The organism is Polyangiaceae bacterium, from assembly GCA_020633235.1.
Lineage (GTDB): Bacteria > Myxococcota_A > Polyangia > Polyangiales > Polyangiaceae > JACKEA01.
Window position 1 is genome coordinate 1,430,745 of sequence record JACKEA010000001.1, and the last position, 56,201, is coordinate 1,486,945.

Here is a 56,201-nt window from a genome sequence, read left to right on the forward strand (position 1 = left end):
CGCTCGGAGCGGCTCGTTGCAAGAGACCGAGCGCTCGGAGAAAGCTGGCGGAGCGCCCGACGAGTTGTCCCTCGTGGCATCGCGGATCTCGCGGATGCGCTCTAGAAAGAGACCCGGCCTCGGGTCATCTCGGACTGGCTCGAGCTCGTATCGAGGCCCCACAGCGCGCCGTGCCGTAAGTGGAAGACGCGCTGCCGCCGGTCGGTTTCCACCGTCGGGCGGAGCGGGCGGTGATCCATCGCGATCAGGATCGCCGGCTCGGGGTTTCGTCGAGCATCGCCAATGGGCGGGAGCTTCCCACAAACCTGGAGGAGCATGGGTTTTCACTGCCACATGTGGCAGTCGCGGCATATGAGTACTGTCAAATGTGACACATCTCCACCCTGCAGGCGATGCGCAGATCCCGCCGCCTTGGCTGGCACGATTCTGGCAACAGAACGTGGCAATGGCGAATGAGAGACCGTATTGGTTGATCACCACGCGGTCTGACGGCCGGAAGGAGCCAGCGTGATCACCCCGCCGGAGGTGAGCATCTCCGAGATAGCGCTCAGTGCGTTTCGCGACGCGGCACGTGAGGCCGGCGACGGGGAGGTCTTGCGGCTGACGATCGATGCCAAGTTCCACAATGACCTGTACTTCGCCGCAATCGAGCCGAACGACGTTGTCATCGTCGTCAGCGGGCTCGAGCTTGCCATGGACGCACGCACCGCGCGACGGGCGAACGGCCTGAAGATCGATTTCGTCGACGGCGCAGCCGGTCCAGGGTTCAAGCTGGACAACCCCAATCAAGATCGCCCAATTAGAGGTATTCATCCAGCCGACGTGGCGCGAGCGCGCAATGAGCACAAAAAGCTTCAGCTCATTGACGTGCGGCCCGCGGTGGAGCAGGCCAAGGCCCGAGTCGAGGGCGCTCGGCAGCTTGACCCAGCGTATCAGGCGGAGCTCGACGCGCTTCCGAAGGACGCGAAGCTCGTCTTCTTGGCTCACCACAGCAGCGGTGCAAAGGCTGCAGCACGGCTGTTCTACGACCGGGGCTTCCACAACGTCTGGTACGTGGTGGGCGGCATCGACGCGTGGGCGACGATGGACCAGAATGTCCGGCGTTACTGAGTTCGCGGCTGGCAACCCGTGCGTCACCGCAGCGAGGCGATGTAGGCCACGACGTCGTTCATGGCTCGATCATCTGGCAGGCCGAGCGCCATGGGACGCATGATCGCACCCGAAGTGTCTTTTGCGTGTGTCCCCCTCATGCCCCGCCTGAACTTCTCAAGTTGTGCGAGTAGATACCAATCGTCGGTCCGGTCAAGGGGCGGCGCGCCGCTTCCGCGATTTCCGCTGGCGAGGGATCCGTGACAGCCTGCACAACGCCCCCACAAGCTTCGTCCGCGCGCTGGATCGCCCTCGACTACTGCCCGTGCTGGCGCCGGCGGCAGCTGTGCCACGTGGTTGGCGACGGCGGTGATATCGCGCTGGGAGTGCACGCTCCGTGCAACCGATTGCATGCGTGCGCCCTCCAGGTCACCGGGATGCGAGCCGCGTATCCCACTCTTGAACTTGACGAGTTGTACACCGACGTACCAAGCATCGACGCCCGCGATCGCCGGAGCGCCGAGTTCCTTGTTTCCCGAGCCTTCGGGGCCATGGCACGGCACACAGAGCTTGTACACCTCTCGTCCTCGCTCGGACTCGTCGACAGAATGTGCTCGTCCGCATGAAGCCGCCGGAAGAACCAGTACGAGCGCAAACACGGTCAGGTAACTCAACTTCAACACGGACCGCAACATCTTCAGGATTCGTGCCACCCGAGTGGCTCAGCTGCTTCCTTGTCGCCCTCTCGCTCGGATGGTCGCTAGCTCGGGGTAGCCGGGATCCACGGTCGGTGCGGTAGTAGTGGCAGCCCGAAGGCACCGCCCGCAACGGGCAATGTTCCTTGCGGCCGCGGTCTTTGGAGCAGCGGCCGTCCCAGCGTGGCTGTATCTTCGGCAGTGCGGCTACACAGCCGCAAGCGCGGATTGGCATGGGCACGAGCTTCTCTTCGGCTACGTGCTCGCCGTAGTGGGTGGATTTCTGACCGGTCCAGTGTCGCGTCGCGCTGCTGTCGGACTTGGGGTGGCATGGCTCGTAGCCCGCGTTTCGGCCCTGGTCGAGCCATTCGGTACCGTTCACGCGACGGCGACCGCGACCTTTGCCGTTGGACTCGCTGGCCTGTCCGCACCCAAGCTGCTTCGCGGACCTTCCCAGCCACGCAATCGGGTACTCGGGCTCGTGGTAGTTGCAATCTTGGCAATGGCGGTTTTGACGCCGTTTGCACAGGCTCACCGCACGAGACTGCTGCTTGTCGTGATTGACCTGTATGCCATCCTGATCACATTCATGGGCGGGCGGCTGATCGCTGCGGCGGCTGCGGGCGCATACTACCGGAGCGGGCGTCAGCTCGACGCACGCGTCCAGCCGCGCCTCGAGGCGACGGTGTTCATGGTTCTTCTCCTCCTCGCTGTGAGCGATCTGGTTCGGGCCCCCGCGCTCGTTACCAGCGCGATCGCGATTGTCGCTGCGGGTCTCTCCCTGGCGCGCTGGTTGCGATGGCGTCTTTGGACTTGCTTGGGGTCGTGGAGCCTCAGCGCACTCGGCGCGGGCTATCTGTGGCTGGCCGTCGGACTCGGACTTCGAGCCTTACGGCAGCATCCGTTGTGGGTCTTACCCACTGACGCGCTGCACGGCTTGACCATCGGTGCGATCGGAGCACTCACCCTGCTTGTGATGGGACGCACCCAGGCAATGACGACCGGCGTACGCCCCGAGCGCTCGCATCGATTGCTGCTCATCGCGATCTTCGTTAACGCCGCGACGGGGCTACGATTGATGGCGGGGCTCACGCGCTGTCTGCCTCGCACGTACCTTCTGCAAGCCGCTGTTGTGGCCTGGTCCAGCGCTTGCTTGGTCTTGGTGTGGTTTCTGCTCAGCTTGCCGGAGGCCTCACGAGGGCAGAAACACAACGGTGACGCCGGCTCCCACGACGGCCATGACATACCGAACCCGACGTAGCCGGAATTGGGAAGCAGACCAAGCTCTTTGGGACCGCGCCGTGAGATGATCGGTGGGGGAAGTTCAGGAAGCGGCGGTCGACGGAAAAATCGCTTCCCGATGGATCCCATCACTTGCCCTTGAAGCCGCGGACGATCTTGACCAACTCGTCCACGACCTCGGGCTTGCTCTTCAACTGCGGATTCGGGGGCATTGCCGCGCTCTTGCCCACTGCAGCACCGCCCTCGAGGATGGCCTTGCGCAACTCGTCGTCCTTCACCTCGTCCTGCCACTTTGCGTCCGTGTAGTCGCGGGGCTTCGGATTCAGCGCGGCGGCTCCGGGACCATCGCCCTTGCCGTCTTTGCCGTGGCAGACGACACAGGTGGTGTCGAAATACCTCTTGGCTTCGGCAGCCGGATCGTCGGCTGCGGCCTGAGCGGAAGTCGCGGCGGCGGAGCCGGTTTCGGTTTTCTTCTCGGACTTGGAGCATCCGATCGCGAGCGCCGAGCACAGCATGGCTCCGGCTACGACCGCGGCATTGACCTTGTGCATGAATCCTCCGGGCATGTGCAATAGATAAATAACTTCGCTTCGGGTCGTCAGTGACGACCCGCGGGCAGGTTGCATTTGGCATGCCATTGCCAAGAACGACGAAAAGAATTCACCAAATCAGGGTGGAGAGTACTAATTGTTTGAACGAACAGCGATGGGCACGCTCCAAATTCTCGCGAAGGCACCCTCCCTCTCCGGTCTCGAGCCCCAGATCCTCACGCGCATGGCCTCCCTGGCCACCACGCGCACGCTGTCTCGAGGCGAGTTCCTGTGGCAGGCGGGAGATCCGGCCCGCACCATGACGATCCTGCGAGCGGGCCTGGTCAAGGTGGTGCGTCCCACGCCCAAGGGTCGCTCGGCCATCTGCGGCATCTTCGGCCCGCCGGAAAGCGTCGGCGACCTCGCGCTGCTCAAAGACGTGCCCTACCCGGCAGGCGCCGTGGTCGCCACGGAGACCGCCACCATCGTGCAGATCCCCCGCCCGATGGTGATGGAGGCGATGCGACAAAGCCCGGCACTGGCAGCGTCCATCGCTTCGGGAATGTGGAACAAGTTGGTTGCCTTGCACAACAAGATCGACGTCCTGAGCGCGGGCTCAGTCGAAGCACGGTTGGCCACTTTGTTGCTCAAGCTGTACGATCAGTTCGGCGACGAATACTATAGCGAAACGTCCAAGATCCCCGTGACGCTGTCCCGCCGAGACCTCGCGGAGCTGGTTAGCACCTCGTTCGAAACCGCGATCCGGGTGATGAGCCGTTGGGCCACTGAAGGCGTTCTCGAAACCAACACCGACGGCTTCACGATTCACAGATTGGACACACTGCGCGAGATCGCCGGCATTTTCGATGCCGGCGAGCCGTCCGCCGAGTAAGGCGCGGCCCGCGGGCAACTCCAGCTTCAACACGGCGCGGCCGCTGGCTGAGTTTGTAGCGCGCGGCCGCCCGCCAGGATCAGCCGAGCCACGCGCGATCAAAACGTGGCGCTTGTTGAGGGTCGTTCCCGGCCTTGCCGGGAAGAGAGAAGCGGCCTCGGCTAGAGCTGTGCGCAGCTACCAGGATCGCGCTCGCCAATAGAGGAAGACCCGGCACCTGGTTTTCGAGTCCGACCCCGGGTCTTCACGGGCGCGGAATTGGGGTTCCGCTTGCGTCAGCAGCGTCTGCCAGTGTCAGGGAACCCGTACCCAATTCCTGGGGATGACGATCCTCGACGGACGGGTTCTCGATTGCGGCCAGAGTGGTCGGCGCTTCGTGGTGTGCAGCGACTGCGGCCGCAGGCGGCAGAAATATCGCTGGGTGAGCTGCGCTGAGATTCGCACTTCGAGCCGCGCGGCGGCGAGCACGCGTTTCGCGCGTGCGGAAAAGCTCGGCGAACGACCTGCAGCGCGTCGAAGTAGCGCTGACCGCGCTGATTGCAGCTCGGTTAGGGCACCACGTCCTGTCCGTGGGCGGACTCCTCACACCGGCGGACGAGGTGCCGAGATTCCACGACTGCGGATCGCCCGACGCCGGCTGGCACATCGAGCCGGCCGCGGCTCAGGTCGCGAAGAACAGGCCAAGTGTCCCCAATATCTTTAGTTCGTCGGCGGCGAGCAGCTACTGCATTGAGTTGTTCTCCGCATCGACCAAGCTCCACGTCGAGTGCGCCTGGACGCGAGCGTAGGCATCAGAAACGATATTTCGAATGACAGTCCGTGCAGCCCTCGAGCACGCGGCCGAGCTCGAGGGTGGCTCGAGGTAGATCCTTGGCCTGCGCGGCGCGCATCAGCCGCACCAGCCGCTCGTGGAACGCCTCGTCCTGCTTCTCGAACTGCTGCAGATCGCCCGGGTTTTTGGGCGGCCGATAGCTTCCGGTCTTCAGCGCCGTCTCAGTAAGGGTGCGCGCACCGTGCACTTTCTTGATGCCCCCGGCAATGGCGGCCAGGTCGTTGTTTGCAATGGCCGTGACCCAATCGCGAGTGGCCTCATGCAACACGCGCATTTCATTCTGCACTGGGTTCACACCGGCTGGCAGCTTGGAGGACAAGGCGGCGCCGTGGTCGTGGGTGTCGGATGGTTCCTGGTCGTGCTTGCAGTTGGCGAACAACGCGGTGGCGAGCACTGCGAATGTCAGCGACCATGTCTTCATGATGCCTCCGCGGGGCGCACACGTCGCTCGTCGCTGGCGCGAAAGCCGGCAACGGCGACGGCAGTCCAGAAGAGCATGCGGACCGACATCGCCGCTATGGTGCGACCCTCGAAGGCGCCGCCGCGGAGGACCCAGATCCCGAAGCACGCAAAGGCTACGGCTGTGGCCAGGGCCAAACCACCCGAGAGCCATGCGGCAATACGACGACCCTGGGCGAGGAACACGGCTGTCACTACGTAGGCAAACCCCGCGAGGAAATTGAACCAGACGATGGCTTCCACATAGTTCCCCACTTTTTGCTGGTCCGTCGCGGAGCCAAAGAGCACGCGCCCGCCCGCGACGACGGTTAATACTCCGAAAACGCCAGCCGCCGCAGAGACGATGGTCAACCAGCCAGGACGATGCTTCATGTCGTGCTCTCCCGTGGGCGAGGTGACAAAACGAGCTGGACGGAGTGCCACGCTACGTCGGCTCCCACATTCGAGTAGCGCGTCAATATCGCTCCGCGCAGCACGCCGGTAACCATCCACAACAGGACCTCCACGGGCACGTCGCGGGTGACGAGTCCCTGCTGCTGCGCTCTCAACAGGCAGTCCCGCACGAAGCTAAGCGATCGCTCCACGATCGTCCGCACGCTCTCAGCTTCCGCATCCCCCGCTGCCTCCGCTAGTCGGTCGTTGAAGATCAGACGCAACACCAGGGGCTGTTGGCGACCGAGGGCCAAGCGGCGAAGGAAGAACTCGCGCAAATCGACCATCGGATGGTCGGTCTGTGTTGGGAACGTCGAAAGAAGGCGTTGCTCAAAGCGAGCGATCGCGGCTGCGACGATTTGCTGCATCGATTCGAAGTGGCGGAACAGGGTGGCGTCGGCCACGCCCACTCGCTTCGCAACCTCGGCGGCGGTCAACCCTCGAACACCTCGTGTTGCAATGACGTCCAGGGCGGCATCGGCAATCTGCGTGCGTCGCGCAGCTGCCGGCAGGCGCTTTCGAGCCAGTTGCATAGTAGCGAGCAATCACTAGCACAGACCGAGGCCGGCGTCACGGGGCATTGAGAATGAGCGCAAGATTGGGCGCCACTTGACGAGTGCAGCCCCGAAGCTAATATGTGAGTAAGTACTCACTAACAGAGGAGAATGCATGACGGTCAGAAAGCCAACCGAGGAACGGCGTCGCGAGATCGCTGCAGCGGCCATCAAGATCATCGGGGAGCGGGGCTTGCGCGAGTTCACTGCGGCCCAGTTGGCTGAAGAAGTCGGCATCAAGGATGCGACGATCTTTCGACATTTCAAGGACATGAACGAGGTCAAGGAGGCGGCCCTCGATCGGCTGCAGGGGCTGGTCGACGCAGCCCCGGATCCCATGGCTGCGAACCCGCTCACTCGCCTGGAGCATTTCGTCAGGCTTCGGCTACACGCGGTCTCTGTCCAACCTGGGATCCAGTCCCTGATCTTCTCGGACCAGCTATCCCACGCCCTGGGCGACGAAGGTCCACGGCGGATCGCGGAGCTGAGGAATCGAGGTCGAGATTTCGTCCGGTCGTGCCTGCAGGACGCGGCTCAGCAGGGCCTGATCCGCGAGGACACCGACATCGAGAGCGCAGTTCTCCTGATTACCGGAATGGCGATGGGGTTCTTGTTCGCAGCCAAGGACGGGGCGGTCACCGCACCCGTGACCGAGGTGGAAGAGCGGTGCTGGCAAACCGTCCGGGTGATGCTCGAGCCGAGAGAGGTCAAGCCATGAAGGCGCTGAAGCTGCTCCTCATCGTCACCGGCGTCGGCTTGTTCCTCGCCGCTTTCTACTGGCTGTTGACCAATCGCGGTCCGCTCGCACCAGTGGGCGTACGGGCTGGCAGCGTCATTCGCGCGGACATCAGTCCGAGCGTGTTCGGTATCGGCACCGTAGACGCTCGCCTGGCCTACGCCGTTGGCCCGGTCGCTCCAGGACGAGTCCTCAGGGTGCTGGTGGACCAGGGCGCGGTGGTCAAAGCTGGGCAACTGCTGGCGGAAATGGATCCGGTCGACATGGACCTTCGCGTGCAAGCCGCCAAGAGCGCGGGGGCGCGCTCACGCCAATCCGTCCGCGTGGCGGAAGCTCAAGTCGAGGAAGCAAGGAGCCGCGCCAAGCTCGCCAAAACCAATCAGAACCGTGACCGGGCCCTGTATCAGAAGGGCGTCATCAGCGAGCAGGCTCTCGACAGCAGCAACAACGAGGCGGAGCGGGCTGAGTCGGCGCTGGCAGCGGCGCGGGCCAATGTCGCGCTGGCGAAGCAGGAGGTTGGGCGCACTCGAGCGGAGTCTCGAGGTATCTCCAGCGTGCGCGACAGCTTGAGGATCGTCAGCCCCGTGGACGGCGTGATCGTCTCACGGGAGGTCGAACCGGGAGCGACGGTGGTCGCCGGTCAGGCCGTGTTGCGCCTCGTCGACCCCAAGAGCCTTTGGGTCCGGGCGCGCATCGACCAGTCGCGCGCCCGAGGAGTGCACGTGGGTCAAGAAGCCAGCATCGTGCTGCGCTCTGCGCCCGACGCACCTAGGTCGGGGCGGGTGACCCGCATCGAAATGCAGAGTGATCCGGTCACCGAGGAGCGGATCGTGAACGTGAGCTTCGAGCCACAGCCTGCACAGCTATACATTGGTGAGCTGGCGGAGGTGACCATCAGCCTACCGCGCCAGATCGGCGTGCTCGCCATGCCCAGTGCCGCCGTCTCCCGCAAAGGCAACGAGAAAGGGGTGTGGCAGATGCTGAATGGTCGAGCGCACTTCACGCCGGTCAAGATTGGCAGTCAAGGCCAGGCGGATCTGGTCCAGATATTCTCGGGTGTGAGTGAGGGGGACAGCGTCATCGTCTACAGCTCCGCGCAACTCGAAGAAGGAGTCCGCGTTCGGCAGGAGAGGGTCGAGCCATGATCAATCTCGCTCGTCGGGACGTAGCCAACCATCTCGGTCGCTACCTACTCACTGGTTTCGGGCTGGGGTTGCTCATTGGCGTCACGTTAACCATGGCCGGCGTGTATCGGGGCATGGTCGACGACGCCAAGGTGCTCTTGCGCGCTGGTGGCGCCGACATCTGGGTCGTGCAACAGCACACCTTGGGACCGTTCGCAGAACCGTCCAGCCTCCCCGACGACGCTTATCGGGGCATCGCAGGCCTGCCGGGCGTGGCGGAGACCGGCAACGTTGCCTACCTCACGATGCAGGTTCGCCGCGCCGGCAAAGACGTGCGAGTAATGGTGGCGGGCTACGAGCCCGGGCGGCTTGGCGGCCCGCCCTTTCTCGTCGCCGGGCGACCCATCGCCAGCGCCCACTACGAAGCCGTGGCCGACGTGAAGACGGGTTTCCAGATTGGAGACCGCATCGGTATTCGACGCAACGGTTACACGGTGGTCGGGCTCACCCGTCGCGCGGTGTCATCGAACGGCGATCCGATGGTCTTCATCCCGATCAAGGACGCCCAGCAAGCGCAGTTCCTGAAGGACAACGAGTCCATCGTCAATGACCGGAACCGGCTTGCAGTGGACCCCGCGGTGAATCGGCCCGGTCAGCCGGGCGTGCTGAAAGCGGTCGAGGCGATCCAGACCTCCTCCCATCGAGTCAACACCGTGTTGGTGCGTGTGGAGACGGGGGACGATCCACGTCAGGTGGCCGACGACATCAAGCGCTGGAAGCACCTGACCGCGTACACCAATGGCGAAATGGAAGACATTTTGGTGGCGAAGTTGATCGCGACCGCCGCTCGGCAAATCGCGCTGTTCTTAGTGATTCTGGCGATCGTGAGCGCGGCCATCGTGGCCTTCATCATTTACACGATGACCCTCGGCAAGATCAAAGAGATAGCCGTGCTGAAATTGATCGGTACTCGCGACCGCACGATCGCCTCGATGATCATGCAAGAGGCGCTGGGACTCGGATTCATCGGCTTCTTCGTTGGCAAGTTCGCCGCCACGCTGTGGGCGCCGGTGTTTCCCAAGTACGTTCTGCTACAAACCAACGACGCGGTGGGTGCCTTCGGGCTCACGCTCGTGATTTGCGGGCTGGCTTCGGTGCTGGCGATCCGCGCGGCGTTGCACATCGACCCTGCGGAAGCGATCGGCGGATGAAACCATGACCCACACCGAGCCAGCCATCTTGATCGAGAACCTCACCAAGCGCTACGGCAGCGGTTCCACAGCCGTGGACGCCCTCAAGGGCGTCGACATGCGCATCGAACCCGGCGAGGTGGTGGGACTGATTGGACCCTCCGGCTCCGGCAAGAGCACGTTGTTGAAGTGCTTGGGTGCGGTGATCGAACCAACGTCCGGGCGCTTCACCTTGGCCGGCGACGTGATCTACGAGGACGGCTGGAAGCGCAGCGACTTGCGCGCGTTGCGCCGTGATCGCATCGGGTTCGTGTTCCAGGCGCCTTATCTGATCCCGTTTCTCGATGCCACCGACAACGTGGCGCTGCTGCCAATGTTGGCTGGTGTCAAGAACTCCGTGGCCCGCGCCACAGCGCTGGAGATGCTGACGGCGCTGGACGTACATCACCGCGCGCAAGCGCGTGTTGCCGAACTCTCGGGCGGTGAGCAGCAACGCGTGTCCATCGCACGAGCGTTGGCCAACAGGCCGCCCATCATCCTCGCCGACGAGCCAACCGCTCCGCTCGATGGCGAGCGCGCCCTGGCCGTCGTGCGGATCCTCAATCGCCTTGCCCAGGAGTTCCGGACAGCCATCATCGTCGTCACGCACGACGAGAAGATCATTCCGACGTTCAAGCGCATCTACAACATCCGCGACGGGCGAACCTACGAAGAAGTCGGGGAGGGGCGGGCGATATGAGTCCTAGGGCTCCGACGTGCGACACCGCGGCATCATAGACGTTCGCGCGGGAGAGGGACGCTCCGCCGCGGTCGCGTTCCTCTCGCTCTTCATCTTCATGACCGGCCACGGCGTGTTGGAGACGGCGCGGGACGCGCTGTTCCTGTCGCGTCTGCCGGCGACGCGGCTGCCGTGGGTCTACTTCACCATGGCCGTGGCTGGGCTAGGGGCGGTTTGGCTCGTGCGCCGATCGTCGCGCCGATCCGGCGCCCAGTTGGTCACTAGCCTCGCCATCGCCGCCACTGGCAGTGCGCTCTTGGCGCTGGCCGCTCGCGGGGCAAGCGCCCTCGTCCCGTACGTCGTGTACGTCTGGGTCGGTGTCGTGGCGACCGTCGTTAGCGTTCTATTCTGGCAGTGGCTCGGCGACCGCTTCACTGTCGAACAAGCCAAGCGTCTGTTCGCTCCCATCGGTGCGGGAGGCATGCTGGGCGTGGCGCTCGGATCGCTGTTGGCCGCTTGGTTGGCGACGCGGCTGTCCTCACCGGGGTTGATCGCGGTCGGAGCCGCGTTCCTGATGGGCGCCGCGATCCCAGCCCTCGCCATGCGGAAGAACGACCAGGGCGGCGAACGGACGAGGACTGCTCTCGTCGCGCCATACCGCATCATGGCCAATGAGCCTCACGCGCGACGCCTGCTGTACCTCTCGCTGGCCGCCAGCGTTACCCTGACGCTCGCCGACTACCTGTTCAAGAGCATGGTGGCCACGTTCGTGGGGCGCGAGCAACTGGCAACCTTCTTCGGAGGGTTCTACGGCACCGTGAACTTCTTTGGGCTGGTGCTGCAGGTCGGCGCAACCGCTTGGATCCTCCGCCGCGTGGGTCCGGTTCGGGGCCTCGCCATCCTTCCGACCGTCGCCGCCATCGCCGCCACGGTGTTCGTCGGGGTGCCCGCGCTGGCAGCAATACTCGTCATCAAAGCGGCAGACGAAGCGCTCCGTCATTCCGTCCAGCGGAGCGCGTTCGAGGTGTTGTTCTTGCCGCTGCCCGGGGGCACGCGTCGCTCGATCAAAGGTGTCGTTGAGGTCGTCGGACAGCGCGGTGGACAGGCATTGGCGTCGGCGGCAATTCTGGTCCTGGTAGCGGCGGGGGTGAGCTCTCGCGGATTGGCGATCGGGGTAGCACTGCTGGCGTGCCTCTGGTTGGCTGGTCTGTGGGGCGCCACTCGCATCTACTTGGACCTGTTCCGGCGTCGGCTGCGGGCGGGCGCAAGGTACCTAGCGACCACGCTTCCAGAGCTCAACCTCGGCGCTCTCGAGGTGTTGCTCGCGGCATTGAACAGCATCGAGGAAACGGAAGTCCTCGCGGCGCTTGCCATTCTACGGGAGCAAGGCAGGGGTGATCTGATCCCACCGCTCTTGATGCACCACCCCGCACGCGCGGTAGCCCTGAGTGCGCTCGACTCTTTGGCTCACTCGGGCAGGCGCGACATCGAATACATGATGGAACTTCTCCTTGAGAGCGAGGATCCGGCCCGCAGGGTTGCGGCACTGCTTGGGCTCGAGCAACTTGCCCCCGAGCGGCGCTCGGTGCAGGCCCACCTGGAGGACAAGGACCCCCGCGTGCGCGCCGCAGCACTCGTGGCGCTCGCTCGCCAACCCGAGCACGAACCGCGTGTCGTGCGCCGTGCAGTCGCGATCGCGGCTGGCCCCGACCAGGAGATGAGGTTGGCGTTAGCCCACGCGATCGCGCAGAAGCCGGACGCGCGATGGGTCGAGGTTCTCGTCTCCCTCGCCAAGCGTGCCGACGATAGCGTGCTCGTGGAGGTGGCGAGAGCGGCGCGGTCGCTCCCGAGCAGAGCGCTCATCCCAACGTTGATTGCCATGCTCTCGAACCGCCCTGCGCGCGACGTGGCACGCGAAGCACTGACAGCCAACGGTGACGCCGCGGTCGAGCGACTGAGCCAAGCGCTGTCCGATCCGCGTGTTGCGCTCGCCGTGAAGCGGCATATCCCGCGCACCCTTGCCCGCTTCAGCTCCAAAGAGGCAGTGCGCATCCTGACCGAACGCTTGGCCGAGGAGCAAGACGGCATGGTGCGCTACAAGATCCTTCGCGCTCTTGGGGCGATGCGCGGCAGGAACTCGAGCCTTCAACTGGATAAAGAGCAATTCGAAAATCTCGCACGGGCTACCCTCGCGCGTGCGGCGGAACTGATGCGGCAACGGGTCGCTCTTGAACGTAATGACCTGGAGGGGGCTCCCAGCGGCGAAGCGCTGATCGCACTTCTGCGCGAGAAACAGCAGCAAGCGATGGAGCGCTTGTTCCGATTGCTGGGGCTAATGGAGTCCTCTCAAGATCTCCACTTACTCTACGAAGGCTTGCGTCGGTCCAGCCCGAAGTCACGAGCTGCTAGCCGCGAAATTCTGGCGCACACGATTGACCGCGGGCTACGCGACACGCTGCTCGTGTTGGTGGATGATCTGGAGGACGAAGAGAAGCTGTCCCGATTGCAGGTTGGCGCCGAGGTTCCATCCTTGGCCGGTGCGCTGGAGCAACTACGAGCAGATCGAAGCGAGGCCGTGCGGCTCTTCGCTGATCGTCGCCTGAGCGAGCTGGAAGCGGCTGGACAGGAGTCACCCGTTGCCATCGCCTGATGAACAGGGTGTGATCACCCGGCGGCTGCTGGTGCTTCAGCAAATCGCCTTCTTCTCAGAGCTCGCGCCGTCGGTGCTGGTTTCCCTAGCCGAGCGTGCGAGGGAGGTATCCGTGAGCCGTGGCCAGATCGCTCCGCCACCTTCACCAGGAGCGATCCGCTTCTTTCCGGACGGCACGTTGCGGCGGGGCGCGGCGGGCGCGCGCGGATTCGCCGTTCTTGCGCCAGACCTCGTGCCCTGGCTTGCGAGCGCAAGATTCGACGGCGTCGTGCGTGCGCGGTCGGATGGGTTGGCTCTCGAGGTTCCCGCTGCCGACCTGTCGGCGGCGCTCGAAGACGAGTTCTCACTGTACCTCGCCGTCGCCAGCGCGACGGCTCGTGAGATCATTGAAACCCGAACTCGAGCAACGCCCGCTTCGGCGCCGGAGGCTTTCAGCAGGGCTTTTGAACGCGACTCGCGACCCCTCACGATGATCGACCGGGTGCTGTTTCTGCGCGACACGCTACCGTTCGCGCGTGCTCACATCGGTGCCCTGGTACAACTCGCGCGGGACGCGACGGAGCTGCGCTGTGGCGAGGGTTTCGAGCTGTGGCAAGAGGGCAGTCCTGCCGACAACGCCTTGTTCGTGCTGCGCGGCGGCGTTCGCGCCAAGATCGGAGGTCGCGATGCATTCACGCTCGGGCCCGGCACTGCGCTGGGCGGACTCGACGTTCTTGGGCACCACCCGCGGTGGTTTACGGCGACGGCGGCGGGACCACTGCTCGCCTTGGTCCTTCCGGTGGAGCGATTCATCGACGTTCTCGAGGACCGCCACGAGCTGGCTCGCGACGTCCTGCGGGCGCTTGCTCGAATGTTGCTCTCGACCTGGTCGGAGTAGTTGCCAGAGCTCGCGCGCCTGGATCGTCACTCGGCCCGGCGTTCGCAGGCGTGGCGTGCTAGGCGCAACGTGACGACCGCCGCCCACAGGCTCGCTGCGCCGATGCCCGCAACCACAGCCAAGGTGACTGGCGCCAAAATCGGCAGCCACGTGAACTCGACGTTCCCCAGCAGCAAAGCTACGACGAGCAGGACTACGCGCTCAGGACGGCGCATGAAGAGCGGGGGAAGCGATATGTCCAGGGCCTCGGCGCGCGCTCGGACGTAGCTCACGGAGAAGACACCGATCATGGCTGCAGCGGGTACGGCTGCAGCAGGTCCAGTTCCGGTGTACACCACGACCAGTCCGAGTAAGGGGAGTCCGTCGGCGATGCGGTCTACGGTCGAGTCCAGTAGCGCTCCGAAGGGGCCCGCCGTTGCACCCGCCCGCGCAACTATGCCGTCGAGCAAGTCGCACGCGCCGCTCGCGATCAGGAGCACAGCTGACACCTGGAACCAACCCTGTGTCACCGCCACGGCCGCAGCGGCGGCGAACACCAGCGACGTGAGGGTCAGCAGATGGGCGGAGACCCCTGCCTTGGCCAGGCGCGCGCCGAGGTGCACGGCGCTGATGTACACGCCACGGACGACGGGGCAATGCCGCCACGGCGTCCCCGCGAGGCGCGTGGCGCCTATGGCGGAGGCCGACCATGTCGACGCGGTTGCTTGCGATGCGGCGGATGCCATCGTGACCTCCATCAACTGGCTCGCGGGCAAAGCGCTGCGTGCCTGTTGAGTGAATACTTACTAACGTATCACGGTTGGTCAAGCCAGAATCGCGCTGATCTCCAGGCGGCGCACACCGGTGCTGCAGCGGGCCGCACGACCCCGACTGCGTGTTTCGGGCCGCGCTGGGCATCAGTGACGGACGGCTAGTGCTGGACGTGAGCATCCGGTTGGCTGCAAAGTGGCGGGCGCACGCACGCACACAACCGCTGGCACAAGTCGCAGCACGTCAGCAAGAACGACGACGGTTTGGCGACCTTGGAACTGATGATTCGAGCGAGCTCGAGATGCTCGTGCTCTGTTTCGGAAGTGGACGCTGCCCGCCCACTGGCGGCCTGTCCGGCGTGAAATCATCGCCACAGAATCCCAGAGGGCTCCTGGGCACGCCAGCGGGCGCGGCCTGCGATTCGCACCGACGGCTCATGTTTGCCGCCTTGGTCGCCGGCCGGTGATCCGTCAGAGCAGGGCGCGGCTTGGGCATTCGTGTCGCCGGTCTGGCCTCTCGGGTTGCCCCTGGTGCTTGCTTGCAGCAGCAGGGCCAACCACGACGTGACCCTGCTGCGCGGGCAGTGGCGGCACGGTAGGCGACGCCAGCGGCGCGGTGGAAAGCGCGCCCGCCATTCCCGTGCGGTGCGACAGCTCATAGGAGTACGCTCACGTTGGGCGGCGACGGGGCGGGCGCTCCCTGATAGTCTCGTGCCGCATGGCTATCAGACGCAAGACTGTGGCGGAGAGGATCGTTGCTGCGCGCACGGCGGCGGCTGCTCCTGGCGTCCCAGTGTCGTACATCTCGAACGCGGATGCAGGGTCGTTGGCGACGCCAACGCCCTTCGATGGCGAGTGGGCACACTCCACGAACGTGTACGACGAGATCGTCGCCAACGGCTGGAAGCCAGGCCTGGCGAAAAACACCATCTACGGCGCGGCGATCTACCTCTCGCGCAGCAAGTGGGAGCAGAGTCATGCCGCCGTCTTCAAGTGTGTCTTGAATCTCGATGCCGGTGAGGTCATGAGTGAGTTCGCCTCCGAAAGCGGCACGGGCGACACTCAAGATCACGTGCTGTGGCATATCCGAGAGCACGGGGGCATCATCGTCGGTCGTAACGCAAGCGTCGGTTCGTCCACACAGAACCAGCGCATCACGTCCTACTTCAGCAGCCGGGGCATCCGGGCGATTCACTTTCGGGAGCACGGCACGCCCGTGGTGGCGGTCTACGATCCGTCATGCCTTCTCGTTCTCAAGTGAGTGTGTGACCGTGTGACACTCTGCGGCGGCAAGGGCGACGTTTGGCGGCGCTCGCCGCCCCGTTCTGCCGCTTGCGCATGCTTGACTCCACATCCGCCGGCCGCGGGTTGCGGTTCGCGGTTCCGTGCCGTCTAACCCTCCATTCCCGGAAGCGACTCCAAGGGAGGTCACACGGACGTCATCCCCGCGACGACTTTCGATGATGTGGATGCTGGAGCCCAGGGCGCGCCGCTCCCTCCACGTCGCCGTCGCGAGCTACGCCCCCCGACGCGAATGCGGTTTCAACGCCCCGGCAATTGCGCCTACCGCGGCCCGCAGTCCGTGCAGTCGGTCCCCAGCGCGCACAGCGAATACGACGCGCCCGGCCCGCCGTCGTCGCAGGTGCCGTCCGAAGAGTACGTGCACGTGTCGGTGCAGGAGCTCGGAATGACGGAGATGGACAGCGGGATCCCGAAGGAAGCGTCCACGCAGGAGTCCACGGCCGAGCAGCCCTTCGACGTGCAAGCCTGGGCCGCCAGCAGCGTGGCGTCCGAGAAGAATTTCACTGTGCCCAGACAGGTGGCCTTGTCGAACTGCTTGGAGCAGTTGAGCGTGCTCTGTTCGTAGCTATCGCAGAACGCGAGCCCGGCGGAGCTTGGGGCCAGGGCGGCAGTTGCCTGCTTCGAGCAGTCGTCGACCGCCGAACCTGCGAGCACGGTCACGCAGTCCTTTCCCAGGAAGCAGCTGGTCAGAAACTGGAGGTACTCCGGTCGGTACTTCGGCCCCAGAGCGGCGTTCTGGTTGTTGCACTGCGCCGCGCACGTCTGGGTGTCTCTCGAGTTGTCGCACTCGTGGACCCGTGCGCACGTGCTCGAGCAGTACTCCCCGATCGTGCCGCTGGCTCCGCCGCCGCCGGTGCCGCCCCCACCTCCGTCCGTCCCCCCGCTCCCCGCCACGCCGCCGCCACCTCCGCCACCAGAGCACCCGAGCAAGGCCACGCTCAGTGCCACGATCCAGCGCTCGAACATCTCTCTTCCTCCTTCGTACCGGGACCCCTTCTCGACTACCACAGATCGTGGTAGTAACCAGCGCCAATATAGGAACTATTGGTGGCTGTCCGCGGCAGCTCGCCACCGGCATGAGTGCGCCAATGGCGCGAGACCGCGGCACGCTGGTGCGACGAGTGGGCAGCCGGATCCGAGAGCTGCGCGAAGCACGCAACCTCACCCAGGAAGAGCTCGGCGTGCGGGCCGGCTACACCGCCAAGTACGTGTCCGAGATTGAGCGCGGACTGCGTGATCCTCCGCTAAGCACGCTCGATCGCTTGGCCAGCAACGGACTGGCCTGCCAGGTGCAGGATCTCCTCGGCCCAGGCGTTCGGGCCAATCCTGCGCGCGCTAGGCCTCCGGTCGCGTGGCCTCGTGCTGTCCGCAAAATCGCCGACGAGCTCGCGGCGCTGCCACCGAGCACCCGGACTCGCGTCGTCGCTGTCATCCGAGCGGTGATGGCGCTGGCGCGGGGCATGTAGCCGAGACCCATCAATTGCGAGCTTGGTGTGCGCTTGAAGGGGTTGGGGTAGGGGGTCTGTTGGCTTGGCGCGAGCACGTACGGTGCGACCGAAGTCGGCGCGAGCGAAAAGGCTGGCGACGCTGGGCGCTCGGCTGCCGCCTCTACGAACCGCACACATGACCGTTTGTGTGGACGCATTCATCAGGAACCGGGACGGACACATCGTGCTGCCCGAACGGCCAGGGGGCGGCAGCCAGTTGTGGCGTTCGCGGCGTTTCACATCCACGCGACGCATGAGGTGCAGCTGCCCGCGCGCCGCTGGTCTTCCCTCACGTTTATCGCGGGGTGACGGCGCGCACGAACGCCATGCGATCGAGAAGGACTGGAACGATCCGGAGGTCCTCATTCTGGACTTCGCCGGTGTTCGAATTGCATCGGTCTCGTTCTTCGACGAAGCCTTGGGGCTGACGGCGCCGAAGCACGATCTAGGAATCCTGATGCTCCATGTGAAGGTCGAGAACGTCGACCCCGCTGACCGCACGTTGTTGAACCGGATTGTCCTGGCGAGAGCAAGAGAGCGAGGCTTCGGCGGCGAGGAAGACGCGGACGTTCGTTGACCCCGTTGGCCTGGGGACCTGCCGGGTGGGTTCGGCGTGAGCACGGTGGACGCTGTGCTGTGGAAGTGAGCGACGTTCCCCGAGGTCCGAGGGCGATTGAGCTGCCACGCGAAGCTATCGTCAGGATCGCGCGAAGGTTAGTCACCGTCATCGCAAATCGCGAGGATCTCCCGATCAGAGACGTACCCTGTCTCGAACCTGCGTGTTGAACGCGAGACTGAGGGGACGATGCCCCCCGGCGGTCCTTGTGCAACGCGGAAAAGACCTGGTCGGGATGGTCGAACCGTTTGAGGGAGAGGTCCGAGGTGTAGCCGAGAGCTGCACGTAGCCAATCGAGAGGTTGTGCATCGACAGCGCGATGAGCACGAGTCCCGGTACGGCGCCGTGCACTGTGATGCCCGCATCGGTCGCGTTCTCCCGCCGGACGGCGGCTTCGTCGGTGGCATTCTCGAGGGATTGCTTCAACGCCGCGCCGTGAGCCGGACGACTCGCCGGCGCGGGGAGCTTCTTCGCCTCGATCTTGCGGCGATGCGGGGTGTATCTCTCCACCGTCGGGTTACCCGGCACGATGATGTGGCGACGGTTCCGCGGAGATGCCATCGGTCAGCCCCCGTCAGCGGCTATGCGTGCGCGCTCTGCCGTTCCCTCAGGGCGGCGACCAGCTCTTGACTACGAACCTTGGTGGTTTGCTCGAGGATGGCGTTCTTCGCCGCCTGCTCACAAGCGTGAGTGATCTCAGCGTGACTGAGAGCCTCTGCTGCCTTGGCTGCTGCTGCCCAATCAACTGCCGACGTGTCCAGCAGACCGAGCCGTGCGCGCATCACCTGCAATGCGACGTCTTCCGACGGAAGCCGGTACTCGAGCACGCCGTCGAAACGGCGGAATAGGGCACGATCCAGTAGCTTCGCGTGGTTGGTGGCTCCGACGATGAGACTGTCGGACTCGTCCATCTCCAAGAACTGAAGAAAGGAGTTCAATACGCGGCGAATCTCTCCGACATCGTTGCCGGTGCCTCGTTGGCCGCCGAGAGCGTCGAACTCATCGAACAAGTACACCCCGCGGGTGGACTGAATGGCATCGAAGACGATCCGCAGTTTCGCCGCTGTTTCACCCATGTACTTGGTGATGAGCCCGTCCAGCTGGATGGTGAACAACGGGAGGCCGAGCTCGCCGGCCAGGGCGGCCGCGGTCATGGTCTTGCCCGTTCCAGGAGGACCGACCAGGAGCAGCTTCCGTAGCGGTGCGAATCCGTGCCCGCGAATGCGCTCGCGTTGGCGTTGCTCGACCAGCACGCGCTCTATGCGTTGGTGCAGGTCTTCCTCCAGCGCCATGTCCGCAAGGCGGGTCTTCGGGTAGCCCACCGTCAACAGGCCGGCCAGCTCGCCGCGCGGTTGGGCCAGTGGGACCGGCTTCGGGACCTGCAACGCTGCCGCGGCCGCGGCGCGTTGTTTCGCGCGATCAACCAGTTGCCGCAGCTCCTGGGCGAACTTGCCGTGTCCGTTGCGGGCTGCTTGCGCGGCGACCTGCATGGCGATGGCGTAGAAGCGACTGTCGTCGCCCTCTGCGTGGCTCCGAATCAGAGCCTTGATTTGGTCGGCCTTGGCCATGGTGCTTTCAGATGGTTCTACAACGGTCCAGGTCTGACGCTCCAGCATTGCCTTCGAATTTCCAACCAGTAGACGCCACCCCCTTCACCTCTTGGCGGACACCGTCCCCACCCACGTCACGCCCTTCATCGCCCCGAGCTTCCACGCTTCGGTCAGCTCGTCCCGGGCGAGCCTCACCAGCCCGTCGCCGGCTGGGTCGGCCAGCGTGAGCTCGGTCAGGTCGTGGTCGTCCAAGATAGCGACGTACCGACGCTCGACCTTGGTCTTCATGACGCGGCCGATTCTGAGTAGCTGGACCCATCGGTCCGAGTGTAGCTCGAACGGATCGAAGGGGAGGTTCATCGGTCTGCTGAAGAACATGCCGTTGGCGTCGCCGAGTCGCTGAAGATCACCGTCCTTGAGTCCACCTCGGACCAAGTGAGCCTCGACACGCTGCCTGATTTTGCCGTCGGTGATTTCCTCAACGAGCAGCTCGGCCTCCGATCCGGGCGCGAGAACGCCGAGCTTCACCGCCGCCAGGTGCAGCAGGACCAGGCCGGATCTCGATGCAGGGATGCCGCGCGGGATCACCACGTCGGGAACGACCCGGGAAAGCTCGGCCTCGGCGAGATAAACGATGTGATCGACGACGGCTTCGATCTTGAAGCTGCCGTCGATCTTTCGTGGCCACGTGCGCGACGACTTCCGCGCGGATCCGTGGACGGTGATCACATCGGGGGCGTGGCCCAAGTCGCTGACACGCGGATCACCAGGCAGGTCAACGCGGCAGCCTCGCAAGGCTCGGTCACGGAGGCGAAAACGAAGGACCGGCAGGCCGCGTTCCAGCCGAAGAAACCGTTCTTCGAGGGGGACGCCGCGGGCTTTCGCTTCGGCGAGGATGAGGTCGCGGAGCTGACAAGGCTCCGCATCAACTTCAAACCCACTCGCCACGCCCCCACGATACCTCGGTACCGCTCCTTTGAGAATGATGTTGGTTCGACGCGGAACCCCGCGGCGCGGACTCATTTCACGGTGGCAGCGGCGCAACAGCGAAATCCGATGGTCGTGCTCGCCTGATTGGCGTTTGCATCAACGTCGGCGCAAATCACAGCATGTGAGCGAGTCACCGACTCGACCACACGTGGGGTTTGCCAATTGCGAACATGAGGTGGCACAGCTAGCTTCGGGAAGAGGACCCTAGGCATGAATGTTCCCGACATCAGCAGCAAGCACTTCGACGACACCCACGACCTCGAGGACCGACCCGAACTGCTAAGAGTGCTTCGGGTTGCCGCTCGCGCACTTCAATCGGAAGACCAGAGCCTCCGGAGTGCCTTGGAGGCCCAGGAGGACATTGCTAGAAAAATTTCAAACGGTCACGGACTCACCTATTGGGTCTACGAGACGACACTTGTGTACACCATCTGGAAGGCGTGGCTTCGAGAGACCAAGGTGAGTTGGGAGGTTGCCAAACGCACGGGAGACAAGGATCCGATCAAGTGGTTCGATCTCAGGCTCGAGATTGGCGGCCAAGAGATTCTTGTCGAGGCCAAGTGGTGGAATTCGGCTGCCAATAAGGCGTTGAGCCAAGTGCTGAGCGACATCGACAAGCTGGAGGGTGCGCGGGAGACGAACGCTGCTCTCTTGCTCACATTTTGGTGGGGCGTTGAGCTCGGGCAGGATCTGGAAAAGGCAACCCGTGCGATAGGGGCACACGGGCCGAAATGGAGTCTGAAGTATTGTGCGGCGTTCCGCGCTGATTCGGAGTTTGCGCGTAAGCGAGGTCCGGGCTACTTCGCCGTCGTCGCTTGGATGCCCGACGAAGCGAGGGCACCTGGGTGAGGATTCGTGGCCGCGTGGTCGACACGCCGCCGCGGGCCTAAGCAGAATCCCACTCCAAAACCCCATCCCCCCACTGCCGCACCCACGCCTCCACCTCGCGACGATTGGCCGGCCCAAAACGGATCTCGACCTCACCGTCGCGGAAGCGACGGATCTTCTGGCGGCTGTGCCATCGGCGGCCGACGATGTAGGGCGCTTGCTCGGCGCAGACGCGCACGCGCACGGTCACGGCGTCGCCCTCGTCGGCGGGAAACATGCTGAACGGTAGGTCGATGGCGCTCTCCACGCGCACGCGATCGAGCCCGTCGGGAGGCCGCGTCGCATCCGCGCCTCGCAGCACGTCGATCGCCCGTCCTTTCCCGCGCGATTCGACGCGTTCGAGGAGATAGGTGCGCACGTCCCGAGGGCTCTGCGCTTCGGCGGGCACGCCGGCGAGGTAAACGTGGGCGAGATCGCGAATCACGACGCCCAGTGGCCAGACGACGCGAAGGCCCGGTTCCGCGCTCGGGCTTCGGTAGCGGAATCGCACCGCGATGCGCGGCCGCTCGTCCGCTGCGCGCAGCCAGGCCCGCAGCGTCCGAAGCTGGAGCTCCGAGTATTGGTACGCACCCCGTGCCGAAACCACGAGCTAGCACCCGAGGTGGACGTTTGCGAATGTCGAGCGACGTTCCCTCGATCGGAAACACGTCCATCACCTCTTCGGCCACGTCCAGGTAGTTGCGGACCGTCCGCTGGCTGCACTTCGCGTCCCGGGCGAGCTCCGCGTACGTGTACGCCTGGCCGGACTCCAAAGCCGCCCGCAGTCGACGCAGGATCCCCGCCGAAGCTGCTCTGCCCGTGGGCGACCTCTGCCTGCGCTTGCGCACCATTTGACCGTGCTCCCAGCTTACGGCGGGTGGAACCAAGATGGAACGAGCATTCCATCCTCACCGGGGCTGCGTCCTCGCCGTGCCACGCTGGCATCCATGAGATCGCATCACGATCGCGTGGAGGCGGCGGAGTTGCTCCGTCTGGTCGCCGGGCTTCCGCTGGGCAATGCACCTCGAGCAGGGGAGCGCTCACCGCCGGATCGCGTCCTGGACTCCGCATTCCTCTTGCGGCGAATGCAGCCGGCCCGTCCGGTCGAGCTGGCGCGTCTCGCGGCCGAGCTCGGCGTTCCTGCGGAGAGGCTTGCGGAAGGCCTGGTTGCGTCGGGCCACGCCGTTGCGGTGGACGCGGTTGGGCTCGGCGAGGTCGTCCCCAAGTGGCCCCGCGTCTTCATACACGCTGCCGCTCTGGGCACGAGCGACTCCGAGACCCGACTCACCGCAATGAGGCTCCAGGCGGAGCTGTCACTCTACGGCTGGGACCAGCTGCCCGCCTGCGACGTGACCACGAGCTACGTCCGACACCTGGTCGGTCCGCTGTTCAACGCCGATCCTGACCTTGCGGTGCGTCTGGTCGGGCCCCTGGTGCTGTCCCCTGATCTCCTGCGCGCCGCGCTGGAACGGCTTCAGGACCGGGTAGCAAGTACAGATCCGAGCCGCTTCTTGTGGATCATCTCGCATCTGTCGCTGTGTCGGTGTTTTCGCGTTCTCGCCTTCGAGCCGCCGGTGGACGCATTCGTTCGCGCCGTGGTTCGACGCGCCCTCGAACACACCGGAGATGCCGGCATGGCAGCGGCAGGCCTCGACTTGCTCGTCTGCGGAAACCCGTCGCCCCAGGCTGAAGATCTCGCCCTCGCCGCCGCGGTCGCGGCACGCATCCGCGCCGCCGCGCCGGGTTGGCGCGCGGGCGCCCTGCGCCCGGTGCTCATCGAGGCGGCGGCGCATGGTGCGCGCGGCTGTTTGGAGGCCGCCCTTCGGTTGACCGGGTGAGCGCCATGTCCGATCCAGCGAGAGACCCGACGGCGCTACTGGAGCTGTTCGCGTCGTACCGACAAACCATCCAAGGCCTGTTGCAAGCTACGCCCGCCGCCGTCGATCTAGCCGTAGCGGCCCCGAACCTACTCTGGCTCTTCGCGGCCTACGTGGAGCAGGGCGACGTTCCCGTGCGGGTGGCCTGTCGCGTGCTCGAGCGCAAGCGGCTACACGTCCTGCGCTGGTGCATCGGCTCGGGAGCGACTGGAACAACGCTGCGCTTGCTGCTCCGAGTCCGCGGGCTTCGGCGATCCGACGCGGAGCTGGAGCTACTCGACCGGGTCTTGCGTTCTCCGGACATCGTCCACTGGCTGCGCCATGCACCGGACGTGACGGTCGAGGACCTGGCGCGAGTGCTCGGCGCGCAATGGTGTCTTCCCTTTCCGTTCTTCCGGGCAGTGCTCCGCGAGGCGCGTGCTCGGCCCGCCGCGCTAGAGGCGGCGACAGCCTTTGCCCTGGACGTCGAGGTCCTTGGCGAAAAGGTCGGGCGCAACGACGCCACGGATCGGCTGGAGCGGTGCCGCTCCGTTGCTCATCTTCGGCGTCTGCGGGACCGCTGGGCTGCTGAGGCACTCCGGCGGGCTCGGTTGCCCGATTCCCGGGTCCTCGTCCGGCGCTATGGCACCACCCGCTTCGACCCCGCGCCCATTCCGGGAACTCGCGTTATCCACCCCATCGAAACCCTCGACGCCTTGGTCAAGGAAGGCCTCGAGATGAGCCACTGCGTTGGAGACATGGGTGCCTGCGCCTTCGCGGGGTGGACCTACTTCTATCGCGTCTTGGAACCCGAACGGGCGACGCTACAGCTCGTCGCGGAGCAGCGTCGCTTTGCGATCCACGAGCTCGCGGGTCCTGGCAGCGCCCCCGTCGGTCCGGAAACGTGGCTGGCAGTTCGTAGCTGGCTGGCGGCGGCGACGAGGAGGTGAGTATTCGGCCTTTTGAGAATGATGTCGGTCCAACGCGGAACCGCGCGCTTCATATCCTCGATCTCAACGGCAGTTGGCACCCTCCGAGATCACGCGTGCTCCGGATGTTGGCGTGGCCGTTGGTCAGTCGCGGTCCGGACGGGCGGAGAAACCGCGTGGTGGGACGTAGGTCACACGTCAGTGTGCCTCCCTCGGGCCGGTGTCGTCACCTTCGTGAACCGCTCGGTCGACCAGATCGAGGTGTTCCGGTCCGCCGAGGGCGCCAGGACCAACACGATCAGCCTCGTACTCTTTTTGCTCAGACTCCGAAAGCGTCCACCACAGTTCCTCCAGCCGTTCGACGTAGGAAGACTCGAGCTCGTCGGACAGCTGCCCCCCTTCGGCTTCTCTCACGAAGAGGAGTTCGTTCATCAACTTTCGGTATCTATCCAAAGGGGCGGCGCTCATGAAACCCGTCGCGAGGGTCGGCCAGTTGTAGTTGGCGTGCGCATCCAAGTGAGCGAATCGCACGACTGCCGCTCTGGGCGCATCAAGGGCGTGGCGATTCGTAGAGCGCGCGCCACTGCCCGAGTCGGGATTCGAGATCGAAATCGTCGCTCCACACGAGTTTCGACTCCGCGTACAGATCGTCGGGTACCTTGCCTCGCTTGGGGCTGAATTCCTTCTTGTTGTGCGAAAAAAAGAGCGCAGGCCCACGGATGTCCTGCCGCCGGTCGTGAATGATCGATGCGAGCAAGTGCAGGTCTACGATATCCTTGGCGTCGAAATGGAGCCTGGCACGCAGCTCCCGAACCGTCGTGATGTGCGCCGCGACCTCGTCGAGGATACGGATGGACGAATCCGCTTCGAGCGTGTCGAGTAACGACAGCGTGTTCCGCTGCGCGTAGGTATCGACGACGTCCGAGCGCAGGGCAACGGACAGTTCCGAGAACTGCGCAAGACCGTTTTCGACCGCCCGCAATACGTCGTTTCTCAAGGCCGCGAACGACGAGCTGAGTTGTGTGCTCACGTCGCTGAGTGTTCCTCTCGCTTCGAGAATGGCGGCGGCAGGAACGCGAACTGAGCACTCTCCTCGCTTACCAGCTTCGTGCACTTTCTTCGCCACGCCGTGCAGTTGGTGGTGCGGAAACGCGAGCGCAACGATCCAGTTCGTCTCGCAATACACGATCGGCTGTGCGCTAGCGCTCATTCAGCCGCATCGTGAGATTCCAGGAGTCCCTCCCAGGTCTCGAGCGTTGCCCCCGCTAGATTGCCTACGACGTCCGGTACCATCGCTTGTACGGCCGATTCGTGGAGGAACGTGTACCAGGACGAGCCAACGGCCTCGAGCCAAGTGACTACCTGAGACAGAAAGTGCTCGCCGCTTCGTGGCCCGCCGAGACGAGCGTGGCGCATGAGAACGTCCGTATCCAACCGGGCAAGCGCGTACCTATTGTCGACGAACTGCATACTCGACAGCGTGTCGCGTAGCACGACGGTCTGCGCCGGTGTCACCACCAATCCCACCCTGACGTTCCGATGGAACAGACGTTCCGCAAAAGGATGCAACGTGGCGTCGGTGACCTCTCCCATATCGGGGTGGACCTCGACTAGCAGCTCTCGCGAGCCGGTGAGGGGGTCGATTGCGGCGACTGTCCAGGCCATTCAGGCGAGTATAACTTCACGACGAGGTGAGCGCACCCGGCGAAAGACTGTGGCCAATCCGCGGGTTGTCGGGTGAGAGCGCCGGGCTGGCCTGCGCAAAGGGGCACTCGAACGGCGCCACCATCACCTCCTGGCGGACACCGTCCCGACCCACGTCACGCCCTTCCTCGCCCCGAGCTTCCACGCCTCGGTCAACTCGCCCCGATGGAGCATCACCAGTCCGCTCCCCGCCGGGTCGGCCAGCGTGAACTCGGTCAGTTCGTGGTCGTCCAAGATAATCACGTACCGGCGCTCGACCTTGGTGTTCACGATGCGGCCGATTCTGAGGAGCTGGACCCATCGGTCCGATGTGTAGCTCGAACGGGTCGCCGTCGAGCTTCATCGGCCTGCTGAAGAACAACCCGTTGGCGTCGCCGAGGCGCTGAAGATCACGGTCCGTGAGCCCGCCGTGGGTCAGATGCTCTTCGACACGCCACTTGAACTGGCCATCAGTGATGCCCTCGAGGAGCGCCTCGGCCTCCGACCTGGGCGCGACCACACCGAGCTTCACCGCCGCCAGTTGCAGCAGGACGAGGCCGGATCTCGATGCAGGGATGCCGCGCGGGATCACCACGTCGGGCACGACCCGGGCAAGCTCGGCCTCCACGAGATGGACGATATGATCGACGACGGCCTCGATCTTGAAGCTGCCATCGAGCTTTCGCGGCCACGTGCGCGACGACCTGCGGGCGGATCCGTGGACGGTGATCACATCGGGCGCATGGCCGAAGTCGCTGACACGCGGATCACCAGGCAGGTCAACGCGGCAGCCTCGCAAGGCTCGGTCACGGAGGCGAAGACGAAGGACCGGGAGGCCGGGTTCCAGCCGGAGAAACCGTTGTTCGAGCGGGACGCCGCGGGCTTTCGCTTCTGAACAGGTCTCTGGGATTCCCGGGGGGATTCAGAATGATGCCCACCGCTCCGAAGTGCCCTACGAAGAGCGCCTTGTGCACGGGGTCTTTGATGGCTTCCAGGACCATCGCGGCGCGGTGATCTCGTTTCTGGCCGACACCTTCCGTTGGTCGGCGTGGGATCCGCTGGTACTCTGAAGAGCCGACGTGCTGCAACCCGGGCTAGTGGTCGGGCCGTTTGAGCTCATCTCTCCGCTGGGAAGCGGCGGGCAGGGTTCCGTCTGGCTCGCACGCGATCGAACGTCAGGGGCGGAGCGCGCGCTGAAGATCCTGGACCTATCTCGCGCCTCGAACACGGCGCGCGAGCGCGCGCAGCGGGAGGCGGACCAGCTCGTGCTGCTTCACCATCCAGCGATCGTCGAGTGCTTCTTGCTCATCATCGAGCCGCGGTTGCAGCTACTCGCGCTCGTACTCGAGCACGTGCGCGGCCGCTCGCTTGCTGATCACGCGGCCGACCCGAGATTGACGCTGGCGCGCCGGCTCGATGTTTTGAAGCGTGTGGCCGAAGCGCTGGCGCATGCGCACGCTTCAGGCGTCGTGCACCGCGACGTCAAGCCACAGAACATTCTCGTCGCCGACGAGTTTTTCGTGCAACCCGACCGACCCGACGCCGTGCGTCTCGTCGACTTTGGTATCGCGGTGTCCACCGGCAACCCGGACCCGCTCACTCGCGCGGACCGGACGATCGGAACTCCAGCATACCTCGCCCCCGAGCAACTCGACCCGCGGACTTGGGGCGAGTACGCCGATGCGCCGTCGCTAGACGTGTTCGCTTGGGGTGTGACGGCTTGGGAGCTCCTGGTTGGCGGACATCCGACCGGACTCGGCGAGGACGCGACGCAGTTGGACTTCGTCGACGCCTACAGACGAGCAAAGCAGGGCGCGGGCGCGCTCACTCTGCCGATCACTCCCTGGACGAAACTGGTCGCACCGGCGCTCGCCCTGGATCCCCGTGATCGGCTTCGCGAAGGCGCCACGCTGTGTCGGCTCATCGCCCAAATCTCGAGCCCGGCCAGAAGTACGACGGAAGAGTCTCCAGAGTCGGCGCCGGCACTGCCGGGGCGGAATCAGGCTGTCCGCGGGGGCGCTTCGCACGCGAGCACGACCGCTGGTGTGGCGAACGTCGGGCAACGGCTCCAAGCACGACCTCGAGGCACCAGCTGGGTAGTATTGCTCGTGTTGTTGCTCACGCTCGTGGGTACGGGCGGACTGGTCGCGATATTCGCCGCATTTTCGCTCGCGCACCAAAGCGAAACTCCGAGTCCGGCTTCGACTAGCCCATGGACCGCATATGTTCGCCATTGCTGCTCCAAATCCCCGGAGTTTGGAGGCGGCGATTGCTCCCGCGTGGGCGCACTGCTCGGCTCTGGCGACCGCTGGTGGCTCCGCTATCAATGGGCCCAGGATGCTGGGCGGTCCGCGTTGCAAAAGTCCCATCCGCAAGCCGAGGTCTGCGCGCAGCCCGCTGGCCGCGACCCCGTTTGCTGGCCCGCGAAGCCGGAGATCCCCGCGACGCCGGTGGAAGTCACGACGGACGAGCTCACTTCGGGGTCGTTCCAGATCTGGGTTCGCGATCGCGGGCAGGTTCTCGACCGGCTGTCCACGCGATACCCGGGTGGTTTGAGTACCGGCGTGCTTTGCGTAGGGCTCAGGTCCACGAAGGGAACCATGAACAACGTCGGCGTGGTTGTCTTTTCCGTCGAGCCGGTCGGTGAGAACCTCTCGAAGTACCGAGGATTCTGAACCACTGACTATTTTTCGAGCTTTCGCCTCAGCTGAGGGAGATTGATGCCGAGCGTTTCGGCCGCCTTGCTCTGATTGCCGCCCGCCGCTTCAAGCGCCTGGCGCGCGCGTGCCCGGCTGAGACTGGTCACGGGCCATGCCTGCCTCGGCGCACCGAGCTCCGCGAGCGCTTCGCTCACGGCTCGGTTCGGCAATTGCGGCGGCGACGCGCGCGTTGCCGCAAGCTCGACACACCGGCGAAGCTCGCGCGAGTTTCCTCGGTCCCAGGGGTGGAGTAGCAGCTGCTCGATCGCCCGCGGGTCGACTGTATCGCGGGCGTATCCGCGCCCGGCGATTCTCGTGGCCAGCGCGTCGGCAATCGCAAAGATGTCCTCCCGCCGTTCGCGAAGCGGCGAGAGCTTCAGCCTCCACGAAAACCGGGCCAAGAGGTCGGGGCGGAACCGGTCCTCCCGTTCGAGCAGGTCGAACCGATTCGTGGCGGCAATCACGAGCACGCTGACTCTTTCCGGGCGTTTGCCGAGTGGCTGGATCTCGCCGCTGTCGAGAAAGCGAAGCAGCTTCGGTTGCTCATCCGCAGGGAGATCGCCGATTTCGTCGAGCAACACGGCACCTGCGGCGTTCCGCTTGAGGACGCCGTCGTAGTCTCTGTCAGCGCCGCTGAATGATCCGCGCGCGTGTCCGAACAACATCGAATCGAATAGGTGCGGCGGGGTTGCGGTCACGAGGAAGGGCTCGGCAGGACGACGGCGCAACCGTTGGGCCAGCTCCTGGGCGAGCAGCTCTTTTCCTGTTCCGGTCTCACCGGTGACGAGAATCGGTCTGCTGGCATCACCGATGATGGCTTGCATCCGTTCGACTTCCGCCGCCAACGAGCGAAGGCCGAACGGCCCGACAAGCCCCCCGGTTGGCGGATCGGGAGCGTTCGGGCCGCTGAAGCTCTCCCGGTACACAAGGACGGTACCCCCAATGCGAATCACGGCGCGGTCGAACAGCGTGCAGACGTCACCAGGGTCAAGTCGACTCCCGTCCACGAAGGTCCCGTTCCTCGACCCGAGGTCCTCGACGCTCACCGACGGCCCCTGCGTATTGAACCGAACGTGATCATTCGACACCTTCGAATCGCCAAAGCCAGCCGCATCCAACCAAGCACGACCCGCCGCTTGGGAGTTTCGCGGCAGGTCCAGGGCAGCGGCCGCCGGGAACACCATGACGAGCGCGCGGCGCCCGGCGCCGCCACGCCTCTCGCTTCTGGGGTCGTCGACCTCGGTCGTCTGGTGCATCAGCGCTGAGCGTATCCGGTCAGGGCGCGAGTGCGATCAGGTCCGGGTTGGCCGCTAGTGATCGAACTCGCGGACGTCGCTGTCGTTGCACTCTGTAACTACCGAAAATTCCCCAGCTTTCGTAGGTGCTGCACTTAGGCACGGCAGTTGCTCCGTAGCGGGTCGGAGGACAACCATGAACACGCAATCCGAAAGACCAACTGCTTCCCATTTCGCCGTGGGGCCGGTGGAGCCACCTCGCTCGCAGCCGCTTTGCTCGGCAACGCCGAGGCAGCGTGTGCTGTCTGGCTGCTGCATGCAGTGCTGGGCGGAAGGGGAGCGCAGACCTGCCATCCCAGGAGATGGCGTGTGTCTGGAGTGCGCGTCCTGACGCCCGCCAGGCGAAGCCGAAGCCCAGCGAATGACACAAGGAACAAGGTACGAGGAAATCCAATGACAAACTTCGCATTCAGAATCGACACCGCAGAGCACTACGCCGTCGAGCAAGGAATCAACGGTGCGCCGCACTACAATATTCGCGTCGCGAACGCCGTCCGTCGAACGATCGAGGTGATCCACGGATTGCAGGACCTGCACTTGCGTGCGGGCCTCGACGACATTGAAGTGTATCTGGGCCGTTCCTCGCATTCGTCGGACCACGTCCTCAGCCGATGGCGGTCTCACCGGGAACACCGCGGGCACAAGTTCGCGACGGTGCTCTTCACGTGCGACGCTGAGCGTGCAGAGCGTCTGGAAGGCGTGGCCGTCAAGATCCTCAAGCGGCTGAAGAACTACGGGACTCTTTGCGTGAGCAACGCCAACGTGATGGGCGGCGGCGGCGGAGGCTTGCCCGCGACGCGCGTTGCGGTGGTCTACATGACCTGGCGCACGGGCGCCGACCCTACCGAGTACCAAAAGCCGGGGGTAGACGTAATCCGGCACGTCGCCTCCGAGGTGAGCGCCGCGGTCCAGCACGTCATTGCGCCGCGGCAGCTCGAAACCGGCCTTATGGCGCTGAAACGCCTCCAAATCCGCGCGCCGATGGAGTGGTTTCCAGACTGAGCCGCGGACGCGTCGGACCAACTTGAACCGAAAAGATCAATTGAGGCTTCACATGGCACACAAAAAGGCGACTGCTTCAGATCGACTCGAGCTTCACGCTCACGTGAGCTCGTCCCTTCAGTCAGCGAGCTACGCGCGAGCCGTTGCCCCGCTTGCAAGGCTGATCCTTTCGTTACCGCACGAGCATCCAGCCCTCGGCACGCTCTGGATCACGATGGCGTTCGTCCAGTGGGAGCTCGGCCACTGGTCGCGCGCCGAAGCAGCGGCGCGCCGCGCGGTAGCGCTCTCGCCCAAAAGCGCGATCGCGCGCGCTCTGCTCCTTCGATGCCAAACGGACCGAACTCCCGAAGGTGCGCCATGTCGCTGACCACCGCTATCCGAGATCCAAAATGCAAAGCGGTGCTCGATCCGCTCCTGCCGGAATATACGCGCAATCTGAAGCTCTCCCAACTCGTCGCTCCGACGCTGCCGGGTGCGGCGCACGCGGCCCTCGTGGGCACCGCATTCGACTACGCGTTTCGCTTCGAGATCGAACGCGTGACGCGCACACCCACGAAGCGCCGATGGGTTGCCGAAACGGCGGTCGCGTTGTACGAGAGCATCTTCGGGCGTGACGCCCGCGAACGCGCCGCACGCCGAGCGCTCGCCGCAGCCCGGGGATACGTCGAGAGCTACGTGAAGCAACGCTCAGTTCGGGACCGCCATCGCTCCGAACTGGCGCATCACTGCTCGGTCCTCGCCGGCATCGACCCGTTCTTCCGCGCGGGCCCAGCGGCGCTCCCTTTTCGTCTGAAGCCGAGCCGACAAGCCGTCGCGGACGTGGCCGCGTTGCTCGCCTGCGCACCAGTCTACACACTGTTGCGGGAGGGGCGCGCGACGCTGAACCCGGTGTTTGGCACCGCATCCGCCGCCATCGGCGGAGCTGATGCGGATGCCATCTTCGGCGACTTGCTCGTCGAGATCAAGACCACCCGTGATTCGATAGTCGAACGCTGGATGGTCCGCCAACTCGTCGGTTACGCACTGCTCGCGCATGCCGAACGAAAGAGAGACCCGGGCATCCCGCGCGTGACGCGGGTTGGAATATACTTCGCACGCTTCGCGTACTTGCTCGTGCTGCCCCCGATTACCGCGACCGAGCAAGAGCTAAACGATGCCTCAGCTGGCTTGCTTGCCTCCGTCGCCCCCGGTGCCGAGCCTATCGGGACTGCTCCCGAGATCCGGCGAGAACAGCTTCGGGTGATGTTCCGCCGGTTGGCAATCGCGAAGGCGGCAAATCGATGACCGATGAAGGACGAGATGCAGCGGAGCCGGTGCTGGCGGTCGTGCATCGCACCGGCGCGCTTTTCATCGACTTCGAAAACGTATTTTTCGCGCTGCTGAACGGTGACTACCAGCTCAAGCGTGAGGCGGCCCTCTCTGCCTCGATGGACGGTGTCGCGGAGCTCCGCAAGCGGCTCCGCGACCAGGGAATCGGGCTCGTCGTCGAGCGCAGCTACGCCGACTGGGAGCAGCTCCCGACAACGGCGCAGCGGCAGCTCCAGATCGCTGGTGTTCTGCCCAGATTCACGGACTCGCGGCGAGACAAGAGCACCGCCGACATCGAGCTCTCGCTCGACATTCTCCAGGTGGTCCTCACTCGACCCGAGCTCGAACATGTCACGCTCGTCGGCGGCGATCGCGACTACTTGCCAATCCTGCGCAGACTGAAGGAGTCCGACCGCCGCATCACGGTCTGTTCGCTACGTCCTTGCCTTTCGGGAGACGTGCGCGAGTTCGTGAGCAATTCGCCCAAGGCGAGCATCATCGAGCTCGATGATGTCCTCGACCTGAAGGGGCGCGCAGCTCCGCCAAACCTGGAACTGTCGAAGTCTGAGTCTCCGTCACAACCTCGGCATCGGATCCCGTCGCCTGCCCGGCAGATCGAACCGAACGAGTGGCACGAACGCTACGTCGCTTCGATGCTGCGCTTCATGCACGAACGGAAGTTTCGCGAGGTCCACCTCGGTCCGTTCATCCGCTGGCTACAAGCCGAGAAGGTCTTCGAACTCGTGTCGGGGAACGAGCTTCGCAAAATATTCGACGAGCTTCAAGCCATGGGCGCGGTTCACGTCGAGGAGCGCGACACGGGGCAGGGCTACGCGTTCAGCGTCGCGAGTGTGAACTGGAACGATCTGCTGGTGCAGAGGATGAATGAAGCCGACTGACCGCCGGGCGCCGTACGCCTGGCACGAAAGGAGAGGAAAATGGGCAAAGGTAAGAGTGGCGGAAGCAAACCAAGCTCTGGCGGGAAGGGCCGCGGAGCAACAGGCTCGAAGGCCGGCGGCTTCGGAGAAAAGAGCGGGCGAAGTCAGGGCGGAAACTGGCCGAGCACCACAGGAAAGCCCTCCGGGGGCGGGCGCGGAAACGCGCCGCCATCGAAGTAGGCGGGATGGGAAGGGCGCACGGCGCCGCGCGCTGGGCGCCCTCCTCGCTCTCGCCCATTCGACGTTCATTCGCAATGCCGGCGGCTTCCCCCCGCCGGATCCCGAAAGCGAATGCCGCGTCATCGCCGCGGCCGTCGCCGCCGTCCTGGGCAGCATCGAGGCGGGGGAGGGGGTGGTCGTCTACTGCCACGGTTGGGACCGGTCGGACCGGCACCGTCATCGGCGCCAGCCTGGTCGCCCTCGGCCACCCGCCGGACACCGTCATTCCGCACCTCGACGCCCTGCACCGCGCCCGCGGCCGCGCCGGCTGGCCAGAGTCGAAGTGGCAAGCGGAACTGGTGCGCGGCTGGCAGCCGACGCTTCGGTACCATGATCTTTCGACCGGGCCGCGACCGCTGGTACACGAAGGGCGACAAGCTCGTCATCAGCATGGCCACCGGCGCGTTCGTGCCCAGCGCTTGGCCCGACTGTCGGGCCTGGCGCACGGACCGGGGCAGCCCCTGGACGCAGTTCCGGCCCCGCGACCCCGTGCTCCGCAAAGTTCGACAAGTGGCCCGGCCGGGCTACGAGCAACGCGCCATGGCGGAGTTCGTCAGCCGCTGGGATGGCGAGGCCGCGCCCCAACGCCTCGAAGCGCACCGCGCCGGGCTCACCCGACGCCACCAAGCCGCCGTCCAGTTCTTCAGCGCGTTCCCGCGCGCCGTTCGAGGACGCGTTGCACCCCTGCCCGAGCGCCACTGGCACGTCCTGTCCTTGCTGGCCCGCTGTCCCGGCGCGGCCCAGCTGTTGGAGAGCAATCCCGCACTGGCCTTCGCGCTAGCGTCGAGCTGGGCGTTCCGTCCCCGCGCGGTCGCCAGGCCCTTGCGCTCCGCCCGCTCGCTCCTGTCCAAGCCGCGCACGGTCATCGCGGAGTGGCTCGCCTTTGACCGGAACAAGGGGGAGCCGAAATTCCCCTTCCTCTCCAGCGCGGGCCGCCGCTCGTCCGCCTCCCTACCGGAGCGCGTGGCGAGACGAGCGTGTCGTCCACGACGTAGAGCCATGGCAGGTCTGGCTCCACAACGGAGTGCTCTACCTTCGTGGATTCTCGAGGAAGCGCCGCGCGGCCCGCACGTTCCGACTCGCCAACGTCGAAAGTATCACCGTGCTCCCCAACGTCCGCCCCAGTGCGCCCGTTCCGAGCGACCCTTGGGAAGGCGATGACCCGCGCTACGGGATCGACCACGACCGGCCGAACGACGCTCTGCTGCTGTTTCGCGGCCCGGTTGCACGGCGGATCGCAGCAGCGACTTGGCATCCGGCGCAGCACGACACCTGGGTGATCGAAGGCGAGCTGTTGGAACGACGCCTCCCGTACCGTTCGTGTCGCGAGCTAGCCAGACGACTGGCAACCGTCGCGGACGGGCTCGATGCGGGTGGAGCCGCCTGAGCTACAACGGGAGCTCGTCGAGCTCGTTGGACGCGCTGTCCGGCGGCTCTCGAGCGACGAGGAGCTTTCCAACGATGCCTCGCGCGACAGATTCTAGGCGTGCCGGGACTGGAGTACACTCTACGACCGTGCGGGCGGAGCAGCTGCAAGACGACTACGAGCGGCTCAGGCCCAAGAACGCGCGCTCCGTGGGCGAGCTGCTTGCCGACGCTGGAGAGCCGTTCGACCGCGAGCTGAACGCGATGCTTGCCGAGACACGTGATGACCTCGGTGAACTCCCGGAGTTCACGGTCTGGATGGCAGAGGCACTCGCGTGGGCACGCTTCGCCAAGCGCGACAGTGGGTTCTTCGATGCGGCGGCCCGGTTCGTCGTGAACGGCGACCCAGAGCTGCTCGATGAAGCGACACAGTACTCCGACCGCTTCGGCGATGAGCGGCTTCGGGACGCCCTGGCCGCCTTCGGTCGCTGGTTCGATGCCATGCGCGCTCCGCTGTCCAGCATCTCGGTCGAGCCTGTGCGCTGGAAGGCCCTGCAGGAGCGCTCGCTTCGCGTAGCCGAAGGACTGAAGCGCAACGGCGAGCTACGCGGCGTCGGCCTCTGGCTTTTCCCTGCCCCGTTCAAGATCATGGCGGTCGCCCACGAAGAAGCATGGTCGGACCACGCGCTTGACGCGGTCGTCATGCCGACGGGAACCCAGGTCGAGCGCGCGCTGTGGGAGCTGCATCGTGACAACGTCATCAGGATCGACAAGAGGATCCTCGCGGGTAGCGCGGGCACGTTTGCAGACGAGTATACGAATCTCTGGGCGCTCCAGCTTCCTCAGAAACAGCTGGCTGAGGCCGGTGGGTCAAACGTCCTTCACATCAACGGAGCGCTACACGAGCTCGAGGATCGCGGCCGCGCGTCGTGAACCGATTGTTGGTGCGCCCACGGCGACGACTTCCGCTTGAGTCGTGAGATGTTGCAATACCCTGAACAAGCGCTCGGCTCACTCCTGCGGTGGGCTTACGATTTTTCAGAGGCTCTGCCGGATGAACAGCAGATCGAGCTGAGGATGCAAGTTCTGCAATTCGCCGCCCAAGCCTTCTCCGCGAAGGAACCGCCCTTCGATCTCGAGGCTGCCGCGAGCGGTCGCCTGCCAGAGGGTGAACGGGTCGTTTCCCTTGCGACGCTCATAGAAGCGTTCCGTTACTACCAGGAGCGTAGGGACGAACGAGCCATTACGGCTGCGCAGCTGGTTTGGCACATCGTCGGCGTCCAGCGGATCGCCGCGCTGAACTGATCGAACAGCACGCGGGCGCACGAGGCGCGTCAACGCGGCTTGGCATCAGGACCTCCTCTCAGTAGGCTGCGCTCATGCCGCTACCAACGGACCTGAAGTTTTACGAAGCGATGGCCACCCAGGCTGACGTGATCTCGGCGGCGATCGACAGTCTGGACGTCCAAGTGTCGTGGAGTGGGCTGCGAGTCGACGGTGTGGCCGACCCTTCGAAGTTCGATCCGCTCTTCGCAGCGTTCACGGACTACGGCGGAGCGGAAGAAGCGCTTGCCTCTTTCACGCAACAGATCTTCTGCTTCGGAAACGTAGCCGTCTTCTGTTTCAACGGGCGGGGCAAGGTTTGGCCTCCAGCGTGGAGATTCGACCCAGCGTATCAGCCGTACGCCGCCCAGGGCGCTCTGCTCGAAGCGCGTAACCCGCCCATCGTGAACGATTTTGGAACCCCGATTCTCGAACCCGCCCTGGCGGCGTTCAAGGCGTACTGGGCTCAGCAGGCAGCCAGCATACGCGCACTGGAGGCGTACGTTCGCAGTCCGGTCGGTGTTCCGCCCACTCGGGGTGTACGGGCGGACGAACAAGCGAGGAATGCTGTGCTTCTGGCAATGGGATTCGAACCTCGGTCGGATGACCTTCCGCACTACCTGAATCCAAGCAAACTCCGGGGTGACATGAAGGGGCTGTTCGAAGCGCAAATTCTCCGGCCATTTGCGTCCATGCTTGGCGTGAATGGTGCCCCGTCGCTAGCGATCTGATCCGCATCGCGGGTAGAGTCACCAATGCGCGTGGGGAGGACCGAGATCGCGGTGCGCGCTGATCAGCGCGCATCGACACAGCGTGGCGCGAGTTCAGGGTTTGGCCGCGCCCGGGTCGTTTTACAACGCCTCGAGTTCGAGTAGGTCCGCCCTGGTCTGCGCGAGCACCGAGGCGAAACAGGTCTCGCAGAACCGTCGTGAGCTGCTGAAGGGCTTTGAAGGCTGCGGGACGTCATAGCACTTCTCGCCGCGACTGATGCTCGCCTCGCACCTGCTGCAGTCGCACCGCTTCTTGGCTGTAGCGACCTTGGGCCTGCCGAGCGAGCCACCGATGAGCGAAGGCGTCTTGCCTCTTGGCGTCTTAGCCTTTGACATTTTGGAGCTTCTTCACCTCGCGCACGAGGCCGTTGAGGATGTCCTGGAGCGAGTTGATTGCGGCAGCAAATTCCTCAGTGGTCCATTCGCGGCGCTTCTTCTTCCCCATCCGCTTCGTGATCGCTTCGTTGACCATCTGAAACGCGCCCACAAAGTTGTTCCTGGCGCCGAGGCCCGGCTTCAGCTTGTAGGGAAGCTCAACCCCATGCGGCGTGAGACCGGTGCGGTTGAGCACCAGTTTCGCGGTCCGCTTCGCCTCCTCATCGAGGCGCTTCCGAGCTTCTTGCCACTGCTTCGCGGGTATGATCGGGAAGGGCGAGGCGGCCGCGCTCACCGAAGGACCCGTGCCGCGTCTACTCCGCTCAAGCACCTGGCGCGCGAGAGCGGGATCGAGCCCAAGACTCTCGAGCTTCTTCTCAAGGTCCTCGACGATGTCGGTGTCTTCCGCGGTAGTGAAATCCTCTTCGAACAGCGAGTCCACGATCTCGTGGTTCACTACCATATCCTCATGGAGCTTCATCCGAGCGTCGCCGTCCGTCACCGCGTGCGGCGGCTCCGGTTCCTGTCCCCCAGTAACCTCTTCCCAGAACTTCTGGTCGTCGTTCTCGAACTGCTTGAACTTCTTCAACAGCTCGTCGAGGTTCATACCAACGTGCGTGACGATCTGCCCATAGTTGTCGGGATGGTTCGGGTCGTTCTGCACGACTACGCGCAAAATCCGGCCGACGAACTGGATGTACGGGGCGAGGCTGCGAAACGGTCGGAAGATTGCCGCAACACTCAGCTTCGGATGATCGAACCCCTCGCCGAGCATCTGCACCTGAATGATGCAGTCGAGAACGCCGCTGCGTAGTTCTCGGAGAACCGTCTCCTGCTCTTCCGGCTTCTGCTTGCTGTGGATGATGGCGGCGTCGTACCCGCGCTCTTTGTAGAGCGAGCGGATACGCTGGGCGTGATTGATCGAGCAAGCAACGCCGATTAGTTGATGTTTGGTGCCGGACTGTCGAAGATGCTCGAGCTTCTCCAAGCTGTTGTCGACGATGCTGACGTTGCACGGATCGGAGAGGGCAACGCCACGACTGAACCACTCCTCCTCTTTCATCGCGAGGACCTGCTCGAGCGTGTACGTGCGCTCGTTGCCCTCGACTGTGAAGGTCAGCTCACTCGGCGCGACGTAGCTCGCCTTGAGCCGCTTGATGTATCCCTTGATACTTGCGCTCTTGAACGGGTACCGGAAGATGAGGTCCCCTTCGAGTTCCTGTCGATCGCTCCGGAAGGGAGTGGCAGTCAGGTTGACGACCTTCGCTGCTGGAAACTTTTGGAACACACGCTTCCAACTTGCGGCCGCGCCGTGATGGGCCTCATCGACGACGATGAGGTCAAAGAAGTCGTCAGGAAAGCGATTGAGCCATTTGTCGGCATTCACTCCGAGCTGCTGGATGTTCGTCAGAATGATGTGCGACTTCTCGCAGACCGACAGGTTGCCAGTGTCGAGCGTCGCAACGTACGGTCCGTTCACCATGTCCCTGTCAGCAAGTACTTGCATGCGCCGCCAGAAGCACTTCTGCTTGTTGGTGATGTCGAGCGACTTGTATAGCTCGTCCTTGATCGTGAGGTTGGGAGCGATGACCAGAACGCGCCCCTTCGCCATCCCGAACGGGAGGATCGCGACGAGGCCCGACTTGCCGCAGCCCACGGGCATTTGAATGATCGCCTTCTGACCGCCGTTGTCGAAGAACTCCAGCGCGCGCCTGTGCGCGTCGCGCTGCGGGTCCCGCAGGCTGGCGTTGCCCTCGATCTCGGCTGGCGTATCGAGGAAGAAGTCGTCGATGGTGTGGCCGCGGCGCAGCCACTCGGCGAGCACTTCCTGCTCGTACGTCCACTTCTTGCCGAGACGGGTAGCCGGAATACGCCCCGCCCGGGTCAGCGTGTACAGCTTGGTCTTGCCGATCCCTAGGTAGGTAGCCGCTTCATCAGTGCTCAACCACTTCGTCATCGCATGAAACGATAGCAAATGACACCAATTGACGTCAAGACATGGAAACCGTGGCAGCCGCCACGCGCCTTATCTCTTCGATATTGCGGGGAGTTCTCTCGTCCTCTGGGCTGCGTGCGGCGGCGGAGCCGAGCCGCTCCGGTCACGTGGGAACGGCCCCCGCCCGAGGACGTCGTGGTGTGGCGAGCGACAAGCCGGTACACCTGCCGGCCGAGTATGGAGCTCGATCTCCGCGCAGAGCGTCTGTTGCTCACGTGCAGGTCAAGCCGCCGCGGCGGGCCGAGGACGAAGTCGAGGTCAACCGTCGTGAGCTTGAAAAGCGATGAGGACGCCGATCTCGCGTAAGTGCGTCAACCCCTCGACTCGCTCGCGCTCGCTGAGCCTCACCGATGATTGACGGGGGTCTGCCATGACGATGTCGAACGCGTCGCAAGGCTCGCGCAACGAAGCAGTGGGGTGATCATGTCGCCGGCAGAATACGAGGTGCTGCATCGAGCCGAGTACGGCTGGCTGTGCAAGAAACTCGGGCTCGGTCCGGTTTCCCTTTTCGTCACGCCTACCAGCGACGAAGAGCCAGAGGATCCGCGGTACGGCGGGGCACGTCGGTGCATCTACATTCCGTTCACAACGGGCGATCTCGAGGTTCATGGCGCGTCACCAACGCCGGACCACGGCCCGCCAACTTGGATTGCCAAGTCGCCTGAGGGCTGGGACTACTGGGCCAAGTGGCGCACCGATCTTTGGCACGAAGTCACCCATCAGGTCCAAGACCAGATCCTCGGAATGTGGAACCCGCACGATGGCGACGATGGACACGCAGAGGGCTGGGACGAGGCACTCGCCGAGGTGTCGCGGCGGCTTGGCGATCGGAGTGCCGTGCTGAAAGAGCTGCTCGCCGTCGACAGATTCGCGGTCGCGATGGGGCGTGCACTAAGGTAGGTGGGACACCATGGCCGCCCGCGGTGCCGGCTCCTCGGGACGTCCTTCGGGCTACAGTCGGCCCGAGGTACCGGGGTGTCATGTGCTGGGTCGTTCTTCAGTGGAGCGTTCGGATGCTACTTCGGCGCGGCCGCGCTATTCTTCGTCGGCTGATGGAGATCGAACCTGCGGTCTTGTTCTTCCAGTGGCGACCCGACGATGAGCGCGACGAGATCGCGGAGGCCATAACCATTCTGAGAGGCGAGCACGCCCTCGGCGGAAAAGGGCGCGCGCGCGGCGTGCTGCCGTTCATTGCCGAGCACACGTGCACCAGCGACGACCCCCGACAGTTCGCAGCCGAGCTCGAGCGCGAGCTAGCAAAGTTGCCCGAGCTCCAGGTGCTCTACCTTTCTGCGCATGGCCTCGACGATGCGATCGCGCGCGACCGGGAAGGCCGCGCGAGACTCGACTTCAACGAGCTTCGCCCGTTCCTTGAGCGTGGGCTTTGCCGGTCCAGCAACGTAACGGTCGTGTTCGGCCTCTGCTACGCGCTGTCGCCGCGCTCGTTCGTGACGTCTATCTTGCCCGCCGCAGTGGTCGAAGCATACGGCTTCACGGCTACGCCCGAAGGGAAGGATGTCGCCGCGCTCATCGCTGGCGTCCTCGCCGACGACGTGACTCTCATGGCGAATGCAAGCGCGGAGAACGTGGCGCTCTTTGGGAAGGGCGTGCCATTTTCGCAGGCGGGGCCGGTCTTCGAGGAGCTACAGCGTCGGCTTGACGCCGCAGTTGACGACTACGAGAGTACGCACGAGCCGGAGTTCTTCGTGGCTGGCTGGAAGGGGGCCTCGGTGCGGCACATCCGGCGCAGGCAGGGCGGGACGTGGGAGACGGTCACTTCCGTCGCGGTTCCGGGCCGCGGTGCCATCGAGCGCGAACGCTAGAGTCCACCCGAGGCGACAGGCCGGTGTATCCTGCGCAACGATGCCAACCTGCCTGTTCACCGGCGACGCTTTGGGGCGCGACACGCGCGTCGAGCACACTATCCCGCGAAGCCTCGGGGGGCGCGTGCGGTCCCAAGAGGTCTCCTCGAACCGGTTCAACAGCGCAACGTCGAACCGCTTCGACGATGTCCTGTGGCAGCCGTACGGAGCAATTTTCAACTACCTCGCGCCGCTGCTCGCACGGGAGCACGCCCAGCGGGCGCTCGAGCTCGATGTCGGCGGGGAACGACAGCCGCTCCATCCCGGCGGCGAGCTCGGTCTGCGAGGCATGAGGGTGGAGCGGCGTAATGCGCATGGACGCCCGGAGGCGATTGTCCATGAGGATCCGGCGATGGTAAACGCGTTCGCGGCGAACGCTGGGTGGGGCACTTTTCACGAGACCCACGAGATCGCGAACGTACTTGCTGAGGGCAGGCGTCGCGTACCCGCAATGCTGCCCGCCATGGAGATCGCGGCCTTGAAGTGCGCGCTCCTCACGCTCGACCACGTCTTGCGGGATGATCCCGCGCGCTTCACGCGCAGCGGCTGGCTAAGCTCGACCAGGGAGTCGATCACCAACATTGTCCTCGCGGACGGCGACCCGGTCGCCTTTCTCGATCGCGTAAGCTGGGGCGTGCAGTACGAAGAACTCGAAGCGCTAGCCGAGCTCCGGCAGTGGGTCGGCGCGCCCCCAACGCCGTTTGAGCATCTCGTTGCCGCTTCCGGCAACCCTCGAACAGGCTGCGTCGACGTCGTGTGGCTGCTGGCCGGGGTCGATCCCTGGGCGTTTCGCCTGACGAGGCTTTGGAACGGCCCCCCGTTCACCGTCGTGGCTGGATGTGGAGTCCTGCGCGAGGCGGCGGTCTGGCCGACGGTCGCTTCGCCCGAGTGTCTGTGGGAACTCTGTGGTCGATCGGAGCGGCGGTCCTGCCATCCAGCGAACGTCGGAGAAGCGACCTTGCAGAGGGTCCTCGGAGAGGTCTCCGCGGCTCGGCGAGAAGGCTTTCGCCGCGCAGTCGACCTCGTCGAGCGGCGGTGCGATGACGTGGTTCGTAGCGGACTGTTGAACCTCGCCCGCTTCGACGATGCGGAGCCCATCATTGCTCCGGGCGACACGTCAATTGGCAGAGGACTCGAACGCCGACTGCACCGACTATTCTGGTCGCGAGTTCAGGACGCAGAGGGCCGGCGAGTCTTGGACGACGCTCTTGCGGCTGCCACCGCAACGCTGCGTCCGGAGACGCGAGACCAGCGCGTGACTCGCGACGATGCGCTGGGCAACACGGTGGACTGGCCGACGTGGCTTCGGTGTCATCGCAGCGTGCTCAATGCAGTCGCGAACCCGCTCGGACTACCTGGCGAGCTGCGCACGATCAGCTTTACGATCGAGCCCGCCCCCGCCCAGACGCGATGATGCGTCGAACGGTAGGCATTGCCGAGCACTCCAGGTAGGCGCGGGTTGACGTGGGCGACGTTCATGTCGCCCACATCCGTTCGGAAGTCACTCTGCGCGGGGACGATCGCGCCGCTCCGCATCGACACGCTCGTCGATGTTGCGGAGTTGGACCGTCGTCGCGGGGTTCGTTGGGAAGTAGTCGAAGCGGAGGTTCCAGCTGCCGTCGCGGTTCTCGAAGGCGACGCCGATGCGCGTCCAGAACTTCTTGGTGTCGGTGCCCTCGCCACGCTCCACCACCGCCACGATCTGCTTCATGTTCGTCCTCGTGCTGCTGCTCATGACCTTGTCTGCTTGCGTGAGCCGTCGGCTCGTTCGTCCCGCGCGGGCTGCCGGCGCTCCTCGGCATGGCGGGCTGCCTTTCTCGGAGGGCTCCCTCCGGGAAACCGTGAAAGCAGAAGCTCGCCACCCGAAGGGCCCGATGGTGCGAGGCGCGCCGTTCTGTGCTGACCGCGAGAAACGACGCCGAAAGGAAGCGCTGGAGACGAGTTCAGGCGGCAACCGGAACAGGCCAGATCGGTGACGGCTGTGGACCGCGGCGGACCCCGGTGCAAGGCTCAGCACCCCGGCGCATCGGTGGGCGGCTAGCGCCATCCGACGCTCACTTTCATCTCAAAGGGAACCCAGACCTCGGCAACCTCTTGATTCTGTTGGGCAGGAAAGTCGAGTTGCAGGCCCGCGATCTGAACCCACCGCGCGCGACTGGTCGCGCCCAAAGGTGCCCGCTACCCGGTGCCCGACGTCGCGAAAGCACCAATCCAGCTGAATGTCCGGCATTCTCAGGCCGCAAAGCGGCGCAATTTCGGTCCCTGTAGGGCCCCAAAAGGGCCGCAGAACGGCTCCACGTCGGCTTCCAAACTCGCCGCACGCAACATGCCGTACTTGACCGCCTCACGGCCGGAGCTCACGTTCTAGTCGTTGCCGTCACCCCCCGACACCGTCGCCTGGCTCGCGCGGTTCCGCGCCGAACCAGAATCAGCCATGAAGCATCTGGTCCTGACGCTGGACCGGCAGGCCGCCCTCCGCGTGATCGAGGGGGCACGCCCCCTGGCGGTCGGAGGTGCGGCGGAGATGCTCGATGCCCTGATCGCCTCCTGGAGCGGCACCACGGACGAGACGTGGTTCATCCTCCGCGATCTCGCCCTTCGACCGCCCGAGGTGGATCCCCTCGCGGACATCCCGTCGCCCGCGGGCTTGCCTCCGGAAGCTCAGTCGGAAATCGGTCGAAAAACACTCCGCGCCCTGCGCACCGTCGTCCGCCAGCGCGCCCTTCACCTCGCCCGCAAGCTCGCTCCGCCCCCGACCCGACCCGTTACGCAGCTCCGCGGTCGCGCGCGCGAGCACCGCGCGCGTAGCTCGCCTCGAGCCCGCGCCGCGCCTTCCGCTGCCGCCGCGGACGCGGACCCAGAGCCACCACCAAGCCCACCACCGTCGCGTTTGCTGACGACGCGTGAAGCCGCAGCTTATTGCGGTTTCAAGAGCACTTCTGCGCTTCGCAAGGCGAAGCACGAGGGCCGGATTTCGCCCGCCGGCCGCCGAGGGGGCAGGGGAACGCTCATGTGGGACCTGGCGGAGCTCGACCGATTCCTGGAGGGCAGGGCACCTGGTACGATCGCCGCGGATCGTCCGGGTGCGCCCTCCGAAGGAGACGCACATGGACAACTGGACACGTCGCTGGAACAGCTGGGTCGCCCGAACGCGGGTACCCGGCGTTTGGAAACGAAAGAAAGGAGGACATCTCGTGCGAGCCCGAGTGGTGGATCCCGTAACGGGTCGCACGAAAGAGATCCGCAAGGTGCTGCCGGAGGCGGATCTGGCGGAGGCCTACAAGTGGCTCTCGGAAGAGCGGGCCCGCGTGCGGGCCGGCCGCATCACAGCGGAGGTACCGAAGACGCGCTTCGCCGACTTCGCGGTGTCCGTGCTGGAGCACAAGGTCCAGCAGGGGCATCTAAGAAGCCCAAAAAGCGTTGAAAGGTGGAAGCACACCCTGGAGCATCTCATTGGCGGAACCGTTACCGCCGATGAGTCGCGCCACGTGCCCGGCTTCGGCGATTGCTTCGTCGATCAGCTCCGGAGCGAGCACGTGGAGCAGTGGAGAGGCGGATTGGTGGAGCTCATCGCGGCGGGCGAGTACTCGCCCAACACGACCAACGGCTGGCTCTCGGTCTTGCGCGTCATCGCGCGGGAGGCCAAGCGCCGGTTCCAGCTCCCCGAGCTGTTCACGGACGGCGTGCCGGATTTCGACACTTCCCAGCACGTCAGCTACCCCGAGGAGGCGCCGAACTCGCTCAGCCGCGAGCAGGTGCCGCTGTTCCTGGCCGCGCTGCGGGAGATGCACCCGCAGCACTACGCCATGGCCTACCTCGGGTTCGCCACCGGGCTGCGTCCCTCCACGCTCCGGCCCGTGCGGCGTTCGGGCTCGACGCCGGACGTCCTGTGGGACCGGGGCCGCCTCCTGATCCGCCGCTCGCAAACCCTGGGAAACCGGCCGCTGGAGACCACCAAGCAACGGACCCGTTACGCCATCGACTTGCCCGAGGAAGCCGTAGAGGTTCTCCGCTGGCATGTCAAAACCCAGCTCGTCACGCCGGAGCAGCAGGAGTCCGTCCTGCTCTTTCCGTCCGTAACGGGTGGCTTCCGGGCAGCCACGGTGCTCAACAAGCCCTTCGCCGCGGTGTCCGATGCCATCGGCCTCGGTTACTGCTTCACCCAGAGCGGGATGCGCCGCACGTTCAACGATCTGGCCCGAGCCGCTCGGGTGGAGGCCATCGTCACGCGCAGCATCTCCGGGCACCTCACCGAGCGCATGCAGCACCACTACTCCACAGTGCGCCCGGAGGAGCAGCGCGAGGGGATCGCCCGCGTCATCGACCTCATGTCGTGGCATGGCGATTCGGCTAGCGAGGCAAGTGGTACTCAGTCAAACCCGGGTTCCACCGACCAAAGTGGTACTCATTTGACAGCGAGTGGTACTCACGGTGGTACTCAGCCGCCGCCGAGTGGTACTCACCACGAAAAAACCGGCTAGCGCGACCACGCTAACCGGTTGATTCTGCTTTGCTTGTCTTGAGCGGGAGAAGGGATTCGAACCCTCGACGTCCACCTTGGCAAGGTGGCACTCTACCGCTGAGTTACTCCCGCGGAGGGCGGGAGAAGTAGCTTTAGCGGGGGGCCTTGTCAAGCTCGCGGAAGCGCGCTCGGGGCTGGGGCTCAAATCTCGGTTTTTCGGGGATTGTCGGGGCGCCGCGGAACCTCCCGGAGCCCTGAAACGGTGCGGACGCCGCGGCCCTCAGCCAATGACGTCTCCGTCCCGGAGCACGATGAGCTCGCCCTCGCCGAGGGGCTGCCAGGGCTCGTCGCTCAGGGGCACGGTGGCCACCAGCACGATGCGCTGAGCCGGGTCGCCGTCGGCTATTTCGATGCCCGCCGCCAGGCGCGCGGAGTCGACTTCGCAGCTGCGGACCAGGACGTGAAGCCCCGGCGGGCGGCGGTCGTGGGTGATCGGGTTGTAACGCTTGTGCGCGTGCACGAAGGTCACGTCGCCGTCGGAGTACAGGAAGTTCGCCGCGCCCAGGGGCGCGATGTCACGCGCGAACTGGGCGACGATGGCCTGGCGCTGTGCGAGGGGCGGCGCTGCGCGCTGGGCGTCGAGCCACACGGGGCGTAGTCGCTCGATGAGCACACAGAACGCATGCTCGGAGTCCGTGTCGCCCACGGGGCGGCAGCCCGCGGGGCTCAGGGGAACCGCGCGCTCGACGTCGTCGAGGATCCCGTTGTGGGCGAACACGTGCGTCGCGCCGCCGAGCTCGCGCGTGAACGGCTGCGTGTTGGCGAGGCACTTTTCGCCCTGAGAGGCGTGGCGCACGTGGGCGATCACGCTGGCACTCACCGGCGCCCAGCGCGACAGCAGATCCGCGCACGCGCTCGAGGCGCTGGGGGAGGGCTCGCGCAGGATGCGAGCGTCCCGCCCCTCGTAGAAGGCCACGCCCCAGCCGTCGGGGTTCTTGTCGTTCACGGTCCCGTGGCGAGCGAACTCCTGCCAGCTGAAGGTGAGCCGGGTGGGCAGGCGGCTGGACATCGCGAACAGCTCGCACATGGGAGCTGGATGATACCCCGCTGCGATCGCCGGTGAGCCGGGTGTGCCGAGTGTGCCGCCGTGGAAGCTGGAAATTCCGGGAAAAGTGGCCGCTCGAGGCTGGCGCACCCCTTGCAAACGTCAGCCCTCATGTTGCGTTCCACCTCCGCCCTCGCCGCCCTTTTCCTCCTCGTCGCCTGTGGCGGCAGCACCCAGAACGACTCCGCCAGCGGCGGCGGCTCAGCGGGCAACGGCGCGACTGGGGGCACCGGAGCCCTTGGAGGTAGCGGCGGCAGCACCGGTGGTAGCGGCGGCGCCACGGGGGGCAGCGGCGGCGTGGCGGGGGATGGTGGCAGCGGCGGCCTCCCGGACGCCTGCTCGGCGCCGTCGCCAGGTCCCGGACCCTACGAGACGACGTTCCTGTTCACCAACGACACTTCGGAGCAGCTCTTCCTCCGGGCGTACTGCACCCTGGAAATGAGCGTCAGCTCGTGTGCCAAGGCCTACGCGGACGACATCGCGATGAACGCCGGCTGCACGGTCGACTGCGCCAACAACGATCCGGGGGGCTGCATCGCGTGCGGCGCGTGCCCGATGTTCGGGGAGCAGGTGACGCCGGCAAAGCCCTACCAACAGGTGTGGCAGGGCATGAAGTACACCTTCGACCAGAACGCCGAGGGCTGCCAGTGCCATGACAGTATTGCCGCGCCGGCGGGGAAGTACCGCGTGACGGTGCCCGTGTACGCCAGCGAGGACGACGCCATGTTCGGCAAGCCGCTGCGCGAGGTCACGGTGGACTTCTCGTTGCCGGCACCCGGCAACGTGGTCGAGGTTCCGCTGGGGCTCACCAACTAACGCTTGCGCTTGCCCTTGCGCGGCCGCGGGATGCCGTAGGCGTCGATGCGCGCGATCAGCGTGCGGCGCGGCAGGCCCAAGAGCTTCGCCGCGCGCGTCTGGTTGCCGGCGCAGCGGTCGAGGGCATCCAAAATGCGCTGGCGCTCGACGTCCACCAGCTCGTTCTTGAGCCCGGCCCTCTGGGCCGCGCGGCGGCTCGCGCTGGAGAGCACGGAGGCGGGAAGGTGCGCGCGTTCCAGCGTGTCCGCGGGGCACACCAGCACCGCCGCCTGGACGGCGTGCCGGAGCTCGCGGATGTTGCCGGGCCAGTCGTGTTGCTGCAGGGCGACGACAACCTCGGGGTGTACGGACGGCGCGCCGCGCCCCACCTCCCGCGACGATTCTTCCAGGAATTCCACGAACAGGCGCTTCAAGTCATCGGGCCGCTCTCGCAGCGCGGGGACGTGCACCACCACGCCGCACAGACGATGGAAGAGATCGGCGCGGAACTCGTCGGCCGCCACCATCGCTTCCAGATCCCGGTTGGTCGCCGCCACGAAGCGCACGTCGAAGGAGCGCGGCTTGAGGGCGCCGATGCGAAACACTTCCTTGCACTCCAGCGCGCGCAAGAGCTTCGCCTGCACGGGCTTCGGCAGCTCGCCCACCTCGTCCAGGAACACCGTGCCGCCGTCGGCACTCTCCAACAGGCCCGCTTTCGGGGCGTTCGCTCCGGTGAAGGCGCCGCGTTCGTAGCCGAAGAGCTCGCTCTCCAAGAGCTGCTCCGGGAGCGCGGCGCAGTTGATGCGAACGAAGGTCTTCCCCGCCCGCGGCGACTGGTCGTGCAGCCGCTCGGCGAGGAGCTCCTTGCCCACGCCCGTCTCGCCCACCAGGGTGACCGGAATGTTGCCGCGCGCCACACGATCGATCGTTTGGCGCACTTGGTCCATGTTGCCGCTGGTGCCGTAGGGGATGGCGTCCTCGCTGTCCGCCGCGCGGATCACGATCACCGCGTCTCCCACCTCCACCAGGGATCCCGCCCGGATCACCAACGGCCTGCCGCGCTCGGCCAGCGTGCCGTCCACTCGGGTGCCGTTCTGGCTGTCGAGATCTTCGATGCTGAGCGGGGGCCCGGTGTGCAAGATCGCGTGCCGCCGTGACACGGACGGGTCGTCCAACCGGAGATCCGCGTCCGCCGCGCGGCCCACCAGCAGCTCGAGGTCGGGCGCCAGATCCGCCTCGGCGTAACCGCCATCCCAATAGAGCAAGGCGCGAGGTTGCTTGCCACGGTCGAAGCGGAGCTTCTCCGTGGGCTGGTCTTCTCGGCGCGGCCCGGCCACGCGGGGATATTAGGCGTCGTGCCTGCCGGCTGTCGCGGTGGGGGCCGCGGAGCAGGCACATCTGCGTGGAGCGAGACTGTCCCTGCGCGCCTTTAAGCAAACATCGGGCCGAAGGCAGAAATTGCGAAAAACACGGAAATTACTGAAATCCGGTTCCCTCGAGTTGTGCAGGACTTGCACAACTTGTCAGTCAACTTGTGCAGACCTCGCACGATGATTTCCTGCGACACAGGCTGTCGCAGGGGCGCTATTCGGGCCGCCAGCCCCCGAGCAGGGCCTTCAGCACGTCCATGGGCGTGACCAAGCCCACGAGCTCGCCGCTCTCGTCCACCACTACCAGCCGGTGGGTCCCCGTCTCCACCATCCGCTTCACGGCGTCCATGGCCGGGTCCGCCGCCATCACCGCGAACAGCACGGGCGCCATCACGTCCCCGACCTTCTTGGGCTCGACTTGGTCCGCGACGTCCGTCGTCGAGAGCACTCCGAGCACGTGCCCCGCGGAGTCTCGCACCGGTGCGCCGTGATACCCCGCGAGCACGAGCTCGTGGGCGGCTTCCTTGGCCGAAGCTTCCGGGTCCACCGTGAGCACCTGTCGAGTCATCAAGTCCGCAACGGTTTTCATCACGCCTCCAGATGGACTTCGGCCCTGGCCAGACCCGCCAGGCACTCGTAGGCGGCGTACTTGTAGCTCTCCGCCAGCGATGGGTAGTTGAACACCATGTCGATGAACGTATCTACGGTGGCGCCGAGCTGAATCACGGCCTGACCGATGTGCACCAGCTCCGTCGCGCGCTCTCCGATGACATGTACGCCAATGAGCTTGCGGCTCTCGGTGTGGACGATCAGCTTGGTCATGCCGTCCAGGTCGCCGGTGATCTTGCCGCGCGCGTTGTTGCGATAGAGCGCCCGGCCCACCACGTAGGGGATGCTCTTGGCCTCGCACGTCTGCTCCGTCTCGCCCACCGCGCTCACTTCCGGAATGGTGTAGATGCCGTAGGGCAAGAGCTCCGCCACGGTCTTCTTGTACTGGAAGCCGAAGGCGTGGCAGACGGCCACGCGGCCCTGCTCCATGCTCACGGAGGCCAGCGCCGGGAAGCCGATCACGTCTCCGGCGGCCAGTACGTGCGGCAGGCGGGTGCGGTAGTGCTCGTCCACCGTGAGGTAGCCGCGGCTGTTGGGCTCGAGGCCGATGTTCTCCAGGCCCAGCCCTTCCGTGGCGCCCGTCCGTCCGGCCGCAAACAGCAGCTGCTCGGTCTCGATCTCGCTGCCGTCGTCCAGGCGGACCGTGACCACGTCGCCGTCGCGGCGCACGTTGCTCCAACGCCGCCCGCGCTTGAGGTCCACGCCCAGCTTGGCCATCGCCGCCCGCAGCCTGTCGATGAGCTCCTGATCCAGGAACGGCAAGATCTCCGTGCGCGTGTCGACCATCGTCACCGTGGTGCCCAGCGCGGCGAACATGCACGCGTACTCGCAGCCGATCACTCCAGCACCCAAGACGCACAAGGAACGCGGCAGCTTTTCGATGTCGAGCACTTCGTCGCTGTCGTGGATCTGGTCATCGTCGAAATCGATGTCCGGTGGACGCCGGGGGCGAGAACCCGTCGCGATGAGCACGTTGTCCGCGGTCAGCGTCGGGCCGCCCTCCACCTCGATGGTGTGCGGATCGACGAAGCGCGCGTGGCCGCTCACCCGCTCGATGCGATGACGCCGGAGGTTGTCGACGATGGTGGCGGACTCCGCCTCGATGATCGCCTCCTTGCGCGCCATCAGGCGTGGCAGCGTCGCGTCCTCTTCCAGCGCCACGGCGATGCCGTACAGATCGCGATTGCGATGGCCGGACAGGTACAGCGCGGCCTCCCGAAGGGTCTTGCTGGGCAGCGTTCCGGTGTGGACCGCAGCGCCGCCAGGCGCCGGTTTCTTCTCGACGATGGCGACCTTCTTGCCGAAGTACGCGGCCTGCGCGGCGCCCTTCTCGCCAGCGGGCCCCGCACCGACCACGAGCAGGTCGAAGTGGTTTTCCCTCACGCTCCCGAGGTTAGTATAGATTCGTCCTCGTGAACGAAGCGGATCGACGTGCCGTGCTCGCGCGGCGGGCGGCTTTCGTCAGCGCAGCGCTGGCCACCCTGGGTTGCTCGCCGGCGCGCCCCGAGCCGCGCGAGCCGGAGGTGGTGGCCGTACCTCCCGCACCGGAAGATGCAGGGACCACGGCCCAGGCCGACGCCGCGCCCCCGCCGCGCTCACCCAGCACCAAACCCGGCGAGCCGCCGTCCATGGACGTGCCGGCGGGCGTGAGCGAAACCGCGCAGAAGCGCTACACGCACCTGTTCGAGTCCATGCGCGCGCTGTACGACACCGTCGACAAGATCGAAGAAGCGCTGCCCAGCTGCAACGTTCAAGACGCCGCCTGCGAAGCGCGCTGGCGGGACGTCGCGGACCAGCTCCTGGAGATCCGCAAGACCCGCAGCTTCATGTATTTCTGTCCCGGCACCAGCGACGAAGCGCGCCAGTTCGCCGAGGCCCAGAAGGCCCACGAGGAGTACTTCAACGGGCGCCTGGGCAAGGTGAACACGCAGATCGACGCTGCCTGGTCCGGTCACGAGGAGCGCTGGAAGAAACTCCAGGAAGACGCCTACCAGGCCAAGCCGTTCCCGTGTCTCAGCTTCGCTTGTCAGGATTGGTGAGGGTCAGCTCTCGACGCGATTGCGACCTTGACGCTTGGCCCGGTAGAGCGCGGTGTCCGCCCGCGAGATGAAGTCTGCCGGCGCGTCCCCGCGGTGCAGCTCCGCGCAGCCGATGGATATCGTCACTTCCGGCAGCTCCACGCCGTCGTGCATGATCAGGGGCGTGAACGCCACCGCGCGCCTCAGCCGCTCTGCCGCCACGTGGGCGCCCGCCAGATCCGTACGGGGCAAGAGGGCCGTGAGCTCCTCACCGCCGTAGCGCGCCAGCAGATCCGTCGGGCGCAGTCGCTCCTTCAGGACCTGCGCCACGGCGAACAGCACGAAGTCTCCCGCGGCGTGGCCGTAGTTGTCGTTGAAGCGCTTGAAGTGATCGATGTCGATCATCAGCACGCTCAGCGGCTCGTTCTGCATCGCGCTTCGGCGAGCCTGGCGCGGGAGCATCTCTTCGAGCCAGCGACGATTGTGAAGGCCCGTGAGCGCGTCCACGCTGGCGTGGCGGCGATAGAGCTGCGCCAGGCGCCGCCCTTCGGAGATGGTCTCGTTGTTGCCGCGCAGCCGCGTGGACAGGATCGACAGCAGATTCACCGCTATCTCGTGGCTGGAGTAGATCAGCGACCAGAACACCATCGGGGTCAGCACCACCACCCGGGTCGGCTCTGCTGCCACCACGTGAGCGGAGCGGGCGCCGTTGTCCACCAGGGCCAGCTCGCCCACGGTCTCGCCGGGGCCGACGCTCGACACCTCGTCGGACTCCAGCGCGCCCACCCGCACGGCGCACTTGCCGCTCAGGACGATGAACACCTCGTGCCCCAAAGTGCCCGCCTCGATCAGCGTCTCCCCGGGCTCCAGGCTGCGCACCGGACAGCCCGAGAGCAGGTCGAAGGCGGCGTCCAGCGGGACGTCCGCAAACAGCGGCGCCCCCGCGAGCTCCTTCAGGGCCAGCGGAGCGCAGGTCACCGCACGCCGGGTCCCGGAGGAGCTGGGTACGGGGTGGGGGACCGCTCGCGCCGTGGGGAGGTCGCTGCCCGCGTCCTCGGGAAATGCGTCTGGAACGGCGAATCGACGTGTCATGGCCAGCCTCGAAGGCCCCGGCTAGGGCCTCGGCAATCCTGAACGGACGGCTGGCAGGGATCTTGAGGGGCCCTCAGTCCAGAAGGCGCAGGGCGAGCTCCAGGTAGTCCGTCGCCGTGACGATGCCGACCAGGTTCTTCTCGGCGTCCACTACCGGCAGGCAGCCGAGCTTGTTCTCCATCATGAGCTTGCCGGCGGCCTTCAGCGGCTCGTCCGGCCCCACCGTGATGAGCTCGGTCTGCATCACGTCCCGCACGAACAGGTTCTGGTTCATCAGCCGGGTCTTTTGCGCTCCGCCGGGCTCCAGGGCGCTGGCTGCGGCCCTGAGCAGATCGCGATGCGTGACCAGACCCACCAGCTTGCCGTCATCCACCACGGGCAGGTGGCGGAAGCGGTAGCGGTTCATGCCCTCCTCGATCTTGTCGAGGTTGTCCTCTTCGTAGAGGGTGATCACCTCGCGGGTCATGATCTCGGACACGAGCTGCGGCTTGTTCGGCATGGCTTCCCTCCGGGGCGGATTTTCTATCACGGCCGCTCTCGTCACGTCGACCGCGACCCCAAAACCTGGTCGAGGAGCGCGAGGACGCCCCGCCGCGACGGGGTCGTCGCTCCCCGGGGCGACAGGCAGGTGCCCCGCACGCAGCGGGGGCAGCCATCCTCGCAGTCGCAGCCGAGGGCGATCTCCCGGGCCCAATAGAGCACGTGGCGCACGACCTCGCTGCTTACGGCCCGGGCAAATCCAACCTCTCCCGGATGGCGGTCCACGACCAGCAGCGCCGGGTCGTCTCCTCCCTGCCAGCCCACGTCGAGGTCCTCCTCGCCGTGGCGCACGAAGGCCGGCAGCGCCGCCCGCGTCAGGTGCGCGAGGGCGTGGAGCGCCGCGTCGCTCGCGCCGTCCAGGTGCAGCGCCGCCACGCGGGTCTGGTAGCTGACCTCGATGGGCGCTTCGTAGCCGAGCTCGTCCGCGCGGGCGCGGGCTTCGTGAGCGATGCGAACGCCGAACACCGTCTCCTTCAGCGCCACCTTCGGTTGGTGAAAGCGCACGCTGGCACCGGCGCCCAGATGGAGCTCGTTGCCCCGCCCTGGCAGCGCCAGCTCGATGCTGCGCACGCGGCTGGTGAGCAGCCGGCGGCGCTCCGGCTCCGCTAGCAACACGCCTCCGCCGATGTCGGTCTGCTCGTCCGGCATCAGCACCCGGTAGCGCCGGCCGTCCACCACGAACACGCGCCCCGGGTACGCTACGCTTGCGATGCGCACTGCGTCCGTGCTGAGGATCACTTCGCCGTCCGCGCGATCCAGGAGCTTCCCCGTCGCCGCGCTCGAAGCCACGGTGCTGCCGCGCTCCGCCGGCGGCGCGGACAGCGACAGCTCCACGTCCTGACTCGAGGTTCCATCCCGCGACAAGAGCCGTCGCTCCCGCGCCATCACCCGCGGCGCCGCAGCCGCATCCGTCACGCGCTCTACCGCCCGCACCGGGAAATCCCGCACCGCATCGCTGCGCAGCAGCGGCGCTTCCGCCACCGCGCAGCGCAAGTGCCGCTCTGCCAGCTCCAGGTTGTCGGGGGCCGCCACCAAGCTCGAGCCGAGGGTCAGCATCGGATGCAGGCCTTGCGGCGCGAGCCACTCGGGATGCTTGGCGAACAGCCGGCTCATGGGATCCGGATCCGGTATCCACACGTTGACCATGCGGTCCGCTCGAACCACCACGCCGGGCGCTGCTTCTTCTTCGCCCTCATCGTCTGCTTGTTGGTCCGCCGCGGCCTCTTCGGGTTCCGCCTCTTTCTCGTCCTTCGCTTTGGGCTTCTCGAACCCGCCAAAGGGCAGCTCCACGTGCTCCACGTCCCCCCGGCGCCCGCCGATTTCCTGTGCCGAGGCCGTCCACACGCCGATGGCGCTGCGCCCCGCGTGCCGCGTGAAGAAGCCGAGCATCGCCGCCTTGTCGGCAGACAGTCGCGTGACGAGGGCCTCGGCCTGGTCGAGCTTCAGGTGCGTGTCGTCCCCCGGGCTGATCACCGCCTTGCCCCAGGTCAAGAGCACGCGGTTCACCTGCTGCTCTTGCTCGAAGGTCGACAGCACCGAAGAGAATCCCCAGTTCTCTGCGCTGTAGCCGCAGGCGATGGCCACGCCGCGGCTCGCCACCGCGGGGTGGAGCTCCGCCGGAGCTTGTGGCTCCGCAACCAGAACCTGCTGCATCGGAGCGCCGCGGCTGTCGGACTCGGGCCCGACGACGGTCAGGGTGGAGCCCATCAGGCGCTCGCAGAAACCGAGGACGTCCGGGCCGAAGGGGGCCACGGTGCACAGCACCTGCGGCTTACCGCCCTCCAGCTTCGCCGCGCGGTGAAGCCGACGCATCACGTACATCAGGTTCGCGCCCACGGCGCCCGCGTAGCGATCCAGATCGATGCCCACCACCAGGGAGAGCCCCGCGAGGAACGCATCCCAGTCCGTTCGCGCGGCGCACAGCTCGGAGTGCAGCTCCTCTGGGGTGGCGAACACGATCTGCGGCTGCCGCGTACGCAGATCGAGGCCGCGGCGGCCCTGATTCGCCAGATCGTGATGGTGGATCGCCCAGCGCCAGCCGGACTTGCGCGCCAGCTCGCGGAACGCGCGGGCTCGCCGCGCGCTTTCCGCGCGGTCCGGCGAGAGATACAGCACGCTGCCGCCGCCGAGGAGCACGGCTCGCAGGGCGAGCAGATCGCACAGCGTGCGCCGGCCGCTCAGCGGCGGCGTTTCCATCAATACGTTCTTGCCCTCGAGGATCGCTTCCGCCGCCGCCTCCTGGTGCACGTAGAAGCCGTCGATCTCGAGGTCCCGGAGCACGTCGGCGAGCATCGCGCTCTCCTCCGCCACGCGGGTGCGGGCGGCCAGGTGCTCGCCGTTGCCGGCCAGGGTGCCGCCGTCGCGCACGTCGAGCTGGGGACCGCGCGGATCGCTGGACAGCGCACGGACCAGCTGCGCCGGGTCGCGCTCCGTGACCTCCGGCTCGGCGCCGGCCTTCGCCTTGCGCTCGCGCTCCTTGGGCGGCTTGGGCGGAAGGACGAGGTTCAACGCCAGGCCTTCCACGACGATGGCGAGCAGCGCCCACACCGGCGGCGCCACGGCGCCGCTCACCGCTGCGGGCAAGCTCAGCACCTGCGCCCAGCGTAGCCCACGCACGAGCTTTCGATTCCACTCCTGGAAGCGGGGTTCCGCGGCGCCCGCTTCGAAATGCCCGGCGAGCTTGTAGAACCGCTCCGCGAAGGAAGTGCCGAGCTCCGCCTCGATCTCCCGGGCCACGCCGCCGTCCCCCTTGGTGAGCCCCAGGGCCCAGGCGGTGACCATGGCAATCGCCACGAACACGCTGTAGAGCAGCATGTAGCTGATGCCGAGCACCACCGCGTGGCGCGAGGGGCCGAGCTGTTCGACCGGCGCGTCCGACACACCCGTCATCCACTCGATCAGAGCTTGTGCGAAGGAACGCCCGGTGGCCGAGAGGTACGCGAGCAGCAGCGCGAACGCGATCCCCGCGACGAGCGCGGAGAACAGGAACACCGGGCCCGGGCCCAGGCG

At 65.6% G+C, this 56,201-nt stretch carries 57 protein-coding genes and 1 tRNA gene (2 of these 58 cut by a window edge); 31 read left to right on the forward strand and 27 right to left on the reverse strand.

The features are described 5' to 3' along the window. On the reverse strand, positions 1–22 hold the 5' portion of the coding sequence (locus tag H6717_06340; protein MCB9576630.1) for a sigma 54-interacting transcriptional regulator. The gene continues 386 nt to the left of window position 1, outside the view; 22 of the gene's 408 nt are visible here — the first part of the coding sequence; it begins with the start codon at positions 20–22; its stop codon lies off the left edge, out of view. A 503-nt stretch (positions 23–525) separates the two neighbouring features. Between H6717_06340 and H6717_06345 the strand changes: the two genes are divergently transcribed. Continuing rightward, positions 526–1,110: a hypothetical protein gene (locus H6717_06345; protein MCB9576631.1), complete on the forward strand. Its 585-nt coding sequence runs from the start codon at positions 526–528 to the stop codon at positions 1,108–1,110. A 23-nt stretch (positions 1,111–1,133) separates the two neighbouring features. Here H6717_06345 and H6717_06350 read toward each other — a convergent pair whose 3' ends face one another. Next, positions 1,134–1,772: a c-type cytochrome gene (locus H6717_06350; GenBank protein ID MCB9576632.1), complete on the reverse strand. Its 639-nt coding sequence runs from the start codon at positions 1,770–1,772 to the stop codon at positions 1,134–1,136. Between the two features lie 151 nt (positions 1,773–1,923). Here H6717_06350 and H6717_06355 point away from each other — a divergent pair, with 151 nt between their 5' ends. After that, on the forward strand, positions 1,924–3,045 hold the full coding sequence (locus H6717_06355; GenBank protein ID MCB9576633.1) for an NnrS family protein: 1,122 nt from the start codon (positions 1,924–1,926) through the stop codon (positions 3,043–3,045). Positions 3,046–3,154: 109 nt separating this feature from the next. Here the strand turns inward: H6717_06355 and H6717_06360 are convergent, their stop codons facing one another. Continuing rightward, complete coding sequence (locus H6717_06360) at positions 3,155–3,577, reverse strand: c-type cytochrome (protein MCB9576634.1); 423 nt, start codon at positions 3,575–3,577, stop codon at positions 3,155–3,157. 154 nt (positions 3,578–3,731) lie between these two features. On the opposite strand from H6717_06360, the gene H6717_06365 reads away from it, so the two are divergent. Then, on the forward strand, positions 3,732–4,448 hold the full coding sequence (locus tag H6717_06365) for a Crp/Fnr family transcriptional regulator (GenBank protein MCB9576635.1): 717 nt from the start codon (positions 3,732–3,734) through the stop codon (positions 4,446–4,448). A gap of 791 nt (positions 4,449–5,239) precedes the next feature. Here H6717_06365 and H6717_06370 read toward each other — a convergent pair. Genes H6717_06370 through H6717_06380 form a run of 3 tightly spaced genes read right to left on the reverse strand, consistent with a single transcriptional unit; the run spans position 5,240 to position 6,704 of the window. Beyond that, on the reverse strand, positions 5,240–5,701 hold the full coding sequence (locus H6717_06370) for a cytochrome c (GenBank protein ID MCB9576636.1): 462 nt from the start codon (positions 5,699–5,701) through the stop codon (positions 5,240–5,242). Continuing rightward, a complete protein-coding gene (locus tag H6717_06375; GenBank protein MCB9576637.1) occupies positions 5,698–6,111 on the reverse strand; it encodes a hypothetical protein in 414 nt (137 codons plus the stop codon). The genes H6717_06370 and H6717_06375 overlap by 4 nt, the downstream gene beginning before the upstream one ends. After that, positions 6,108–6,704 (reverse strand): TetR/AcrR family transcriptional regulator, encoded by a 597-nt coding sequence (locus tag H6717_06380; protein MCB9576638.1) that lies wholly within the window; start codon positions 6,702–6,704, stop codon positions 6,108–6,110. The genes H6717_06375 and H6717_06380 overlap by 4 nt, the downstream gene beginning before the upstream one ends. Positions 6,705–6,840: 136 nt before the next feature. Between H6717_06380 and H6717_06385 the strand changes: the two genes are divergently transcribed. From H6717_06385 to H6717_06410, 6 genes are all read left to right on the forward strand, one after another. Beyond that, the gene (locus tag H6717_06385; GenBank protein ID MCB9576639.1) at positions 6,841–7,443 is read left to right on the forward strand and encodes a TetR/AcrR family transcriptional regulator; all 603 of its coding nucleotides are present in this window, start codon (positions 6,841–6,843) and stop codon (positions 7,441–7,443) included. Further along, complete coding sequence (locus H6717_06390; GenBank protein MCB9576640.1) at positions 7,440–8,606, forward strand: efflux RND transporter periplasmic adaptor subunit; 1,167 nt, start codon at positions 7,440–7,442, stop codon at positions 8,604–8,606. The genes H6717_06385 and H6717_06390 overlap by 4 nt, the downstream gene beginning before the upstream one ends. After that, on the forward strand, positions 8,603–9,796 hold the full coding sequence (locus H6717_06395; protein ID MCB9576641.1) for an ABC transporter permease: 1,194 nt from the start codon (positions 8,603–8,605) through the stop codon (positions 9,794–9,796). The genes H6717_06390 and H6717_06395 overlap by 4 nt, the downstream gene beginning before the upstream one ends. A 4-nt stretch (positions 9,797–9,800) precedes the next feature. Next, on the forward strand, positions 9,801–10,514 hold the full coding sequence (locus tag H6717_06400) for an ABC transporter ATP-binding protein (GenBank protein ID MCB9576642.1): 714 nt from the start codon (positions 9,801–9,803) through the stop codon (positions 10,512–10,514). Positions 10,515–10,530: 16 nt separating this feature from the next. Next, complete coding sequence (locus tag H6717_06405; GenBank protein MCB9576643.1) at positions 10,531–13,143, forward strand: hypothetical protein; 2,613 nt, start codon at positions 10,531–10,533, stop codon at positions 13,141–13,143. Positions 13,144–13,612: 469 nt separating this feature from the next. After that, positions 13,613–14,020, forward strand: a complete 408-nt coding sequence (locus tag H6717_06410; GenBank protein MCB9576644.1) for a cyclic nucleotide-binding domain-containing protein — start codon at positions 13,613–13,615, stop codon at positions 14,018–14,020. Positions 14,021–14,046: 26 nt separating this feature from the next. Here the strand turns inward: H6717_06410 and H6717_06415 are convergent, their stop codons facing one another. Then, on the reverse strand, positions 14,047–14,745 hold the full coding sequence (locus tag H6717_06415; protein ID MCB9576645.1) for a CDP-alcohol phosphatidyltransferase family protein: 699 nt from the start codon (positions 14,743–14,745) through the stop codon (positions 14,047–14,049). Between the two features lie 817 nt (positions 14,746–15,562). On the opposite strand from H6717_06415, the gene H6717_06420 reads away from it, so the two are divergent. Then, positions 15,563–16,030, forward strand: coding sequence for a hypothetical protein (locus tag H6717_06420; GenBank protein MCB9576646.1), 468 nt, complete (start codon positions 15,563–15,565; stop codon positions 16,028–16,030). 302 nt (positions 16,031–16,332) lie between these two features. On the opposite strand, the gene H6717_06425 is transcribed toward H6717_06420, so the two are convergent. Beyond that, positions 16,333–17,037 carry a hypothetical protein gene (locus tag H6717_06425; protein ID MCB9576647.1) on the reverse strand — a complete coding sequence of 235 codons (705 nt, stop codon included), beginning with the start codon at positions 17,035–17,037 and terminating at the stop codon, positions 16,333–16,335. A gap of 122 nt (positions 17,038–17,159) precedes the next feature. On the opposite strand from H6717_06425, the gene H6717_06430 reads away from it, so the two are divergent. Together H6717_06430 and H6717_06435 are read left to right on the forward strand one after the other, a co-directional pair. Continuing rightward, the gene (locus H6717_06430) at positions 17,160–17,537 is read left to right on the forward strand and encodes a helix-turn-helix domain-containing protein (protein MCB9576648.1); all 378 of its coding nucleotides are present in this window, start codon (positions 17,160–17,162) and stop codon (positions 17,535–17,537) included. Between the two features lie 157 nt (positions 17,538–17,694). After that, complete coding sequence (locus tag H6717_06435) at positions 17,695–18,135, forward strand: STAS-like domain-containing protein (protein ID MCB9576649.1); 441 nt, start codon at positions 17,695–17,697, stop codon at positions 18,133–18,135. Between the two features lie 174 nt (positions 18,136–18,309). Here the strand turns inward: H6717_06435 and H6717_06440 are convergent, their stop codons facing one another. From H6717_06440 to H6717_06450, 3 genes are all read right to left on the reverse strand, one after another. After that, a complete protein-coding gene (locus tag H6717_06440; protein ID MCB9576650.1) occupies positions 18,310–18,735 on the reverse strand; it encodes a hypothetical protein in 426 nt (141 codons plus the stop codon). 20 nt (positions 18,736–18,755) lie between these two features. Then, the gene (locus tag H6717_06445) at positions 18,756–19,742 is read right to left on the reverse strand and encodes an ATP-binding protein (GenBank protein ID MCB9576651.1); all 987 of its coding nucleotides are present in this window, start codon (positions 19,740–19,742) and stop codon (positions 18,756–18,758) included. 84 nt (positions 19,743–19,826) lie between these two features. Further along, positions 19,827–20,453: a hypothetical protein gene (locus tag H6717_06450; protein ID MCB9576652.1), complete on the reverse strand. Its 627-nt coding sequence runs from the start codon at positions 20,451–20,453 to the stop codon at positions 19,827–19,829. Positions 20,454–20,462: 9 nt separating this feature from the next. Here H6717_06450 and H6717_06455 point away from each other — a divergent pair, with 9 nt between their 5' ends. Further along, positions 20,463–20,798 carry a hypothetical protein gene (locus H6717_06455; GenBank protein ID MCB9576653.1) on the forward strand — a complete coding sequence of 112 codons (336 nt, stop codon included), beginning with the start codon at positions 20,463–20,465 and terminating at the stop codon, positions 20,796–20,798. A 126-nt stretch (positions 20,799–20,924) separates the two neighbouring features. Next, positions 20,925–21,563 carry a hypothetical protein gene (locus H6717_06460; GenBank protein MCB9576654.1) on the forward strand — a complete coding sequence of 213 codons (639 nt, stop codon included), beginning with the start codon at positions 20,925–20,927 and terminating at the stop codon, positions 21,561–21,563. A gap of 37 nt (positions 21,564–21,600) precedes the next feature. Here the strand turns inward: H6717_06460 and H6717_06465 are convergent, their stop codons facing one another. Further along, on the reverse strand, positions 21,601–22,188 hold the full coding sequence (locus H6717_06465) for a WYL domain-containing protein (protein MCB9576655.1): 588 nt from the start codon (positions 22,186–22,188) through the stop codon (positions 21,601–21,603). A gap of 340 nt (positions 22,189–22,528) precedes the next feature. On the opposite strand from H6717_06465, the gene H6717_06470 reads away from it, so the two are divergent. Both H6717_06470 and H6717_06475 read left to right on the forward strand, forming a co-directional pair. Continuing rightward, the gene (locus H6717_06470) at positions 22,529–23,419 is read left to right on the forward strand and encodes a hypothetical protein (GenBank protein MCB9576656.1); all 891 of its coding nucleotides are present in this window, start codon (positions 22,529–22,531) and stop codon (positions 23,417–23,419) included. A 5-nt stretch (positions 23,420–23,424) separates the two neighbouring features. Beyond that, complete coding sequence (locus H6717_06475) at positions 23,425–24,387, forward strand: hypothetical protein (GenBank protein ID MCB9576657.1); 963 nt, start codon at positions 23,425–23,427, stop codon at positions 24,385–24,387. A gap of 177 nt (positions 24,388–24,564) precedes the next feature. Here H6717_06475 and H6717_06480 read toward each other — a convergent pair whose 3' ends face one another. From H6717_06480 to H6717_06495, 4 genes are all read right to left on the reverse strand, one after another. Next, on the reverse strand, positions 24,565–24,798 hold the full coding sequence (locus H6717_06480) for a hypothetical protein (GenBank protein MCB9576658.1): 234 nt from the start codon (positions 24,796–24,798) through the stop codon (positions 24,565–24,567). Positions 24,799–24,916: 118 nt separating this feature from the next. Then, entirely contained in the window at positions 24,917–25,576 is a 660-nt protein-coding gene (locus H6717_06485) for a hypothetical protein (protein ID MCB9576659.1), read from the reverse strand. Beyond that, positions 25,573–26,031 (reverse strand): hypothetical protein, encoded by a 459-nt coding sequence (locus H6717_06490; protein ID MCB9576660.1) that lies wholly within the window; start codon positions 26,029–26,031, stop codon positions 25,573–25,575. The genes H6717_06485 and H6717_06490 overlap by 4 nt, the downstream gene beginning before the upstream one ends. A 123-nt stretch (positions 26,032–26,154) precedes the next feature. After that, a complete protein-coding gene (locus H6717_06495) occupies positions 26,155–26,340 on the reverse strand; it encodes a hypothetical protein (protein MCB9576661.1) in 186 nt (61 codons plus the stop codon). A gap of 139 nt (positions 26,341–26,479) precedes the next feature. Between H6717_06495 and H6717_06500 the strand changes: the two genes are divergently transcribed. Beyond that, positions 26,480–26,944, forward strand: coding sequence for a hypothetical protein (locus tag H6717_06500; protein MCB9576662.1), 465 nt, complete (start codon positions 26,480–26,482; stop codon positions 26,942–26,944). Between the two features lie 184 nt (positions 26,945–27,128). Further along, complete coding sequence (locus H6717_06505; GenBank protein MCB9576663.1) at positions 27,129–28,724, forward strand: serine/threonine protein kinase; 1,596 nt, start codon at positions 27,129–27,131, stop codon at positions 28,722–28,724. 8 nt (positions 28,725–28,732) lie between these two features. Here H6717_06505 and H6717_06510 read toward each other — a convergent pair whose 3' ends face one another. Beyond that, positions 28,733–30,004 (reverse strand): sigma 54-interacting transcriptional regulator, encoded by a 1,272-nt coding sequence (locus H6717_06510; GenBank protein ID MCB9576664.1) that lies wholly within the window; start codon positions 30,002–30,004, stop codon positions 28,733–28,735. Between the two features lie 432 nt (positions 30,005–30,436). On the opposite strand from H6717_06510, the gene H6717_06515 reads away from it, so the two are divergent. The 7 genes from H6717_06515 (at position 30,437) to H6717_06545 (ending at position 36,929) form a co-directional block, all read left to right on the forward strand. After that, entirely contained in the window at positions 30,437–31,045 is a 609-nt protein-coding gene (locus H6717_06515; GenBank protein MCB9576665.1) for a hypothetical protein, read from the forward strand. A 357-nt stretch (positions 31,046–31,402) separates the two neighbouring features. After that, positions 31,403–32,329: a hypothetical protein gene (locus H6717_06520; protein ID MCB9576666.1), complete on the forward strand. Its 927-nt coding sequence runs from the start codon at positions 31,403–31,405 to the stop codon at positions 32,327–32,329. Continuing rightward, on the forward strand, positions 32,326–33,252 hold the full coding sequence (locus H6717_06525) for an NYN domain-containing protein (protein MCB9576667.1): 927 nt from the start codon (positions 32,326–32,328) through the stop codon (positions 33,250–33,252). The genes H6717_06520 and H6717_06525 overlap by 4 nt, the downstream gene beginning before the upstream one ends. A gap of 1,141 nt (positions 33,253–34,393) precedes the next feature. Then, positions 34,394–34,897, forward strand: a complete 504-nt coding sequence (locus tag H6717_06530; protein MCB9576668.1) for a WYL domain-containing protein — start codon at positions 34,394–34,396, stop codon at positions 34,895–34,897. 128 nt (positions 34,898–35,025) lie between these two features. After that, positions 35,026–35,808 (forward strand): hypothetical protein, encoded by a 783-nt coding sequence (locus H6717_06535; protein ID MCB9576669.1) that lies wholly within the window; start codon positions 35,026–35,028, stop codon positions 35,806–35,808. A gap of 48 nt (positions 35,809–35,856) precedes the next feature. Beyond that, complete coding sequence (locus tag H6717_06540; protein ID MCB9576670.1) at positions 35,857–36,180, forward strand: hypothetical protein; 324 nt, start codon at positions 35,857–35,859, stop codon at positions 36,178–36,180. 74 nt (positions 36,181–36,254) lie between these two features. Next, entirely contained in the window at positions 36,255–36,929 is a 675-nt protein-coding gene (locus tag H6717_06545; protein MCB9576671.1) for a hypothetical protein, read from the forward strand. Positions 36,930–37,290: 361 nt separating this feature from the next. Here the strand turns inward: H6717_06545 and H6717_06550 are convergent, their stop codons facing one another. Beyond that, positions 37,291–39,300, reverse strand: coding sequence for a DEAD/DEAH box helicase family protein (locus tag H6717_06550; protein ID MCB9576672.1), 2,010 nt, complete (start codon positions 39,298–39,300; stop codon positions 37,291–37,293). A gap of 456 nt (positions 39,301–39,756) precedes the next feature. Here H6717_06550 and H6717_06555 point away from each other — a divergent pair, with 456 nt between their 5' ends. The 3 genes from H6717_06555 (at position 39,757) to H6717_06565 (ending at position 42,615) form a co-directional block, all read left to right on the forward strand. Further along, complete coding sequence (locus H6717_06555; protein MCB9576673.1) at positions 39,757–40,239, forward strand: hypothetical protein; 483 nt, start codon at positions 39,757–39,759, stop codon at positions 40,237–40,239. A gap of 152 nt (positions 40,240–40,391) precedes the next feature. Continuing rightward, the gene (locus H6717_06560) at positions 40,392–41,162 is read left to right on the forward strand and encodes a hypothetical protein (protein MCB9576674.1); all 771 of its coding nucleotides are present in this window, start codon (positions 40,392–40,394) and stop codon (positions 41,160–41,162) included. Positions 41,163–41,202: 40 nt separating this feature from the next. Next, complete coding sequence (locus tag H6717_06565; GenBank protein MCB9576675.1) at positions 41,203–42,615, forward strand: hypothetical protein; 1,413 nt, start codon at positions 41,203–41,205, stop codon at positions 42,613–42,615. Positions 42,616–42,702: 87 nt separating this feature from the next. On the opposite strand, the gene H6717_06570 is transcribed toward H6717_06565, so the two are convergent. Further along, positions 42,703–42,936 (reverse strand): hypothetical protein, encoded by a 234-nt coding sequence (locus tag H6717_06570; GenBank protein MCB9576676.1) that lies wholly within the window; start codon positions 42,934–42,936, stop codon positions 42,703–42,705. Between the two features lie 699 nt (positions 42,937–43,635). Between H6717_06570 and H6717_06575 the strand changes: the two genes are divergently transcribed. Then, entirely contained in the window at positions 43,636–44,625 is a 990-nt protein-coding gene (locus tag H6717_06575; protein ID MCB9576677.1) for a helix-turn-helix domain-containing protein, read from the forward strand. Between the two features lie 1,098 nt (positions 44,626–45,723). Here H6717_06575 and H6717_06580 read toward each other — a convergent pair. Both H6717_06580 and H6717_06585 read right to left on the reverse strand, forming a co-directional pair. Then, positions 45,724–45,795, reverse strand: a tRNA-Gly gene (locus H6717_06580). A 148-nt stretch (positions 45,796–45,943) separates the two neighbouring features. Beyond that, positions 45,944–46,750 carry a class II glutamine amidotransferase gene (locus tag H6717_06585; protein ID MCB9576678.1) on the reverse strand — a complete coding sequence of 269 codons (807 nt, stop codon included), beginning with the start codon at positions 46,748–46,750 and terminating at the stop codon, positions 45,944–45,946. Between the two features lie 129 nt (positions 46,751–46,879). Here H6717_06585 and H6717_06590 point away from each other — a divergent pair, with 129 nt between their 5' ends. After that, on the forward strand, positions 46,880–47,584 hold the full coding sequence (locus tag H6717_06590) for a hypothetical protein (GenBank protein ID MCB9576679.1): 705 nt from the start codon (positions 46,880–46,882) through the stop codon (positions 47,582–47,584). On the opposite strand, the gene H6717_06595 is transcribed toward H6717_06590, so the two are convergent. The 3 genes from H6717_06595 to sthA all read right to left on the reverse strand — a co-directional run bounded on the left by H6717_06595 (position 47,581) and on the right by sthA (position 50,925). Continuing rightward, positions 47,581–48,792 carry a sigma 54-interacting transcriptional regulator gene (locus tag H6717_06595; GenBank protein MCB9576680.1) on the reverse strand — a complete coding sequence of 404 codons (1,212 nt, stop codon included), beginning with the start codon at positions 48,790–48,792 and terminating at the stop codon, positions 47,581–47,583. The genes H6717_06590 and H6717_06595 overlap by 4 nt on opposite strands. A 355-nt stretch (positions 48,793–49,147) precedes the next feature. Beyond that, the gene (locus H6717_06600) at positions 49,148–49,522 is read right to left on the reverse strand and encodes a CBS domain-containing protein (GenBank protein MCB9576681.1); all 375 of its coding nucleotides are present in this window, start codon (positions 49,520–49,522) and stop codon (positions 49,148–49,150) included. Beyond that, complete coding sequence (gene sthA, locus H6717_06605) at positions 49,522–50,925, reverse strand: Si-specific NAD(P)(+) transhydrogenase (GenBank protein ID MCB9576682.1); 1,404 nt, start codon at positions 50,923–50,925, stop codon at positions 49,522–49,524. The genes H6717_06600 and sthA overlap by 1 nt, the downstream gene beginning before the upstream one ends. Before the next feature lie 29 nt (positions 50,926–50,954). On the opposite strand from sthA, the gene H6717_06610 reads away from it, so the two are divergent. Then, positions 50,955–51,581 carry a hypothetical protein gene (locus H6717_06610; GenBank protein MCB9576683.1) on the forward strand — a complete coding sequence of 209 codons (627 nt, stop codon included), beginning with the start codon at positions 50,955–50,957 and terminating at the stop codon, positions 51,579–51,581. 3 nt (positions 51,582–51,584) lie between these two features. Here H6717_06610 and H6717_06615 read toward each other — a convergent pair whose 3' ends face one another. The 3 genes from H6717_06615 to H6717_06625 form a co-directional block, all read right to left on the reverse strand. Then, complete coding sequence (locus H6717_06615) at positions 51,585–52,652, reverse strand: GGDEF domain-containing protein (GenBank protein ID MCB9576684.1); 1,068 nt, start codon at positions 52,650–52,652, stop codon at positions 51,585–51,587. 73 nt (positions 52,653–52,725) lie between these two features. Further along, positions 52,726–53,151 carry a CBS domain-containing protein gene (locus H6717_06620; protein ID MCB9576685.1) on the reverse strand — a complete coding sequence of 142 codons (426 nt, stop codon included), beginning with the start codon at positions 53,149–53,151 and terminating at the stop codon, positions 52,726–52,728. A gap of 41 nt (positions 53,152–53,192) precedes the next feature. After that, positions 53,193–56,201, reverse strand: the 3' portion of a protein-coding gene (locus H6717_06625; GenBank protein ID MCB9576686.1) for a DUF1998 domain-containing protein. Its footprint extends 141 nt past the window's final position; only the last 3,009 of its 3,150 coding nucleotides appear in the window; its start codon lies beyond the right edge, outside the window — the gene reads right to left on this strand; it ends in the stop codon at positions 53,193–53,195.

Bases quoted from the DNA above. Each gene is read 5' to 3' on its own strand.
- H6717_06355 (MCB9576633.1), top strand. From the start codon at position 1,924: ATGTTCCTTGCGGCCGCGGTCTTTGGAGCAGCGGCCGTCCCAGCGTGG.
- H6717_06360 (MCB9576634.1), bottom strand. From the start codon at position 3,577: ATGCACAAGGTCAATGCCGCGGTCGTAGCCGGAGCCATGCTGTGCTCG.
- H6717_06365 (MCB9576635.1), top strand. From the start codon at position 3,732: ATGGGCACGCTCCAAATTCTCGCGAAGGCACCCTCCCTCTCCGGTCTC.
- H6717_06370 (MCB9576636.1), bottom strand. From the start codon at position 5,701: ATGAAGACATGGTCGCTGACATTCGCAGTGCTCGCCACCGCGTTGTTC.
- H6717_06375 (MCB9576637.1), bottom strand. From the start codon at position 6,111: ATGAAGCATCGTCCTGGCTGGTTGACCATCGTCTCTGCGGCGGCTGGC.
- H6717_06380 (MCB9576638.1), bottom strand. From the start codon at position 6,704: ATGCAACTGGCTCGAAAGCGCCTGCCGGCAGCTGCGCGACGCACGCAG.
- H6717_06385 (MCB9576639.1), top strand. From the start codon at position 6,841: ATGACGGTCAGAAAGCCAACCGAGGAACGGCGTCGCGAGATCGCTGCA.
- H6717_06390 (MCB9576640.1), top strand. From the start codon at position 7,440: ATGAAGGCGCTGAAGCTGCTCCTCATCGTCACCGGCGTCGGCTTGTTC.
- H6717_06395 (MCB9576641.1), top strand. From the start codon at position 8,603: ATGATCAATCTCGCTCGTCGGGACGTAGCCAACCATCTCGGTCGCTAC.
- H6717_06400 (MCB9576642.1), top strand. From the start codon at position 9,801: ATGACCCACACCGAGCCAGCCATCTTGATCGAGAACCTCACCAAGCGC.
- H6717_06410 (MCB9576644.1), top strand. From the start codon at position 13,613: ATGATCGACCGGGTGCTGTTTCTGCGCGACACGCTACCGTTCGCGCGT.
- H6717_06415 (MCB9576645.1), bottom strand. From the start codon at position 14,745: ATGGCATCCGCCGCATCGCAAGCAACCGCGTCGACATGGTCGGCCTCC.
- H6717_06425 (MCB9576647.1), bottom strand. From the start codon at position 17,037: ATGTTCGAGCGCTGGATCGTGGCACTGAGCGTGGCCTTGCTCGGGTGC.
- H6717_06430 (MCB9576648.1), top strand. From the start codon at position 17,160: ATGGCGCGAGACCGCGGCACGCTGGTGCGACGAGTGGGCAGCCGGATC.
- H6717_06435 (MCB9576649.1), top strand. From the start codon at position 17,695: ATGACCGTTTGTGTGGACGCATTCATCAGGAACCGGGACGGACACATC.
- H6717_06440 (MCB9576650.1), bottom strand. From the start codon at position 18,735: ATGGCATCTCCGCGGAACCGTCGCCACATCATCGTGCCGGGTAACCCG.
- H6717_06445 (MCB9576651.1), bottom strand. From the start codon at position 19,742: ATGGCCAAGGCCGACCAAATCAAGGCTCTGATTCGGAGCCACGCAGAG.
- H6717_06460 (MCB9576654.1), top strand. From the start codon at position 20,925: ATGAATGTTCCCGACATCAGCAGCAAGCACTTCGACGACACCCACGAC.
- H6717_06470 (MCB9576656.1), top strand. From the start codon at position 22,529: ATGAGATCGCATCACGATCGCGTGGAGGCGGCGGAGTTGCTCCGTCTG.
- H6717_06475 (MCB9576657.1), top strand. From the start codon at position 23,425: ATGTCCGATCCAGCGAGAGACCCGACGGCGCTACTGGAGCTGTTCGCG.
- H6717_06480 (MCB9576658.1), bottom strand. From the start codon at position 24,798: ATGAACGAACTCCTCTTCGTGAGAGAAGCCGAAGGGGGGCAGCTGTCC.
- H6717_06485 (MCB9576659.1), bottom strand. From the start codon at position 25,576: ATGAGCGCTAGCGCACAGCCGATCGTGTATTGCGAGACGAACTGGATC.
- H6717_06490 (MCB9576660.1), bottom strand. From the start codon at position 26,031: ATGGCCTGGACAGTCGCCGCAATCGACCCCCTCACCGGCTCGCGAGAG.
- H6717_06510 (MCB9576664.1), bottom strand. From the start codon at position 30,004: ATGCACCAGACGACCGAGGTCGACGACCCCAGAAGCGAGAGGCGTGGC.
- H6717_06515 (MCB9576665.1), top strand. From the start codon at position 30,437: ATGACAAACTTCGCATTCAGAATCGACACCGCAGAGCACTACGCCGTC.
- H6717_06520 (MCB9576666.1), top strand. From the start codon at position 31,403: ATGTCGCTGACCACCGCTATCCGAGATCCAAAATGCAAAGCGGTGCTC.
- H6717_06525 (MCB9576667.1), top strand. From the start codon at position 32,326: ATGACCGATGAAGGACGAGATGCAGCGGAGCCGGTGCTGGCGGTCGTG.
- H6717_06540 (MCB9576670.1), top strand. From the start codon at position 35,857: ATGTTGCAATACCCTGAACAAGCGCTCGGCTCACTCCTGCGGTGGGCT.
- H6717_06545 (MCB9576671.1), top strand. From the start codon at position 36,255: ATGCCGCTACCAACGGACCTGAAGTTTTACGAAGCGATGGCCACCCAG.
- H6717_06550 (MCB9576672.1), bottom strand. From the start codon at position 39,300: ATGACGAAGTGGTTGAGCACTGATGAAGCGGCTACCTACCTAGGGATC.
- H6717_06560 (MCB9576674.1), top strand. From the start codon at position 40,392: ATGGAGATCGAACCTGCGGTCTTGTTCTTCCAGTGGCGACCCGACGAT.
- H6717_06565 (MCB9576675.1), top strand. From the start codon at position 41,203: ATGCCAACCTGCCTGTTCACCGGCGACGCTTTGGGGCGCGACACGCGC.
- H6717_06570 (MCB9576676.1), bottom strand. From the start codon at position 42,936: ATGAGCAGCAGCACGAGGACGAACATGAAGCAGATCGTGGCGGTGGTG.
- H6717_06575 (MCB9576677.1), top strand. From the start codon at position 43,636: ATGAAGCATCTGGTCCTGACGCTGGACCGGCAGGCCGCCCTCCGCGTG.
- H6717_06585 (MCB9576678.1), bottom strand. From the start codon at position 46,750: ATGTGCGAGCTGTTCGCGATGTCCAGCCGCCTGCCCACCCGGCTCACC.
- H6717_06590 (MCB9576679.1), top strand. From the start codon at position 46,880: ATGTTGCGTTCCACCTCCGCCCTCGCCGCCCTTTTCCTCCTCGTCGCC.
- H6717_06600 (MCB9576681.1), bottom strand. From the start codon at position 49,522: ATGAAAACCGTTGCGGACTTGATGACTCGACAGGTGCTCACGGTGGAC.
- H6717_06615 (MCB9576684.1), bottom strand. From the start codon at position 52,652: ATGACACGTCGATTCGCCGTTCCAGACGCATTTCCCGAGGACGCGGGC.
- H6717_06620 (MCB9576685.1), bottom strand. From the start codon at position 53,151: ATGCCGAACAAGCCGCAGCTCGTGTCCGAGATCATGACCCGCGAGGTG.